We start from the raw sequence: 49,522 nt of genomic DNA, 5'->3' as shown, positions 1-49,522 counted from the left end.
GACGTGCACGCCCGCAACTGTCGTCGTCGCATCCGCCCCGGTGACGTCTACCTGGAAATCGTGATGTCGCCCGATCACAGCGGCCTCGGCTCCCCCTACTGGCGCCGGTTCCGCGAATGCGCCCCCTGCGCCGAGATCTACGGCCGCGGACACCTGCTCGCCAGCGGCCACAAGGAGACGTGATGACCAACACGATCTTCACCTCGGCGGAGGTCGAGTCGCTTCCCGTCGGTCAGTGGGTCATCGACGCGGACGGCACCCCGCTGTGCCTCGTGGACACCAACGTCGGTTGGCCTCAGCGCATGTGGATGCACCAGGGCGGGTGCACCTTCAGCGCGATCGACCGCACAGCCTATCCGCTGCGTCTTGCGGATGTGGAGCAGGAGTGCCCGCATTCGTGGGGCACCAACGAGTATGGGCACTGCCGCCGCTGCGGAGCTGTCGTCGCGGCCCCGGAGAACCTGACGTGGAACTTCGCGTTCGTCAGCACCGACAAAGGTGGTGAGCTGTGATGGTCGCCGGGCTTCCTCGCAGCCATACGCACATCCGGCACGGTTACACGCTCAACGACCTCTACGACATCGCCGTGCGGGCAGTCGGAAGCGCACACTGGATTCGAGGAAAGAACCTTGAGGAACGCGTGGAAACGGCATGGACCGAGGTCGCCATCGCGCTGTGTGAGGCGAAAGCTCCACCTACCCGTGGTGAACTGTTTCTCGTCGCGCTACGGGCAGCCGACCAGGACCACATCGACACCATGCGCCACCACGGTGTCGACAAGCGCGACGCTCACCAAGGACCCGGATCCGGTGAGCACTTTCAGCGCTACTGGCATCGTCTCGATGGCTCCCCGTTCGAGGACAAGGTCGTCGACACGGTGGCGCTCGGCCAGATCTGGCCCACTCTTTCCCGCAGGCAACGGGAGATGCTGCTCGCCTTGGCTACCTACGGTGGCTACAGGGAAGCATCCGCGGCGGTGGGGGTGAGCTACAAGCACTTCACGGACTGGGTATCCCTGGCACGGCGTTCCTTCCTGCAGCTGTGGCACGAGGGGGAGACCCCCACTCGCATGTGGGGCCGTGACATTCGTCGGGGCCGTGAGAACACCGGGCGTAATCCCACCCTGCTGGTGAGGGTTCGACGTCGCGCTCGTGCTGCACGTCGTGCCGCTGGGCGACAAGGCCAGACGCCGTGAGTCGCCACCCCCAGCCTTCATTACCCTCTGCCCTGGTTGCGGCCGCACAGAACGCGGTGACCGAGCTGGCCGAGGCGGTCCCCCACCAGACCGCGGTCACCTGGGTGCACGCCGGAGCGGTCGCCCAGCACGCCGTCCAAGTCGGGTTCGGCCCTGCCGGCGTCTCGATACGGTCCGTGTTGGACCGCGTCGCTGAGCTGCATCCGGGACTCGCCCCGTTCGGCGACTTGGCCGCCGAGCTGGACACCATCGCTGAGAAGACGATCGTGGAGGTGTGGCGGCAGCACCAGCTCATGCCCGACGACCACCAGATCCGCTGGTGGACCTACCCGCTCGGTGACCTCTACCAAACCCTGTCCTGCGAGGCACGCAAGAACCGCGCCCTCTGCCAAACCCCGTGGTGGATCAGTGAGCTACTACTGCATGTGAGCATGGACCGCGCCGCAGAGGTGTGGCAGCGGCCGCTGCTGATCGACCCCGCCTGCGGCACGGGCCATCTGCTGATCGAGTCGTTCCATCGGGTCTACCGCGGTAGCGGTCGCGGCATCACCGATGACGGCCGCGATGTCGCCGACGCTCTGGGCTGCGTCCACGGTGTCGACCTCGACCCCTACGCCGTCCTGGTCGCCCGGTACCGGCTCCTGACGATGGCATGGGCGGATCTGCAACACCGCACTGACCTGACAGCCCTCGCCGAGCTGCCGGTGCACGTCGCGGCGGCCAACTCCTTGCTCGCCGAGGATGAGCCGCTGCTGGAGCACGGCGGCTACCACGTCGTGGTGACCAACCCGCCCTACGTCACCCCGAAGGACGCCACGGTTCGCGAACGAATCCGGGGCCGCTACCCGGAGGTGTGTCATCAGAGGTATTGCCTGGCGTTGCCGTTCCACGCGCTCATGATGCGACTGCTCGTCGACGGGGGCTGGTGTGCCCAACTCACCGCCAACTCGTTCATGAAACGCGAGTTCGGCCGCAAGTACATCGAGCAGTGGCTACCGCAATACGATATGCAATGGGTGATCGACACCTCCGGTGTCTACATCCCCGGCCACGGCACTCCCACCGTGATCCTGGTGCACCGCAACCAGCCGCCCAGCAGCGACACCGTCCGCACCGTCGTCGGACACCGCGGCGAACCCCGCGTCCCCGACGACCCTGCCCAAGGGCTGGTGTGGCAGGCGATTCGGCAGGCCGTCTACAACCGTGAGTCCGCCGAACGGTTTGTTCGCGGCGCTGAAGCAGCCTGGCGCGCCGACCACCCCGGGACCGCGCCGGAACCCCCACAAGTACTGGCCCCGCGGGAAACGCCTCGACAGCTCAACCTCTTCGACCTGCTCGAGATCCCGGACACAGCAGCGTAAACACCACCAACCCTAAACCAGCACGAGGAGCAACGTGACCAGCACGCAGGCGAAGAACATCCTCACGGACGAGGACATGGAGGCCACCTACTACGGCGTCTCCGTGGCCGCTATCGGAGACGGCGGCGACCTCATCGCCCTCGACCACCCCGAGCCCCGCCGCGCAGTGGCCGCCCTCAACGCCTACTGCCGCAAGGACTGTGGAGCACCCCGCGGCCTGGACGCCCGCAGCTATCGCGAGGCAGTCCGCCTATTGGACCGCCGCTGGGCCGTACTTGCCGAGCGCAACACCGACGACTGCGCCTGGTGGATCACCTTGAAGGACGCAGAAACGCCGGGCACGTTCCCCGTCACGATCTGGTGGCGGTGAGCCGCCATGCACTCGCGCCCCCTCGCGCCTCGCCTTGAGGCCGCTGCCCCAGTGCTCGTCACTGGCTCTACCTGGGTCGAACTACTGCTCGCCACGCTCGGCCTGTACGCCATGGACGACAACCCGCTGCGGACCGCGTTCGCCTTCTACCTCACTCTGTGGCTCTACCTGCTGTGGGGCGTGACGTATGCCAGGTCCTGGGCGCCGCGTCCGCTGGTCTATGTCGCGGCTCGGATCCCGATTGTTCCCTTGGTCGCGCTCGGGTTGGCCTGGTTCATGCCCCTACCTGCAGCGGCCGTGGTCGAGGTCCTGCTCTGGACCGGTCCGTTGGGACTCGTTCTCGCCCTACTCGTCCGTCAGAGGCGAGTTGGTGCCGACCTCAAGGAGACGTGATGGAGCGCGGTGATGACGCGATGATCGACCCGAACGCTTGCCGCTGGTGCAACGTGCCCGAGCGGGAGCACTACCAGCGATGGAAGCCACCCGTGGGCTGGCACCGATTCCAACAACCCATCGACGCGCAGCGACTGATGCGGATGCGCGTACGACGAACGAAGAAGGAGGCCAAGCGTGCCCGAGCTTGCCGTGCAGCGGGCGACTGAACTTGGCCACAAGGTGGAGTGTGACCCGCCCGCCGCACTCGACTACCGGGCCAACGTCTACGGCCGCGCCATCTATGAGCGCTGCCCTTCCGGGGAGGACGACCGTGACCGACCTTGAGAACACCTACTTTTCGGCGTACCACTGCCTGTATTACTGCCTTGGGTGCCCCAACTGCCGCGACATGGGCGAGGACGAACTGTACGCGGAGCTCCTGCGCGCGGAGGGTACGGATGGCTGAATCCAACACCTACTACATCGCGATCAACCAGAAGGCCGTCACCGCCAACAACTTCCCGCGCTCTGCCAAGTGGTGGCGCCACTTCCTTCCTCGTTGGGCCACCCGCCCTCGCTGGTGGGACACCGCTCGAGAGGACGACAGTGTTTCCCGACTCCACGTCGATGAGACCACAGGCGTCCTCACGATCCGGGTGAATAGTCACCGGCAGGCCGACACGGTGCGGGGCTACCTGCTCAACTGCTCCGCCCTTCGACTACCCGAGTGGGCGATCCAAGGTAGGACAGGGGGCACTCCATGACTAACAGCTGGGATCAATGGCACCCCGACCGGACGATCTCCTGCCGCGGCCTGCCCCGCATCGGTGCCCTCGTCGGCCTCGACAACCGGGCATGGCGTGTCACCGCGGTCGAGCCCCTCCCCCGCGAGGACTGGACCGCCGAGCAGCAGGCACTCGTTGAGCACCACGGAATCACCGCCGTCCCGCGGGCCGTCCTGCTTCAGCCGATCCAGCCCGGCGGGCAGGAGGCTGGCCCGTGCGAGCGCTACATCGCCCACGAGGGCACACGCTGGGACGTCTACATCGACGAGCACATCCCCTACTGCGGACACTGCCTCGAACCAACCCCATGCCGGGAACGGTACGCGGCCGAGCTTGCTCGCCGAGCAATGTCGCGCCTCGAGCGGTACGAGACCCCCGGCGTGTGCCCGGCTTGTTGGGAACCCGTGACCCAACGGCAGAAGTGCATCACCTTCGACGAGAACATCGAGCTTTCGGGCGGACCACCCGTCACCTTCCACGCACGCGCCCGATGCCGCGGCGAAGCCATCGACTACGAACGCCGTTGGGTCTCCGCCGACCCCGAACACCGGCACCCACCCTCTACTGCGAGGGCTGGCTGGTGAACCACAACGACAACACCTACGAGTGCAGCGAACACAACCGCTGCCCCGGCCCCCACGCCCCACACCTCGGCGGCTACTCGGTGTGCGACTGCCCGAGCTGCCACGCCAAGGGCAGGTTCAACTGCACCCCGGCTCCGGGCGCGGTGCTTCGGGAGAACACCGACCCGGTGCCGAACCTGGCGCTCGGGCGGTTGCGGGGACTGCTCCAGCGGGCTGAGGACGACGGGGACGCAGCGTGAACCAACCCCGCATCCTGGTCACGGGCTCCCGGCACTGGACCGACCAAGACCACATCGCCGACGCGCTGACCTACTGGCGCCAGGAACGCAAGCACAGCGCACTGTCGGAACGGGAAGCCCGCGCCGCCGCCGAGAAGATCGTGAACCGTCGCTGGGGCCGGATCGTCAAGCTCGACCACAAGCTCATCCGCAATGGCTCTCTAGCAGGCCGCCACCTCACCTAACAAGCACGCGAAGGAGAGAACATGGAAGATGACACCACCAACGACCTGCTCTGTAAGACCTGTGGGTGGACCGTGAACATGGTCTGCCCCGAGTGCCCGAAGGGGTGTGGGTGCGAGACGCGCTGCACCGGGTGGCGCCACCACGAGTACGTCAACGAGGACGACCTTGTCGATGGGAACGTGTGCGACGAGTGCGGAGCCTCCGATGGATACGGCTGCAACTGCTGACCCCCTGACCGCGCTCGCTTGTGGCCTGGCGTTGTTCGACCTGCCGCCCAACAGCAAGCGGCCCACACCTGGTTGGCAGCAGCGCTGCACCACTGATCCCGAGCTGGTGTCACACTGGATACACACGAGTCGCAACCTGGGCGTCGGCTGCCGCGCCAGCGGCGTCGTCGGACTCGACTTGGACCGCCACGACGGCGACCCGGACGGCGTAGCCGCCTTCACGGCACTGTGTGACCGCCACGGCCAGCCCTGGCCGGGCACGCTGACCGTGCGTACTCCGCGGAATGGCCTGCACCTGTACTTCCGCGTCCCGACAGGCCGGATCATCGTCAGCACCAGCGGCGGCCGCTCTGCTCTCGGTCCCGGTATCGACATCCGCGGACCGGGACGCCGTAGCGGCGGCTATCTCGTTGGTCCCGGCTCACTCGTGGATGGCCAGCGCTACGTCATCGTCCACGACACCGCGATCCAGCACCTACCCGGCTGGCTCGCCGCCCTGCTCGACAACCCGCGCTGAGGAGTGGACATGGAACCCGAACCCGACCAGCACACTGTCGACTACCGGCCCAACCTGTGGGCCGCTGCCCGTGCACACCGCCGGCACCAAAACAGTTCAATAGGCAGCAACGTCTACCGAGCGGGGATTGTGTAGTGGCCGCCCCTGACTCGCACCCAATTGCCGTGAACCGCAAGGCGTACCGTCTCGACGACGCCCGACTGATCTACGAACGCATAGCGGTAGCTACCCGCCAGGCGAGCAGCTTGTCGGGACGCTGGCCGTGGCCGACGTGCTGGTGAAGTACGCCGCCAACGCACTTGGCGCACTCGCCCGCCGCGGCCAAGCCGAGTACCAGCCGGACACGTTGCGGGAGGTCGCCACCCAGGTTGAACGCATCATTTGGACGTTGCGATACATCCCCGCCGCAGTCGGCAAGAGGCTGGAGCAGCAGGCCCCGACGCCCGACCAGGCGATCTCGGCCCAAGAAGCCCTGAGAGCGCTTCACGGGCACCTCGATCGTGCCCCGCCCGCAGCCCGTGACGTTGTGAACGCCATCGCGAAGCTCAGTTCGGACGACGAGACGGCGCCACAGTGACGGCAGCGTCACGTGTTGCCTGAGAGTCAGGGACCAAGGCCCCGCCGCCAACCTGCTGCGGGGCCCTGGTTGCGTCCAAAGCCGTGGCGATGGGCTGGATCTTCGATCACGCGATCGAGCGAGCTTATCGAGCAGGAGCTAACACGGACACCGACCCCGTGGACTCACTCTGTGATCACGCAACGTCCACAGAGAGGAGTCCCGTGGCGGCACCCGGCGCTCCCCCGACAGAGACCCCCTCCACGAGCCGTTCCGGCCCGCCAGCGTGGGTCGCCGTACTCGTCCTGGGTGTCCTGCTCGCCAGTGTCATCCTGGCCTGGACGCTAGGCCCCACACCCCAGACTACTTCAGAGGGGGCCTCCGCCACGTCTACCGCCCCCACCACAACGGCGAGCCTCGCGTCACCGACCCGGATCTCCCCGTCCTACCTCCCACCCGAGCTGCACGAGGGCCACGGTGACGACGTCATCACCACGAGCTGGCCAGCCAAGCTCGGGATCGTCACCTTCGAATGCGCCGGCTGCACACGTAACACCGTCCTCAAAAGCGACGGTCGCGAGTCCCTGCTCGTCAACGAGATCGGCTCCTACCGCGGCACGCGGTGGATCAACGTGCGGGACGGCAGCTTCACCACCACATTCACGATCAAGGCCACCGGACCATGGAGGTTGTCCATCACCGACCTTGACCAGGTCAAGTGGTTCGGAAGCGGTGAGACGGTCAGTGGCGAAGGTGACGATGTGATTCTCCTAGCCGGTGGCTCAAGGAGGGCGACGATCACCAACCAGGGAGAGCACAACTTCGCCGTCCATGTGCTCTCCCCAGGTGCCGGCTTGGATCTCGCTGTCAACGAGATCGGCGGCTACAGAGGCACGGTCCCACTCCGGGAACCGGCTCTCGTCCAGATCACCTCCAGCGGTCACTGGACGATCGAGAGGCTCTGACCGCTGTCATCGCGAGTGGCCACCCCGTCACTATGGGCCCGTTCAGGTTCGCCGTCGCGCCTGCTGCCGGGCACGTTCGAGGTTGTCTTCATGGGCGACCTTGCGTGCCCACTCCTGCTGGCTGACCATCCCGTCCTCGGCGCGGGGTGCTGACCGCAGCGGATAGGTGTCGGTGAAGCAGCGCATCCGGAGTTGCTGGCCCAGCGTGCTGGAGCCGGCGATCACCAACTCGGGCATCATCGGCGCCGGCCAGGAGAGGATGAGATAGTCCTCGGTCGGTTCCTCGACCACCTGGTCGTAGTGGTCGTCGCGTCCCCGGGCGTGCACACGTAGCCGGTAGCAACCGGGTCCCATCGACGACACCAAAGGCAGATCCGGGGTCACGTCGTCGGCGTACAACGGCTGCACCCGCATCCGCCCCACCAGACTCACCACACTGATCTCGACGACGTCGTCCCACGGTCCTGGGTCAAGCTCGGCGGGCGGGTAATCGAGCGGCTGGACGGTGGCCCGGACCGGGCCACAGTTGATGCCGGCGTGAATCCACGCCCCACCAGCCAGCATCGGCTGGGCGAGACCGTTGACGTAGTCCCCCATACCACCCAGGGTGGGTGGACGATCCTCGACCCGAAACTGACCTTCGTCGACCCGCACCAGATCAGTGTGCTGACTGCTCATGCCGTGATCCTGCCCGCCGATCGGGGTGTCCCGACACCGACGACAGGGTGCCGGGACACCGCGCTGCGTGAACTAGCGGATCCAGATGAAGAACCGATCACCGTCCAACACGCGCCAGTGGGAGTAGTCGCGCTGGTGCCAGCGTCCCTGTTTGCTGTTGTCCTTCTCGTTGATCATGCAGACGCTGACTCCGGTGGGTCCCGTCTGGCGGGGGAGGCTGAACCCGCAGTTGTCGAAGGTGCGGCGCTCACCCCCGGCGGTCAATCCCTGGCGTGAGGAGGCCGGCGGATACTCGTCACAGCTCTTCCCGGGGATGCTCGGGGCGTCGCCGCAGGCCAGCGACCGGTTCCGGTCGATCGTGCCCTGGTCTCGGGTGCGGTTCAGCGCGTGTTGGGGAGACGCACCGGGCAACCCCGACTGCTGCGCCAGCTCGACGTGCGCGGCCAGTTCCGGGGCTTCAGCCCGGTTGTAGATCACCGGTGCGGCGGCCGCGGGGATCACGCAGCCCACGCCGGAGGAGCCACCGACGGCGTTGTCGCAGCGGACGTCGAGCATCCGGAACCGATGCGGCCCGGTGTCGGGATAGCCGGGGACGGAGAACGTCAACGCCCACGTACTGCGGCACGTTCCGACCTCGCCTGGCGCGGTGGCCAAGGTATCGAAATACGCCTCTCCTGCCGCGGTGACGTCAGGGTAGATCTTCTGGCGGGGGAACGAGGAGTTGAGCCATTCGCACTCCCCGCTGACGGTGGCCTGGCCGTGTGCTTCGGCCAGCCGGGCATCGCCCCACGCTTGGTAGGCCGAGACCTGGACCTGGTGAGCCCAGGTGGAGCCACTGGTGGAGGTGTAGGTGAAGGGCACCACGTTGACCTTCGCCTCACCGGTCACGACAACGGTGCCGTCGCTCTTCTCGATCCTCGTCACGACCGACCCACTCAGGACGCCGCAGACCGCGTCACGCACCAGGTAGTAGGTGTCGTAGGGCTTGGTGTAGCACCAGTCCGGCGGCGTCTCGATCCCTGGCCGGCGCGACACCGGTCTCGCCGTCTCGATGCTGTGTCCCTCCGCGCTGGGCATCAGCCGGAAACACAGTTGCCGCCCCTGGGCGGTGGGAACCGAGCATCGTTGACCACCGGACGGTGGCTGCACGACCGGTACAGACTCCACAGGCAGACCAGAACGGTCGGGCACGGACGCGGTGATACGCCCGGGCTGATCGTGCTGCTGCGGTTGCGCCACCGCCATCGCCCCCGATGGGAATAGCACCACAAGTGCTGCCCCGAATGTCAGAAATATCCCTCTCATGATCACGGAACGTAGACAGGGCGGCATGAAAGATTCGCCCGCCGAATGAGTGACGAGCCGCTATTTCGACAGCTGACAGGCGTTAGGAGTCTCTCGTGATCGTCCAATCGGTGTCATCAAATGCACTGACTGGCGAGAAAATTGTCATGATGGAAGTTCTATCGGTTCCCGAATTAAACATTGCCGCCACTGTTGATGTCGCGACCGGCCACACCCCCGGTACCAGCAACACACCGGCCACCACGAAAACAGGGAACAGCACCACCATCTCCATATCCCCGCCTGTACGGAAACGCCATGCGCGAGGGAGTCCCACCCGATACCACCGCGCTCCCCGGATGGGGGCCGGCCACAGCAGGGGACACCCCGACCTGGTGCAGGCGTCCCCCAGGGAGTGCACCGCGCAGCCCAGTCCCACCGCGAGTCCCGCCCACGCGGTGGTCCCCTCCAGTCCCTGCAGCAGGACTGTCCCCCAGTCCCCGTGCTGTCCCCACGCCGCCGTGGGGACTCCCAGCAGGAGTGTCCCCGCCAGTCCCCACCCCACCCAGTCCCCGAGGGAATCCACGGCGAGGAGAGTCCCCACGGCGAGGACCACGAGCAGTCCCCACGTCCCCGCCAACTGTGTCCCCACGGCAGTCCCGGTCCCCACGGTGCCCGCGAAGGCGAGGGTGTGGGACAGGTGTCGGTGTTCCCCGTCGGAGTCCCCGCTGTCCCCCGGTCCCCGGGTCCTGCGGTACACCGCAGCCGACAAGGCCCGCAGCCCGTTCGACAGCACTGCGGTCACCGACCCGAGCAGCCGGGAGGCCCGGGCGTGCGGGTGGTCGAGGTCGGGCAGCAGGGCGTAGCCGGCGGTGATCGCGGCAAACGGCACCGCCTCCACCAGGCCGTGCAGGCCGACCAGTGGAGCCACCGCCAGCCCGGCGCACCATCCGGTCAGCGCGTGCGTGCGACCCAGCATCGGAAGAACCTCCTCGAGGTGGCTGTGGAAGGGCTGGAGCAGCTGGACGGGGCCCGTCCACGACCCGTCCAGGCACGGGGGCGGGTGGACGGGCAGTGGACGGGTGCCGTCCAGTCCCGTGGACGGCAGGTGACCTGCGGAAACAACTCGAATGGACGGGAATGGACGGCCTGGACGGGCACCACCCGTCCCACCCGCCCGCTACCCTGTGACCTGCGGAAACGCTGCGACGAGGGGCGGGGCGGTCTGGACCGTCCGCCCCGTCCGGGCCGCCCACGGTTCGGCTACTCCTCGTCCGAGATAGCGGTCGGCGGCTCACCGCGGCGCCACGCCTCGGCCGCCGACCGCAGATCGGCCACCAGACGGCCACGTTCGCCGCCACGCTTCCGCGACGGCACCCCCAGCTCGGTCAGCTTCGCTCCGAGCGTGGTCGCGTCCATGTCGACGAGCCGGGCGAGTTCGGCGGTCGTGACGTGCTCGCGGGTGTCACCGGCCAGCCGCGCCACGATCGTGGCGAGCGGCTCGGGGACAGGGTGACGGGCAGGCTCGGGAACCTCGTCGAGTCCCCGGATCTGCTCCAGGAGCCTCCTGTCCCAGCCCCCTTCGGAGTCCCCGGCGCTGTCCCCGCGGTTGTCCCTTCCGTGGGGACTACGGGGAGTCCCCACGGTCGGGGACTGGGGGGACTGTTGGGAGAGGTCGGGGACAAAGATGTCCCCGTAGAACCATCCCCGCTTCCCGTCCCGTTCCCCGGGGACACCACCGTGGGGATTCCACACAGTCCCCGCTGGGGACACCGCGGCAGTCCCCACGGGGACAGTCCCCGTGTCCCCGTCCGGCAGGCACGGGAACTTCCCGAAGTAGTCCCGCCACACCTGGGTCCGCTTATGGGACCAGCGGCTGGCGTAGTCGTCCCCGACCCGCTCCCGCAGCTTCTGCTGCGCGTACGGCTCCAGGCAGGTCACCCAGGTCTGGTGTCGAATTGCCGCCTGGGGAATTCCGACTTCCTCGTCGATGTAGGCGGCCTTCGCGATCTCAGGCTTCGAGTCCTTGCCGATGGAAAGGTAGAAGCAGTGTTCGGGAAGCTTCGAGGTGTCGAGGTTCGCCCCGTCAGGCAGGGCCCACGTGCCTTCCGCCCTCGTCATTGTCGAAAATGCGGCGCGGCGCGTACAGGTGCCCTTGATCTCGGTTGCCAAGGCGCCCATTTTGTTGATCGTGACGCCCTGGTTGAGTAGCTCGACCTGGATGCCGTACTGGCGGCCCTTGGACGTGAGGTACATGATGATCTGCCCCGCAGTGAGTGGCGTCTCGCCGGGAACGGGGATAAGCGTGGGTGACTTCAGGACGGTGTCGGCCTCCTCGATCACGATGTGCACCAGGGGTTGGTCCCGGCCGGGCAGCAGCCGGTTGTTCTCCCGCTCGTAGAGTCGGCGCGGTGCGGTCTCGCGGATCTTGCACAGCACGTAGGCGACCCGCAACATCCGTGCCACCGACTCCCACGATTGCCCTTCGACGTAGTCGATGACGGGGCGGCTGGCGCGCCCGTCGGCGAGAGCGGTGAGCCAGGGCCCGGCCAACTCGAGAAGCTTGGCGGTGCCGCACATCCACGCCAGGGCATCCATGCACCGCGTCAACTGGTAGATAATCATGTTTTCGTAGGTGGACTTGCCCGAGCCGGTGGTGCCGACGGCGATCCCGTGCCGGTACCGGAGGTCCATCTCAAGCGAGGCGCCGGTCTCGTACAAGCCCAGCCACAGCGGCTCGTTGCAGGTGGTGATGCCCTCGTCGGGTGGAACCTCGACGACGCCAGCGAGCGGGTTCCGCAGCCGCACCATGAAGGTCACGGTGTCCGCCGAGCCGGCTTCCCTGACCTCGATCGCACCGTCAGTCACCTGGACGCCCCTGGTCTTCCAGCGACGCGTGACCAGCCCGGTGATCTCCCGTAGCTTCGACTTCACGGTGCCGGAGGTGTCGGCTCGGTCGGGGTCCAACTCGACCTCGATGCACGGGCCGACGTTCGTCTCCTTCCACTCGAGCACGCGGGTGTCGCCAAGTCCGACGTCGCGCAGGATGGCTACCCACTCTGCGGCATCGGCGGTGTGCTCGGGGGCAACGCCGCGAGGTTCAGCAGTCACTGGTGCCGTTGCGGTCGTGTCTGCCTCGCCGGACTCGACATCCGGTTCCTCCGTCGTGCTGCTCCTCTGTGCGGTTTCCTCGGCTTGCACTGTCGTGTCGGGCGTGGCGGGTCGCGGCAGGAGCAGATGCCGGATGTCCGCGTAGCCGAGCGCGTGCAGCAGCATCAGGAACGTCAGCGCACCGAAGGCTGGCCAGTCCGGGGGGCGCAGCACACCGAACGCTGCGGCGTAGGTGGTCCACCCGGTGACCACGAGCCAGTACCAGCCGGCCAACCGGCCCGCCGACCCTCGGGCACGGCGCTGCCGCGGGGTGCCCGGGGTGATGAGGGAGCGCGCAACAACCACCGCGGCGGGTACGGTCCCCACACCCACCAGCGGCACCCACCACCAGTCGTAGCCGAGCAGGTCGACCAGGCAGCCCGCGAACCCCGCCCACAGCAGTCCGAGGAGGGGGTGGAACCACAGTGGGTTCGGCCCGGGCTGGGAGGCGAGCCGACTCCACGTGCCGACCTCGTTTGTCGTCATTGCGCGCACCCTCCGATCACCCCGTTGGTCAGGAGCGCCACACCCAGGTGGCGCTGTCCTTCCACGTCTGCACCTGCTCCGCAGCCTGCGTTCCCACGCCCCCGATCGCGTCGGCGATGGAATGCAACGCCTGGATGCTGTCGGCATGCTGCGGCAGGTGCGCGGCGATGGACAACAGATCGGCGCGAACCTTCGCCGCCAGCGCCTCGATGGCCTGCGGGATCGCGTCGACGTACAGCTCAGCGTCCGGCCCCGAGCCGGGAACCATCCCGGGTGCGGCGGCGATCGACTGCATGATGTCGTGCAACGGAGTGGACATGGTGATCTCCCGTGGTGACAGTTCCGGTTGACGTGCCAGTGGAGCAGGAAGTTCGAGTGGTGCGGCAAGCGTGAGCAACGGGGCCCGCGCAGGCTCCCGAGTGGGTTGCTGGTGTTCCTCGTCGACGATCTCGGCGTCGACGATGTCCTCCGGTGACGGTGGCGCCGCGGGTGGATCCTCGATGATCGGCTCGACCACGGGTTCGGCCTGGAGCACACCTACTGCCTCGGCCGGGGTTTCGGCGTGGGCACGATTCTGCTGCCGCCGCTGCTCCCACCAGCGCCAGAATGGGGCGTGGGCGTAGGCCCAACCCGCGATGTACCGCGCCCCGTAGCGTCCCCGGATCCGCGCTTGCCGGAGGAAGATTCGCCCGCGGGTCGTGCGGGCAGCGCGCACCGCGCCGTAGGTGCCCAGGCCGACACCCGCCGTCATGAGGACCGGGCCGACGCCCGCTGCCGCAGTGCTCGCGGCACTGGCGACCGCGGGGGCCAGCCAGGTGGCGGCCAACCCGAGTTGTGCGGTGCCGGCCACGGCAAGAGCGATCTTGCGGCCCCGACTTCGGCCACAGTGATCGACGGACGAACGCTCGTGGCCAGCGGTGTGTCGGCGACCAGGCATGGCTCCGGATGACCGGTGAACCCCGCTGCCGAGGTGACTCGGTCGGCGTCGAGTTCCACCGAACCCGGTGGCGCGGTGTCGACCGGCACTTGCCGGGCCTGCAGGGTGCCCGCCCCATCCGCGCGATGACCCAGGGGTACGAGAGGGTCGGGCAGCGCGCCCCGTGCTGCCGGCGCGGCCGCCACCCCAGGATCGGCCGGCCCGCGAAGCACCGTGCCCGGTGCCTCCCCGCATCTGACCGGCACCGGTTGCCTTTCCGTGCCCCGCCTTGCTGGTTACGCCCGCATTCCTGCCGCGCCTCGACGCGGCCCCGAGAAAGTTGGCCTTGCCGGGCCCCCGCAACGCACCCCGGCCTCCCGGGATCTGCCCCATGCGCGAGGTCGTGCCCGTGGCGCCCTTCGCACCAGCGGCGTGGCTGCCCGCACCCTGTTTGCCCTTGCGCCCGAGCACAGTCTTCTTGCCGGTCCCGGTGCCGAACGACGCTGGCGAGGACCCGTTGGGCGTCCTGCCGCCGCTCCGGCGGGCGAAGCCACGACGACCCGTCGTCGAGCCGGCCAGGCCGGCGCCGACACCACCGCCGGAAGCTCCCGCGCCCCGGTTACGGAGACGACCCAACATTCCCCGACGACCACGCCCGCCGGTGGGGGCGCCCGAGGTTGAGGTCTCGCCGGTGCGACTCGTGGTCTGGCCGGCAACGCGACGGCTCACCCCCTCGACGGAGCCCTTCGCCTTACGCCCCTTGTCCTCTCCGTCGACCGCCGCGCGCCGACGGCGAGCAACGTAGGCGACACCAGCACCGACCACGCCCACACCGGCGGCAGCGAGCAACGGACCCGGGCCGTAGTTCGCGGCGGTCATCGTGGCCGCCACACCCGCGCCCGGCACGCCCACCGCGATCGCCCGGGCACGGGAAGCGCGGTGCACCTCGGCCTCCTGCGCGGCGAGTAGCGCCTTCTCTGCCCGCCCCTTCTCAGACTTTTCGTCCTTTGCCTTCTGCTGCTCCGAGTCCTTGCTCTCTGAGGGAGCAGCAGGCGGCTCGTGGTCGCGCGGAGCCTGCGGAGCGCTGGTGCTGGCCGTGTCCATCAGATCGCCTTCACCAAGCCGAGAACCGCATTCCAGAGGCCGTTCACCGCGGTAGTGACGCCGCGGAGCAGTGGCGGCCCGACCGTGGTAGCGCCCAGCGCGACGCCCGCGATCATCCATCCCGCCGCGCCACCCCAGTAAGACCTGCGGGACAGCCAGTAGGCCAGGGCGCACAACACAACGAACAGGACAAGTCCAGTGATGACCATGGTGTAGCTCCTCACTCGCCGACGACGTGCTCGGCCTGCCGGGCCGCGGAGCGCCAGTCGGCGATGAACTTCTTGCTGTAACCGCTCGCTCCGATGGCCCGGTCGACCTCGGCGGCGGAGATGTCCTCGGGGTCACGTCCCTCGGCGACCTGCTGCAGGAACCAGACGCGCCCCTGTTCCCGCTTGCCGCCACCGGCAGGCCGGCGCAGCGGGCGCACGTTGGTCGGGCGCTCCTCAGCCGGCTTCGACTGCTTCGGCTCGTCGGCCGGTTGCTGGGATTCCGCATCCTCTGGCCGGATCACCGACGGCGGCGTCGTCTTCCCCTGGGGAGGCGCGACCTCGGCCGCGACAAGGGCCTGCGGCACGGTCACCAGCGAGTCGGCCGGCCGGGCCGAAACGAGGTCACGGTTCGCTGCAGCGGCAGCCGTGACGACACGGGAGAAGCGCTCCAGTGCAGCGCGCAGCTCCGCAGCGTGGTCACGGGTCTCGGACTCGGCCAGCTCGGCCCGGGCCCACGCCAGTGCCACCCGCGGCTCGGCGATGCCATAGCGAACGGCCAACCGCTGCGCGAGCGCAACCTCGTCCCTGAAGTAGCGACGCTCGTCCCACCGGAACCGCGGCCTCGGAGTCAACTCACCCCGGGCATACCGAGCCTTCCGCCGCTGCCACCACTGGTGCAACTCCCACAGCGCCGGACCGAGGATGGAGAACGCACCCATGAGCGGGTTCACGTGCACGGCCAAGTTGTGCGCTGCCAGCCCGGTCACCGACCACATGACACCTCGCGCGATCCAAGCGGGGTCATGGAACTTCGCGGCCTCACGCACGATGCGTTGGGCCACCGTGAACGCGACCTCCAGCACGGTGGCGCCCATCGCGGCGACCACAAGCCACAGGTTGAGGCCGTCGTGCAGCCACCGGTACTGGCCAACCCACGCGACAGCGACAGAAAAGCCGACGAGCAGATGCGCCAAGTGGTTGTCGAGCAACGCATTCCAGGAATGGGCTGCCGCGTCGAACCAGCGTTGCGCCCGTTCACGGCGACCGCTGCGCTTCTTGCCCTTGCGTGCTTCGGTGCGCTGCTCTTCGGCCTCCTCGGCCTCTCGACGCAGGGGAACCAGCACCTCGAGCTCGAACCGCTCGCGTTCCTGCGCAGCACGCCTCGCGTCCTCGTCGACCTGTTGCTGGGCCTGCAGACGGACGGCCTCCGCCTGGATCGTTTCCGCCGCACGAAGGGCTTTCCCGCGGCGGCGACGCCGGGTAAACACAGGAACCTGTCCTCCTGTTGGGTTCGAGCTGGCTGGAGGGCATCGACGGGGTCCTCTGGCGGGAGGGCCCCGTCGCCTTGTTCGGCTACGCCACGCGAGCCACCCCCGAAGCGGTGGCTGTCGCCTGCGCCCACTGCTGGACTGTCGACTTCGGAACAGTGGTCGCCGCCTCGACCTGGCGGACACTCAATCCGCGTCGGCGCAACTCCACGACGATGAGGCGAAGGACCGTTCGGGCCAGGTCCGCGTCGGTCGCGCAGCGGCGCGCCGCCCGCATCAACGCATCCGTGTCAGAATTGAGTCCGGCCGCGGGAAGAAGACGCGTGATGCGCTTCGCCGAACGCTTCTTCACCTCACGTCGAGTCATGGATGCAGTAAAGCGCAGCGCGTCCAGAGTTGGACAGGAGCAAGCACGCTGCCAGCGCCTTTTCCAATTCTCCCACGTCTCTGACCTGCATCGATCCCCCACCAAGAAAGCCACAAAATCCCCCAGGTGGCGCAATGTTGAAGATCCCAAAACGCGCCCACTAGTCGACACACGGCACCTCTACCAACAAAACTGTAAGACTAAGAGAAAAACAGCGTCCGAACACGGATGCGCCACGCGAACAAAACCCGGGTCGACCGCCTATTGTTGCGTCCACAACCGCACCACGAGGACGACTCATACAGAGGCCGAACGGACGGTACACCCCCTGTGCCATCCCCATCCCCACCCGGCCAGCGAGACGCGAAGGTAGGGGCCGTCATCCGCCTCGTCTGCACCGACCGGGACGCCAGCTACACCTACGCCTGCGACCACTGCGTCAACGACACCCGCCACCGGCTCCGCGAACTCGAGCAGTACGTACTCGGTGCAGTAGAGCTGGAACTCCCCCGACACCGGAGCCACGACGCGTACTGCAGGGCTCCGTGACGCCCACACAGGCGCGTTCACCGGAATAGGCCCGACGTCGCAATACGCCAGCCCGAGTGACTGCCATCACCCCCCAACGGGCACAGGGCTGCCCCTCCGGGAAAGCTGCCCTTGCTACGGTGAGCTACCGGAACGCGTGACGAGGGGGGTCGACTCATGCCGTTCATGGCGGCCGGACCGGACGCAGCAGGAGCGTTACCGGACGGCGGTGGAGGCACAACCAAGCTGAAGGTGCAGCCGGACAAGGTCCTCCAACTCAAACGCGAGCTCGAAGACGTTCGCGACGAGGTCCAAACCTTCCTGCGCAATGAAGCAGAGGGACTCAAGGCCCGGCCGCAGGGAGCAGACCCGGTCAGCCAGGACGCCGCCAAGGCCATCTCGGAGAACGCCGACACCGCCATCGAGGTCGCCGACGCCTACGTACAGCGTTTGACCGCCGTGATTGATGCGTTGGATCAGGCAGCAAAGACCTACGGCTTGGTCGAGGACACGAACACGGTCGACTTCCGGCAGCGGAGCTGAACACCACCATGCGTCGAACCACCTGGCTCACGGCAAGCACCATCGCAATCGCCCTGCTCGCTGGATGCGGGAACTCATCCAACGGCACGGCCACGCCTCAAACCACCACGCCAACGGAACCCGCACCGCGAACCACCACGAGCACGCCGAAGACCACCCCAACGCGGCCCCGTGAGATCAAGCTCGACGGCAAGAACCCCTGCGAACTCATCACTCCCCAGCAACGAGCCCGGTTTGGCTTCGAGCGCGAGCCACACACTGGTACCAGTAAGACGTACAAGTCACCGGAGTGCACCTTCAACACTAACGCCGCCAGCTACACCATCACCACCGTGACGGCCGAGGGCGTGGAAGCGTGGCGTACGGGCGGCCGGAGCGCACAAGTCGACGAGCAGCAGCCCATTCAAGGCTTCCCGACTCTCGCCACTACCTTGCCAGACCATCCCGTCTACAAGGATTCCAACTGCGGCATTGTCGTGGACGTCGCCGACGGTCAGTACCTGCTCAGCACGATTCAGATCATCCGAAGCAAGGCGTCCGAGCTGCCGCCAAAGTGTGAGGCAGCCCGACAGTTCGCCGAGGCAGCCATGGCGACACTGACCACGACGGCGTGAGGCACGTCGCCCCTGCCGCTTGTTCGTCCCAGTCAACCGGCCTGACGGTTCGAACGGGTTTCATGTAGCCGTGGGTGAGGGTTACCGCGCGTCAGGGGGCGGCCGTGGCCAGCTTGGCGGCGGGTTCCTTCAGCTTCGCTGCGATCTGTTTCAAGGTGCTCGCCGTGATGTCCAGACCAAGGATCTCGTATGTCACCTTCTCCGCGGCCAGTTGGCCCTCAAGGGTCTTGATGGTCTTGGCCGAGAGGTCGCGGGGGACCACGCCGAAGAACTTCGTCTTCGTCGGCGAGAACCTCACCGGAATCTCCTGGCTGCCGACTCGGATCTTGGACGTGCCAGCGGTGGCTTCGGCAAGCCGCTCAATGTCGCGCCGGACCTGGCCGCCGCGCTCGCTCAGGGCGTACTCCTTCATCACGTCGTCCAGCTTCTTGGTGAAGGGCTTCCCGGCCGCCTTCGCCTCGTCGCGAAGGTCCCGCCAGACGTCCTTGGCGTTGGCCCGGAGCTCGGCGAGCTCGTCCTTGGTGAGCGAGGAGATCCCACCCTTGCTGTGGCTGAGTTCGCGGGCCGCCCGCTTGCCGGCCTTGGCCTCGAAGACAGCGGCGATCACCAGGTTGCCGCTGTCGCGGTACGCCAGAATGCCGTCGGTGAGCTGTCGACCGTTGACGTCGCGGATCAAGTGTCCCGGGATGAATTCCAACTTCTTCCCTGCCGGGATAGCAATCCCGAGCGCGAAACCGCCATGTCGGGTCGACAGCCAGGGCACCAGTCTGGACTCGACGAGTTCCTCCAGCAACTGGCCTTTCAGGTGGTCGACGTTCGGCCCCTTGGCCAGGATGCGTTCCAGGGCTGGCTCGTCGAGGGACCTGAGCACGGTGTGAGCCGAGCTCAGCTCGCGCCACAGATCGGCGGTTACCTGATCCACCGTGGTGGTCAGCTTCGGCGCGCCGCCCTTGGCGAGCTTGGGCACCGCGTCAGCCGACTCCTTCAACAGGGTTCCGGTGAGCGACGAACCGCCGCGAATGGTCTGCTCGGCCCGACCCACGACGCCGAGCGCATCGCGACGGGCCAAGCCGCGCCCGCTGGCCCCGGTGGCCCGGGCCCAGGCGGCCGCGTCCTTGCCGTACATGGAGACCAGCCGAGCCTCGGTGTAGAGCGCGCGACCGCCCTTGACCAGACGACCCGCGGTCGGCAGCAGGACCGAAGCGGCCAGGACACCGCGTTCGACATCGCTGAGCTTGTAGCCGAACAGGTCCTCACCGGCCCACGCCTCGTAGGCCGCGACCACGTTCCCGACCACCGGGATCAGGCCGACCGCGAGTTCGATCGCCTCGACGAAAGCCGGTCGGTCCACCGGGATCGAGCTGACCTCGACATCGAGCGGCAGGGTCTGGGCGATCCGGAGCAGCATGCTCAGGTCTGGCCGCTCGTGGAGCATCTTGGCCAAGCCGACCATAGGCGAGTCGGTGGCCAGGGTCCTGGTGTTCGGCTGTGCGCGGACCCAGACGTCAAGTTCGTCGGACAGGATCCGCATGATCTTGCCCACCAGTGGATCGGCACCGAGGATGAGGTACTGGATGCCACGCTGCTTATCCTTGATCACGCGCGGCTTGACCTGACCCCACTTCAACATCTCGAGCCGCAGGTCCCGATACTCATCCCACTTGCGGGCAAGCTGTTCCGGCGTCATGTAGTGCGGGCTGATCCGGTTGTGCGCCTTCTCCTGTGCGGAGAGCACCCAACGGGGCGGGCCGGTGACGCCGAACTTCGGGTCCGGCCCCATCGAGTCCCACACCAGTACTGATTTCGGGTGAGCTAGCTCGGAGCGCAGGATGTCGATGACCGTCCGCTGCAGGGCGAGGCCGAAGGCGCTCTCCTTGCCGCCGAGGAGGAGTTTGCGGAACTTTGCCTCCTGCTGGGCGAGTATGGCCTTGTACGGTGCGATGGTGCCCACGGCCTACTCCTCGTCAGTCTTCTTCGACCCACTCTCCATCGTCGTTTTGCTTCCAGCGCGGCAGCTTGTCGTCGGCCCGCAGCTTCACCAATGACGTCGGCACCCGAACCGGCCACGGATTCCCTTGCGGGACTTCGTCGCCGGGTCGGTCAAGTCGCTCAGCGAGCTCGTCGGCGATCGGCAGGTAGAGCGGGCTGGAGATCGGCGGCAGCGGGCCGCCGTTCCAGATCTCTCCGAAGGTGAGGAAATGGTCGATCGCGCCTTCGAAGCCTAGCCTCGCCGGCACGGTGACCCGGCAGTAGCCTGCCTTCAGGAACTCCTCGAACAGCGGATCGGGGTCGGCGTAGCCAATCGCCTCATCCCACTGCGACTTCTGCCCCCAGAAGTACGGATACGTCACCCAGGACATGTGCTCCCACTCGAAGGCCTGCTCGAAGAATCGGACGTACGACCCTTCAATCTCCGCCTCGGAGACGTCGATCTGCGGTAGCCCATTGGTCGGCGAGGTGTTGATCGCGTCGAACAGGTCGAAATGCTGGTCGGTGATGATGCTGATGCAGTTCTTCTTCAGCTCCGCCCTGATGAGCGCCTGATTCGCCGCCGGGTTCCGACCGCGGATCGCGACACCGGATTCCAGCTCCAGCTGCGCCAGCTTCTCCTCATAGTCGGCCACCTGACGTTGGTGTGCCTCGGTGAGTTTGGCGTGCGTGTCCAGCCGCCACTTGTCCATCGCCCGGCTGGTGCGTTGAGTCTTGACTTCGATCGCCACCGCGACCTGCGAGCAGTGGAACGTATCGAGGGCGTAGGGGATCGAGTCCCGTTCGTCGTCGAGCGTGGTGGTCCACCGCCAGTCGCCTTCCCTCATCCGGTGCGTCCGGCGGCCCAGCACCAGGTCGACCGTGGCGTCATCTTTCCAGATGTTCCGCAGGGCGCCGACGGAGCCGTACACCGCACGGTAGCCCTCGTCGATGGTGATCTGACCGGCGTGGTTGTAGTTCTGCTTTTCCTCGCCGCCGCCAGCCTTGAACTCTGCTGACTTGGTCCGGTACAGCTCGGGAGGCGGCTCGACCCCGGTCGCCTCCGTCACCTTCACCCAGTAGGCGTAGTTGCTCTCGTTGATCTGCGTCGGCGTGAGGGTGAACGCGGCGGGTTTGGTGAGTGTGGTCGCCTGTGTGTGCGCCTGCTGCATCGTCGCGATGAGGAATGCCGCGGGCTGGGGAACCATGAAGTCGAACATCGCCCGCACGCCGTAGTTGAACATCTGGGCCTGGTACACCTTGTTGACCCATTGATAAACCCCGGCGATGTGCTCATCGCCACCGACGTTGTTCAGCTCGTGCTTGTTGGTGTCGGTGGTTTCGGTGGTGGTTCGGGTCGTCACCCGGGTGAGGCGGCGCTCGGCAATCTTTCGGGCGGTCCGTTCGGTGATGTCCTGCGAGAAGGTGGTCGCGGATTTGGTGGCTTCCTCTTTGCTTCGAGAGTACGATCCTTCTGCCGAGGCAGAGAACTCCACCACCGGGCCGTACTTCCCCGACACCTGGAGTCCGGCCTTGAAGGCGATGTCCTCCTTGATGGTCTGGCTGCTCTCTCGGGTCATCTCGAACCGGTCGGCGGTCTCCAGCTCGTGTTCCTCTGACGTCGAAACCTCGGTCTCCTCGACGGTGACGACCTCGGTCTCCTCCCGGCGGACATGCTCGCGCAGTTTGCCCTCGCCCTTCAGGACGTTCTCGATGTGCGCTACATCGGCGCCTTCGTACCGGACAAGCTGTTGCTTCACCAGCAGGAGGTCGGCTACGCCGGCCGGCGCGACCGCGCCCTTGGTCCGCGGGATGCTTCCAGGCAGGACAAAATCAGGCAAGCCAACGAAGCCTCCAGTGCCCAGCTCGCCCCACCCTTTGGTGATGGGCGTTTTCGTGATGACCGTCGTGTCTCCGATGAATCGGATCGACCGCTTCTCCGGGTGACCGGCGATCCGCTCCAGCTCCTCGACCGTGGTGACCAGCTCGCGCTCTAGCTCACCAGTGATCCGGTCAAGCGGCATCTGGGTCGGTTCGAGGCGGCGCTCGGTGAGCAGTTGCTGGGTTTGCCTCGACAGCACCTGGGTCACGCCAGGATCCAACACGAACCCGACCTCGGTGATGTCCGGCACAGTGAATGCCGATCGGCCGCCGAGTACCGCGGGTCCGGTCTTCACCAGCGCCGTGGCCAGAGCTGTCACCCCGTCGGGTCCGGCTTCGCCGGTCGCGGGTTCGGAGGCGCCTTCGACTGCGCCCGACTCGGAGGCGCTCCGGTCCACGCCGTCCGTGGTCCCGCCGGTCGTCTGTTGTAGTTGCTTGATATTCAGCGCTCGCACAGTGTCGGCGTACCTGCCGAAATTACTGACCGCGTTGACCAATTCAAGCGATGCAGGTGGTGCGATCGCGCCGCTCGCCACTTGCGGGGAAACCCGAAAGTGCTTGGCCGGCAGAGTAGCGAGCTCGGCGATCGCGCTGCGAAGCTGTTCATGCCTGGTCAGCAGTTCCGCTATGCGGCGCTGCCGCTCCGCCAGGGCCTGCTCACGGAACCGGGCCTGTTCCGCCCTGGCCTCGCGAGTGGACAACCTCGACCGCAGGCCCAGGTCCATCGGAAGCTGCAACGACCGCTTCCATGCCCGGCGCAGATGCTCAGCATTGGCGGGGAACTCGGAATCCTCGGCAGCGCGTACGATGACTTCCATGGTGCGCAGCTGGCCGGCGAGTTGTTCGATCGGCCGCGAGTGCTCCCGCTGAAGCAGCTTGATGGCGACCACGCTGTCCCGCAGCCGGGTCCGTGCTTGCTTGAACTCCTCGCTGGCCACCACTTGCGACGGCGTGGCGTCGAAGGCTGCACGGACCGCATTCGTCACATGCTGCGGTCTGACATGTTGATCGGCGGCCAGCTGCCCGAGTCGGGCATCCAGGTCGGCCAGCTGGCGATGCAGCGGATGGGCTGCCGGGTCGCCGAGGAACTCCTCACCGACGACATAGGCAGTGCTGACCTCTTCCAGACCGTCACGCCCCCTGCCGTCGCGGATCGCGACGCGCAGCGCTTCTTGGTAGTCGGAATCTTGCTTGAGGACGATGCTCAGATTGCCTGGATCCTGAGCAACGGCGGGACGAACGAGAACAAGACGGAAGAGATCCTCCATGGACCCCCACCCCTCTCCACGTGAGTGAACCAGGCGACGTGAGTGAACCAGGCGACCCCTTGAGCACGCTTGCTGCTCGTCGGTGAACAGCCGCGTCGCCAACCAGCACCTCCTGCCTGGTGTCCACTTGGACGTTCACCGACCACAGGTTCAGTGCAGAGTTGCTGGGGACTTGCATCCCACCCCGGTGCCACTGACCCGGGTGCTGTTTCCGCCACCGTTCAACTCGACAGCAATGTCGGCGTTGAACCTGCATTCGAGATTGGCCTCTGCCGGCGGCGTGATCGGGTGCGGCGGCGCCCAGCAGCCCGCCGAGGAGGATGGCGGCGGCCGTGGACAGGAGGCGGGTCTTCGAATCGTCTCATGGCGGTGGCCCGTCCTTTCCAACGCTATCGGGGGTGACGACAGCCGCCGGGACGTGCTCTCCCACGGCGACCGTTCGCCAATTTGGACGAAGCAACGGCCCTCCCCGACGAGGGGGAGCCATCGCGGTGGCGTGCGCCGCCGGTATGGCGCGGGGCCTGTCCCGGCACCGGCCCCATTAGTCAGACGATCCGGGCACGGTGAACCCGCAGAACAACCTTGGGCGCCGTTGCCCAGGAGAACGTCGTGTCGCTGCGTGTCCCGCGTTCCACGATGGTATGGCCGGCGGGGGTGGTCTCACCAGTCCCCCGTTCCCCAGACACCACGCCGTCGGGCTGTGGTGAACACGCGGACGGCGTAGTTGTGGCCGTGCGGGTCCTGGGTTCCCGGCCGTCAAGGTCGGCAGTGTCGAGGAAAAGCCAGGAACCCACCGTGTGCCCCAAGCCCAGCCCCCGACCGGAACGCGAACTCGCCCGGGTCCGAGTACTCGCCGACGAACTCGCCGACCTGGAGGCCCGCGTCGCCGCGGTCCGCGCGCAACGCAACAAGGCCATGCTGGATGCCAGGCGCGCCGGCGCCACCGGTCAGCACCTCGCCGACGCCGCCGGCATCGACCGGCGCAACGTCACCGAAGTACTCAGGAGCGCCACCCCGGAATAGCCGCTGGCGCGTGCGACTCGGGGACAGACGCCGAGATGCCGCACCATCCGACACCCTCCACCCTTGGGCACGTGACGACCCGCTCCTGGCGCGACCGAGAGGACGCCCAACGCCTCCGCGACGCCGCCACACGACTTCGGGAGGCCACCGACCTCGCACGCTACCGCCAGCCCGACCATCCCCTCAGCGAGTACGTGGGCTACGCCGTCGCGGAGCTCCTGGACGCCGTCTCGCGCAGTCTCGACACGGTCGGCCACGATGTGCGTTTCGCCGCGAACGGGGTCGCCGACTACATCCTGGGCCGCACCCACGACACACCCTGAGCCCAACAAGAATCGCCGACGAGGGTGGATAGCCGAAGAATCGTCGACCACAGTGCATACTCGCCGCATGACCGCCGCCTGCGTCGTCCCCCACTGCGGGCGCCCCGCCCCCGGCGCTCACCTGTGTCCCGGGTGCCGAGACCGTCTCGTCGCCGACCTCCGCGACATCGCCAAACACCACCCCGACGGCCAGCCGTCACTCATCGCCGAGCTGGACACCACCCTGGCCCGCCTCGCGAAGACCACCGCCGGCCGCTCCGGGGTTCGCAGCCGTAACGCCGACACCCCGCTCCCCTACCACCCCGGTGCCGCCGAAGCCCGCTACGTCCTCACCAACACCATCACGACCTGGGCCCGCGACGTCGCCGAAACCAACCCCCACCTGACGTTCACCGCCGACAGCGTCGAGGCCGCCGCAGCGTGGCTCGCCCAGTTTCCCAACCTGCTCGCGATACACCCGGCCGCGGCCGAGTTGCACGATGAGATCACCTCAGCCGCGCACCTGGCGCGCCGGGTCATCGACCATGCCGTCGACACCCGGATCTACCTCGGCCGCTGCGGGGACATCGCCGGCCGCCACGGATGCCCCGGCGTCGTCTACGCCCGGCGCCGCGCCGACACCGGCACCTGCGACACTTGCGGCGACGAGCACGACGTCCACACCCGACGCGCCGCGATGCTCCGCGCTCTGGCCAACCGCACCATCACCGCAGCGGACATCTCCACCTCGCTCGCCCGACTCGGCATCGAGATCAGCGTCGACGACATCCAACGCCGCGCCAAAGCCGGCGTCCTCAAACCCGCCACCGTCGACGTCCATCGGCGCCGCTCCTACCGCGTCGGCGACGTCCTCCGGGTCTTCCTCGGGCCTGACGCACTCACCGCAGCATGATTGCGCAGAGCCCGGGTAGCGACGTACAGTCCACTTGAATCGCACACCTGTGCGAGTAGTCCGCAATCCCGTACCAAGTACGCAGGTCTGCTGATCCCACGGCAGCCGCGGGAAGCGTGCGAATAGGCGCAGCTGGTGCGGGATCAACCCGCACGCCCCCGGGACACCGGTATCTCAGCCCAGCAGCCGTGCCTTCGCCGCCGCGAAGTCCTCATCGCTCAGCACGCCCTGCTTGTGCTGTTCCGCCAGCTTTGCCAGCTCATCGGCTGTACTCACCGACCCGGCGGAAGCGGTCGGGGCGGGAGCCACCATCGCCGCCTCCACCGCATCCCGCAGCGCCTCGAACACCGGCAGCTGGCCCCTGGTGAACAGCACGGCGTTCTCGTTCTTGGCCGCGTCGATGGTGGCAGTACCGAACCCGGACTTTGTCTCCTCCGCGCCGGAGAACACGAACTCGATGTAGCCGTTCATCAACGGCCCCGCCGGCTTGAAGTGCACCGCCGTCAGCGACTTCACCGGGATACGCTTCGAGCCCTTCCCCGTAGAGATCCGGGCCAGGAAGCCCTTTCTCTCGATGCTCACGAACTGGCCGTCGAACACGACTGTGCCGTTGTGGCCTTTGACTTCCATCGGCTGAGCCGGCTGGGACACGGCAAACCTCCTCACATCCGAACAGCGACCGGACCTCCTCGCCGATCGCTGGAGCGCGCACTCTACCGAGATCATGTGCTCGCCGGTCGGGGTATCACCACGGAGCACAACCCGAGACCTACCGACCAGGCAGCGGCGTGTCCGCATACTCCTCGGCCAGACACGACAGCCGGAGACACACAGCCTCACGTTCACCGAGAGACACCTGATAGCGCAGATCCTCGAACAGATCCCCGAGCGTGAGTACCTCGTCGGGCTCCTCGATCACCGGGGCTGGTAGGACACGCAACCGCCTCGCCATAGCACGTGATCGTACGGTCACTCACCGTCGCCGTTCGACCGTCAAGCGCTAGGTCCTGTGAGCCGGCCGGCCACCGCCCGTACCCTGCCCGGGACGGTCGTAAGCGTCCCATCGAATGATGGTCGCCGGCCACCACCACGGACCACGCCCCCGACCGGTCCACCCGTCTGGCTCTGGCAAGTCGCCCGGCTTCGGGGTACCCGCCTCCCGATTGGCACGCGCCCGCCGTCGATAGGTCCGCACCGACTCCACCGCGACGTCGAGATACGCAGCGATCTCACCGAGACCCCAGGGTACGTCGAGGGGTGGCACGGTCGGGTTGACGGCGGCGCGCTCGACGTAGGCGGCACGCAGAGCAGCAGTCATCCTGGCTGCCACGACGCTCCTCCGGTATTGATGTCCTGCCAACGCGAACAAAGTTAGACCACTACACCTGCACGACCGAAGGGGCCGCGATTCCGTCGCGGCCCCTTGGGGTTGGCGTCCTTACAAGGCGTTCAGGAGCTCCTTGGCCGAAATGTCCTCCAGGAATTCGCGGTAGGTGCGCAGGAACTCGCGAGCCGCATCGGCCCGAGTCTGGGTGAGTGCCCGGTCATAGGCGCAGGTGTGCGCCAGGGTCTTGGCCATGAGGTTCAGGGCGTTCCTCGCCGCAGCCTCCGCACCTGCGGTGTCGATTTGCTTGAGCAGGGTCAGCATGGTCTCGGCGTGCACGACCTTGTGGCCGTACCACTCGATCGCCTCCTGCGGGGAGGTGGCCATCTTGTCCGCGAATGCGGTCTTGGCCGCGTCGTACTCCTTCTGGGCCGAGGTGATGATGAACCGGAGGTAGTCGGCCTGCGTGAGGGTGTCGGTCATCGGTACCACTCCGTTCGTTGTTCTCTTTCTTGGTACTAAGTATGGGGTCTGGTCGACCACCGATACAAGCCCTGACCAGGACATTCACCCAGAAGACGCCAACGCACCCGGGAGGAGGAACCGAAGACAGTGGACACCCTCCACACCAAACACCTCCCCCTCGCCGCCCTCGCCATCTACCACCGCAACCCACGACGCGGAAACGTCGCCGCCATCGCCGCGAGCCTCACCAAACTCGGTCAGTACCGGCCCATCGTCGTCAACAACGGCACTAAGACCGGTCGCCGCAACGAAATCCTGGCCGGCAACCACACCTACCTCGCGGCCCGACAACTCGAATGGGCCACAATCGCCGCCGTCGTGATCGACGTCGACGACGACACCGCAGCCAGGATCAACCTCGCCGACAACCGGACCGCTGACCTTGGTGGCTACGACGACCGAATCCTACTGGAGCTCCTCGCTGACCTGCCCGATCTCGACGGCACGGGATACGACCCAGGCGATCTCGACGCGCTCGAGAAGGCGCTAGCCGTTGAGGAATCGCCTGCCATGCTCACCGATCCCGACGACGTCCCCCAGCGTTGCCACGACACGGTGACCAAGCCCGGTGACCTGTGGCACCTGGGCCCGCACCGACTCGCTGTCGGTGACGCAACCGACCCCCTTGTCTGGGATCGCCTGCTCGGAAACGACAACGCAGACATGATGTGGACCGACCCGCCCTACGGCGTCTCCTACGTCGGCAAGACCAGCGACGCCCTACGGATCGAGAACGACGACCTTGAAGCGGAAGACCTCGAAGCTCTCCTTCGAGGTGTGCTCGGCATTGCGTTGACCAGCAGTCGAGAGGGCGCGGTCTGGTATGTAGCGGCCCCAGCGGGACCGCTGTCCATCCACTTCGCCACGGTTCTCGCCGAGCTGGGCGTGCTACGGCAGAACCTGATCTGGGTCAAAGACCACTTTGTTCTGGGGCGATCGGACTATCACTACAGACATGAACCCATCTACTACGGGTGGACGCCCGGCTCAGCTCACCATCGACTTCCAGACCGCAAGCAGGACACCGTGTTCGAAGTTGCTCGCCCGAAAGCATCGAAGGATCACCCGACGATGAAACCGGTCGAGCTGATCACCAAGCATATCCAGAACTCCAGCGAACCGGGTCAGCTCGTCATCGATCCCTTCGGCGGATCGGGGTCAACGTTGATCGCCTGTCACGCCACAGGTCGCCACGCTGCACTCATCGAGTTGGACTTGACCTACGCGGATGTCATCTGCCGGCGCTACCAGGAGCACACCGGTGTCGTACCCACCCGCGAAGGTGCACCGCACGACTTCACCACCACCGTTACCCGTTAGAATAGGGGGTGACGGACATTTCACCCCGAACAGGACGAGGCCGCGGGGAGAACACCGCTTCCCTACGCCGCATCAAGGCCGCCGAGAAGCGCCGCCAAGCCCTCGAACTGAGAAAGGCAGGCGCTACCTACGACCAGATCGCCGAGCGTCTTGGCTTTTCCAGCAAGAGCCGCGCCCGGGAGTCAGTCATAGCGGCCCTAGCCGAACTCACGCTGGAGCCGGCCCGCGAGGTCCTCACCCTCGAACTCGAACGCCTCGACGCCATGCTGCTCGGCCTGTGGCGACAGGCCCGCGCCGGTGATCTCGGCACCGTCGACCGCGTCCTGAAAATCATGGACCGGCGGGCGAAGTACCTCGGCTTGGACAAGGTCGCCGACAGCGGCACCGAGGAGGCCCGCAGCATGATCGGCGCACTCGCCGACGGCCTGCAGGCCGCCTACCACCAGCTCGAGGGCGGCGGTACCCATGACGACCGCACTCAGCCTTGACCGGATCACCAGAACCGTCAGCCCGAAACAGATCCGGTCCATCGTGGAGTCCCAGCACGCCAAACTCGCGCTCTGGTCCGGTGCGGTCTCCTCCGGCAAGACGATCGCCTCATTGATCGCGTTCCTCATCGCCTTGGCCGCCGCACCCCGTACCGGCCTGGTCGTCATCGTGGGCCGCACCTTGCAGACGATCGAGCGCAACATCCTCACGCCGCTGCAGACACCCGAACTGTTCGGTGCACTCGCCAAGCACGTCCACCACACCACCGGCGCGACCACCGCGACCATCCTCGGCCGCCAGGTACACCTCATCGGCGCCAGCGACGCCCGTGCCGAAGGCCGCATTCGGGGTGCCACCGTCGCCCTCGCCTACGTCGACGAGGTCACCCTGATCCCCTACTCATTCTGGATGATGTTGTTGTCGCGGTTGCGTGTCGACGGGGCGCGGCTGCTCGGCACCACCAACCCCGACGGCCCGGCACATTGGCTGCGCACAGAGTTCATCCTGCGGGCGGCCGAGGTCAACATGATCTGCTGGCACTTTACGCTGGCCGATAACCCGAGCCTGGCACCCGCCTATACCGCCGACCTGCACGCCCAGTACACCGGCTTGTGGGCCCGCCGGTACATCACCGGCGAGTGGTGCTTGGCCGAGGGCGCGGTCTTCGACATGTTCGACCCGGCCCGGCACGTTGTCGACCTGCTTCCGCCCATTCACCGGTGGATTGCGCTCGGCGTCGACTACGGCACGACCGCGCCCTTCGCCGCCGTGTTGCTCGGCCTCGGCCGTGATGCGAACAGGCACTCGCGGCTGTACCTGACGCACGAATGGCGGTGGGACTCCAAGCTCCAGCGCCGTTCCCTCACCGACACCGAATACTCCGAGCGGCTCCGCGGCTGGCTCGCCGGACTCGAACACCCCCACGTCCCCGGGGCACGGGGCATCCGACCGGAGTGGACCGTGGTCGACCCGAGCGCGGCGAGCTTCGTGCAGCAGCTCTACCGCGACGGACTCACACCGACGCCAGCCGACAACGCGGTGCTCGACGGCATCCGCACCGTGTCCTCCCTCCTGGCAACGCGCCGGCTACTGATCCACCGCCGCTGTACCGGGCTGCTCAACGAACTGCCCAGCTACTGCTGGGACCCGGACAAAGCCCAACGCGGCGAAGACACCCCGATCAAGGTCGAGGACCACAGCCTCGACGCCATGCGCTACGCAATCCACACCACCGAAGCCGTCTGGCGCCACCAACTCCAGGAGGCGGCGTGACCGAGAACAGCGCGGACCCGCGTCACTTCTACCTCCACCGGAACGTCGACGTGACCGGTACGTCTGGGATCGAGAGGGTTGCCGACAGCGTGCCCTAGCCGGACGGCACGCCACCATCCGATGGCGCGGCGACCGCCCATCCACCGTGAACTGGCCCAGCCTGGCCGACGCCGAGGCGGTCCACGGACACGGCTGCTCGACTCGCATCGTGAGGCTCGACCGCGAGTAGGGATGCCGTCAGGTTTCCGCAAGCTCCACACAACGCCGGCACGACCCCCCAATCCGCCCGGGATCGAAGGGCAGCTCAGGAACCCGAGTCACCGGCTCCCCGCAGAGTGCCTCCGCCCAGCCAGCCTCGCCTTCCTCGACCGCGTGATAGGGCCGTTCCGGCACGCGCTGCGAGTGCGCGACACGCCGACCAGGCCGAATGCCGCGACTCTCGATGTTCCTGAAGCTCGCTACGCCGGTCACATTCGTCATGCCGCGCACTATAGGGAGGAGTACCGACATGCCCCTCCCGGATGGCGACACGCCGTGGCCGCCCCCACAGCTTGCGCCCGTGTTCGACCGGTTGGCCGCTTGGTCGGCCTGGTATGGCGGGGACCCGGACGAACTCGAAACCCTCTACGGCGAGTCGTCCGGTCTGCGCTTCGATTCGACGTCGCGGGCCCGGCTGGTCAACCACCCCTCGCAGTATCGGGGCGGCGTGGTGGGCCGGTTGGCCCGCTGGTTCTGGGGCCAGCCCACCCCGCTCGGCGAGCGGCGCACGAAGTTGCACGTGCCGTTGGCTGGGGACATCGCGGCGAAGAGCGCGGACTTGCTGTTCTCCGAACCCCCGACGTTCACGGTGGACGATATGGCCACGCAGGACCGGCTGCTGGAGCACGTCGAGGAGGGCCTGCACGCCACGCTGCTCGAAGCCGCGGACGTCTGCGCCGGTCTCGGCGGCGTCTACCTGCGCGTCTGCTGGGATCGTGACCTCGCCGACCGGCCGTGGCTGTCCCCGGTGCACGCGGACGCCGCCGTACCGGAGTGGTCGTGGGCCGGTCGGCTCACAGCAGTGACGTTCTGGCGTGTGCTGGCCGACGACGGCGGCACCGAGGTGGTGCGGCATCTGGAGCGGCACGAGCGGGGCCGCATCCTGCACGGCGTCTACGTCGGCACCCGGGAACGGCTCGGCCGGCGGGTCCCGCTCACCGAGTACCCGGAGACCACAGGCCTCGCCGAGTCCCTCAGCGACGGGAACGTGATCGACACCGGTAATCCCGGGTTGACTGCGGTGTACGTACCGAACATGCGCCCCAACCGGACCTGGCGCACGATCCCGGCCGCCACCCGGCTCGGCCGCAGCGACTACGCCAGCCTCGAACCGTTTCTCGACGCCCTCGACGAGGTCTACTCGAGCTGGCTCCGCGATATCCGTTTGGCCAAGGGGCGCATCCTGCTGCCCTCCGTCTACCTCCAGTCCAACGGGCCCGGCCAACCGGCAACATGGGACGCCGACCGCGAGGTCTACGCCGCGCTCAACCAGTTGCCCAACGGCACCGGCCAGCAGATCACGCTGGCACAGTTCGCGATCCGTCATGAGGAGCACAGCAGAACCGCGATAGAGTTGATGTCCCGCATCGTCCAGTCCGCCGGCTACTCCGTCCAAAGCTTCGGGCTCAGCTCGGACGTGGCCGTCACCGCCACCGAGGTCACCGCCCGGGAACGCCAAAGCATGGTCACCCGAGCACGGAAGATCCTCTACTGGCGGGCCGCGCTCGCCGAGACGATCGACACCCTGCTCGCCGTTGACCGCGCCGTGTTCGGCGCGGAGGTCGAGCCGCAGCGGCCGAACATCGAGTTCGCCGACTCCGTTTCGCAGGACCCGGAGTCAATGGCGCGCACGCTCCAGCTCCTCACCGCAGCGGAGGCCGCCTCGCTTCAGACCCGGGTGGAAATGCTGCACCCGGACTGGGACGCCGACCAGGTGCGCGCGGAGGTCAAGCGCATCCGCGACGACACCGGCCGCGCCGTGGTTGAGCCCGATCTGTTCCGTGGCATCGCTGAGAAACCGGACGAGCCAGCAGGCGAGGGGCAGGGCGGGGACGACGAGCAGCCCGACGAGCACGTGGACGTGCCCAGCGACCGGGGGTAAGCCATGCCCGTCGACCGCAGCCTCGCCGAAGACCTCGCCACCCATCTCGTGCGCATCTACACCACCGCGCAAAGCATGCTCGCCCTCGAACTGGGGCGGCGGCTGGCCGACGGGCTCGACGCCCCGGATTGGGCCGGGCAGAAGCTCGCCCAGATCGGGCTGCTGCGCAGCTTCGCGGAACGGTTCGTGCAACTGCTCGACTCGGAAATGCGCGACGAGGTCGAGCAGGCCATCGCGTTGGCCTACCACCGGGGCGGGCAGGCCGCGCTCGACGAACTTGGCCGGCTCGCCGGCGGCACCGCCCGCGAACTCGGCGAGATTCGGGAGGCGCTCCCGGGTACGGAGGCGATCCAACGCCTGGCATGGTCTCTGTCGTCCACGCTGCAGGGCACCCACGTGCGCATCCTGCGCTGGCAGCTCGATGCCTACCGGCAGGTGATCGCCGAGACCGTCGCCACCGGCACCCTCATGGGCACCGAGTCTCGGCTGCGCACCGCACAACGTGCCTGGGACCGGCTGCTCTCCCGTGGTATCACGGGTTTCGTCGACCGCGCCGGCCGGCGCTGGGAACTGGCGTCCTATGTGGAGATGGCGACTCGTACCGCGACCGCGCAGGCCGCGGTGCAGGGACATCTGGATCGGCTCGGTGGGGCTGGGCTCGATCTCGTCATCGTGTCCAACGCGCCGCAAGAGTGCCGGCGCTGTCGCGACTGGGAAGGCAGGGTGTTGTCCCGCAACGGGCCGGACGGACGCCGCACGATCCAGGTTGAGCACACCACACAGGACCGCACAATTCGGGTCGAGGTTGCTGGCACCGTGGCCGAAGGCGTCCGGTCGGGGTTGCTGCACCCGAACTGCCGGCACTCGCTGTCCGCCTACCTGCCCGGGGTGACGAAGGCGCCGACACACACCGCCGACCCCGAGGGCGACAAGGCACGGCAGCGGCTCCGTGCGCTCGAGCGGAAGGTCCGGGAGGCCAAGCTGAAGGCGGCCGCCGCCCTCAACCCCACCGCGAAGCGGCGGCACGAGGCGCAAGTGCGCGCGCTGCAGACCCAGATTCGGGTGCACGTCGAGGCGACCGGCCTGCACCGGCAGCGGCACCGCGAACAGGTCGGTCTCGCCCGCTGACCCGTGGGCTACTGGGTGAGCTTGTCCAGTTCGGCCCGATACGGCTGCTGCTTGTCCGCCGAGGTCCGCTGCGCGCGGAACGACAGCACCACCCGGCCGCGCCGGTACGCGTCCTCGGCGCCGTAAGTCTCGGCGAGCTTCGCTGCCTTCGCCTCGTCGTCGAACACGAGCACGGTCACCTTCTCGGTGGTGATCTGCTCGCGGCATCCCAGCTTCTCGCAGTTGTGCGAGTTGTCGCGCACCTCCGGCATCGGCAGGCCCGCCGCCTGGAACGCGTTGATCACCTGCTGGGCCGACACCGGCGTCCCTGCGGCGCTGGTGAGTTCCGGTTCCGCTGTGCCGCTGCCGCAGCCCGTCACGAGGGCGAGCACACCCATGACCACCGCCACCCCATGTCGCGTCACGCCAGGTGCGTCGTCGCGCGGTGGCGGTCTGTTACCGCCGGCCTGTCAAGGGGCAGGCCGGTGTTCCCCGACGGCAGCTCCAAGGAGGGCTCCCGATGCGCACCACCACCGTTGATGTTCTGCCTGTCCACCCCACGCTGCGGGACCCGGTCACCGGGCAGCCGCTACGCGCGCTCGGCATCGGCCGGCGCGGCCCGATCTGGCCCGCCCTCGGCGGGTCCGACGACGACGGCGGCGGGGACAGCGGCGACAGCGGTTCCCCTGACGAGAATGCGGCCCCCGGACAGGAGCCAGGGCCCGACCCTGACCCGCCAACTGGCCAGAATTCGGAGGCGGGCCAGCCGGCCGGAAAGCCCCCGAAGATTGAGGGTGAGTTCGACCGGGAGCGTGCCGAACGGCTTGTCGAGAACCTCCGCGGCAGCGTCACCCGAGAAAAGCAGAAGCGTGCCGCAGCGGAGAAGGACAAGCAGGAAGCTGAGCAGCGCTTCCAAGCCGTGTTCGACACGATCGCCAAGGCCGCCGGCCTGAAGAAGGACGCAGACGAGCCCGCCGATCCCGAGGAACTGGTGCGGCAGCTCGCCTCCAAAGACGAGCAGGTCGCCGCGAAGGATGCCGAGGCTCGCCAGCTCCGGATCGAACTCGCCGTGCACGAGGTCGCCCCGGGTCTTCAGGCCGACACGAAGGCGCTCCTGGACTCTCGGACCTTCCTCGCCGCGGTGGCCGACCTGGACCCGGCGGATGGGGACTTCGCCGACCAGCTCGCCGACGCGATCAAGGCCGTGATCAAGGCGAACCCGTCCCTGAAGGCCGCGCCCGCCAAGCCCGAGCCCCCAGCCAAGTCGGGCACGGAGGTGCCCGCCGCTCCGGGTCGTGGTGAACGGAAGCGCCCCACCAGCTTGTTCGACGCCGTCACACGCGCCTACGGCACCTGACGGCACATCCCCTGTGAGGAGCCCTACCTATGCCTGTCACCCTTGCGCAGGCGCAGGTCAACACCCAGTCCGACGTGGACTATGCGGTGATCGACAACCTGCGTCGCTACAGCTGGTTGTTCGACCAGATCGTGTTCGACGACACCGTCACCCCAGGCACCAACGGCGCGTCCCTGGTGTACGGATACGTCCGGCTCACCGCGGCGCGATCCGCGCAGTTCCGGGCGTTCAACAGCGAGTACACGCCGCTGGAGGCGCAACGCCAGCAGTTCACGGTCGGCCTGCATCCGCTGGGTGGCGCGTTCAACGTCGACCGCACCCTGGCCAACCTGGGTCGGTCCTCAACCAACGAGACCTCCTTCCAGCTCCAGCAGTTGCTGATCAGCGTCAAGACCAAGTTCGCCCAAGAGCTGATCCTGGGCGACACCGCGGTGGATACCAACGGGTTCGACGGCCTGTCCAAAGCCTTGGCGGGCAGTGACACCGAGGTCTACCCCGGTACGGCGGGCGCCAACTTCGCCGACTGGTCCCCGGCTACCTTGTCGACGGTGGACAGGGCGAACGACGCGCTCGACCTGCTGGACGACTTCCTGTCGCGGATCGTGCCCAGCCAGACAGGCGGCGGCATGGGAAGCCCCGGGGATGTGCCGCCAGGGGTGAAGGCTCTTCTCGGCAACACCCGGTCGATCACCCGGGTGCGCAGCATCGCTCGTCGGGCCGGCACCTACACCAACACCAAGGACGACCTCGGCCGCGAGGTGCAACGCTACGGCGAGTGGGTCCTGATCGACATCGGTGACCGCATGGACGGGGCCAGCCCGATCATCCCCATCGAGGACAGGGACACCGACCTCGGCGCCGGCACGAACACCCAGACTAACCTCACCGACCTGTACGCAATCAGTTTCGGGCTGGACGCCTTCCACGCCGCCTCCGCCGCAGGCAAACCCCTGGTGCAATCCTGGCTGCCCGACTTCTCCACCGCCGGCGCGGTCAAGACCGGCGAGGTGGAGATGGGCCCCCTGGCAGGGGTGCTGAAGAACACCCGGGCGTGTGGGGTCCTTCGCAACATCAAGGTGGCCTGAACCATGCGATACCGAATCACCACACCCGTTGCCGGGTTCACCGGCGAGGTCGCCGGGGTGACCTTCGCCAGCGGAGTAGCGCATTGCGAGAACAGCGATGGACCGGCCCTGGCCTACTTCCGCTCCCAGGGCTACGGCATCACCCGCCTCGACGAGGCGAACGAGGCCGCTGACGCGACCGAGTCCGCAGGCGACGCGGCGCCCGTGCGGACGAAGCCCGCGCCGAAGCCACGGCGCTCCACCGCGACGGCCTCGGCGCCTGGCACGCGGCGCAGGGAAGGTGAGGACACGTGAGCCAGCTCGGACAGTACGTGGGCGTGCCGCGCGATGCGCTCGCCCACTTCAACACCCTCGGCCGGCCCAGCGAGGTCTTCCACCGGGCGAACCTGCCCCGCGCACCCCTGGACGACCTGGCCAACGCCCTCACCGACGCCGTCATGACCTCGGTACCGATCTACCTCCACGAGGGCGACACCGTCACCAACCTGACATTCATCTCCGGCGCGACCGCAGCGTCCGGGCCGACGAACTGGTGGTTCGCCCTCTACAGCAACGCGGCCACACCCGCGTTGCTGGCACAGACCGCCGACCAGACCACGGCAGCATGGGCGGCGGACACCGTGATGACCCTGCCCCTACAGACCCCACAGACGATCACGGTGTCCGGGATCTACTGGGCCGCGGTGATGTTCCACCACACCACCGGTGGCGTGCCATCGCTGATCGGTGCCCATGGCGCCAAGCCAGTCCTGGCCGGCGAACACAACCTCGCCCAAACCTCCGGCTCCGGCCTGACCGCCACCGCCCCGGCCACGATCGCCTCACCAACGGTCCAGCGGCCGGTGCCCCTCGTCCTCGCCACCTGACCCGGGTGGTGCCCGGCCATCTTCCCCTCGACCGGGCACCACCCCCACACCCGAGGAGGTCACCGTGCCCGCCTACGTGCACACCCGCAGCGGCGAACGCGTCCACACCGTCGACAACAGCCTGGAAGACACCCGGCTGGGGCTGGCTGCACTGGAGCCCACCAGCGGGTGGCGCCGCCTCGACGACACCCCCACACCATCGGCAGGCGTGCCGCCGCGTCGTCAGGAGGCCGACCATCCCGCAACGTCGGCATCCTCGCCCACCAAACCCCGCAAGACCAGGGAGTAGGCGATGCCGCGCACCGACCTCACCGTCAAGACTGTCTCGTCGTCGACACCAATCCCCGACATGCTCGGGTCGACGACAGCGGTCGATGCCGCCAACGGCATGCAATTCGTCTACACCGGCGGCAAACGCACGCTGGTCGTCAACAACGCCTCCGCCGGGTCCATCACTGTCACGATCCCCACCCCCTCCGGCGCCGGTTTGGACGGCCTGGACGTGCCCGACCGCATCGTCACCGTCGACGCCGGAAAGCTCGCCGTGATCCGCGAGTTCGCCACCGCACTCCAGTCCGACGGAAAGGTGTACGTGGACTTCTCGGCCAGCACGAGCGTGACGGCCGTGGTCGTCGAGGACACGTGATGCGATGGCCCGCGTCTACGCCACCCGCACCGACCTCGTCGACTACGCCCCGGCCACGGTGACCGTGCCGGAGGACCCGGAGGCCACACGGCTGCTGCGGCAGGCGTCCAAGGCCGTCGACGACGCGCTGCTCGGCACCGTCTACGCCATCGACACCGCGGGTATGCCCACCGACACCACGATCCGGGACGCGCTGCGGGACGCCACCTGCGCCCAGGCCGTCCACTGGCTCACCACCGGCAGCGAGGACACCACCCCGGGCCGCTACCAGTCGGTCACCGTCGGCCCGATCACCGTCACCGACGCCACCGCCGGAGCCGGACCGGACATCGCCCGGCCGGTGCTGTCGGAGACCGCGGCTCGGGAACTTCGGCTGGCCGGGCTGCTCCCCGGGGTCGTCGCCACGCATCGCTGACCTGGACGGAGGTGACCTGGTGTGACCGCTGGTATTCCCGCGTTTGTGCTAGCCCAAGCCGGGCAGAACGTCACGATTCGCCCCTACCAGGGCTCCGGGCCCTACGGGCCCGTCTACGGGGCGGCGGTCACGGTCCGGGCGATCGTGGTGTACGCCCGGCGCCTAGTCCGTGACGACCAAGCCGCCGAGGTGCTCTCCGAGTCCACCCTGTACTGCCAACCCGGCACCACCGCGCCACCGGAGTCCGAGGTCACGTTGCCGGACGGGCGGAAAACCGTGGTTCTGCAACGCAAGGAACACCACGGCGGCACCCTCGGCCCCTCATGCGTGGAGGCGGTGCTGGCATGACCAAGTCCGTGCGTATCCGCTGGAACGGCGCCGCGATCAAGGGCGCCGCGCACGCGGGTGCGGCGCGGGGGCTACGGACGGCCGCCGAGCACGTGCTCACCGAGTCCCGCCGAGTAGTACCGATCGAGGAAGGCACCCTCGAACGCTCCGGCGTCGCCTCCGTCGACGAGACGAACCTGCGGGCCGCCGTCACCTACGACACGCCGTATGCGGTCCGTCAACACGAGGACCTGACGCTACGCCACGACCCCGGCCGCAAAGCCAAGTACCTGGAAGACCCGCTGACCCGCGAAACCGGCACCGTCCATGAAATCGTGTCCGCAGAGATCCGCCGGAGCCTGCGGTGACCCTCTCGGAGGAGTTCGCGTATCTGCTCGCCCAGCTCGGGCTCGGCGAGTACCGGGTGGACGGCTCGGTGGGCGGGAACATCTACCTGGCCGCGCTGCCCCAGTCCCCGGATGTCGCGTTGGCGGTCGCACTGTACGGCGGCAGCGAGTCGGACTCGAAGCTGGGCTACGACGAACCACGGGTGCAGGTGCGGGTGCGGGGCACCACCGACCCCCGCATCGGGGAACAACGTGCCCAGGACGTCTATGACGCGCTGCACGGCCTGGCCGAGCGCTGGCTGGCTGGGGGAACCCTGCTGCTGTCGTGCATCGGGGTGCAGGCCGGGCCGATCCCGATGGGCCGGGATGGCAACGGTCGCTTCGAGTACTCCGTGAACTTCCGCGCCGAGCTGCGGCGCCCCACGATCAACCGCGTGTGAGGGAGCGAGACCATCATGGCGAAGATCGACGCCCGCGGCTGGATCTTCCAAGTTTCTGACGGCCAGCCCACCCCGACCTGGCTGGAGATCGCCAGTGTCAACAGTTTCGAGTACTCACGCTCGGAGAACGAGGAAACGGTGGACACCACGGTGTTCTCCTCGAATGGCCTGTATGAGGGGCAGGTCATGCAGCGCGGCGCCTCCCTGAACGTGGAAGGACTCCGCGACTCTACGGCCGGTGTTGTCGACCCTGGGCAGGCACGTGTGGATGCGCTTGCCACGTTCGTCGGCGACGCCAGCCTCGGGCAGATCCGGTTCCGGCACAACAGTGACAGCGAGTGGACGGTGTGGACCGCCTATGTCTCCCCCGGCTCCCTCGGCGGGGGCAACAACGACAAGACCTCCTGGTCGGCGACGTTCACCCGCTCCGGCGTGGCCTCGACGGCGGCGGTGGTCTGATGGCCACCGCACACGAGCCCGCGCACTGGGGCACCACCGAATCCGACACGGTCGAGCATGTGGACTACGACTTCGACGCCGCGTGGGCGGCACGGCGCCGCCGTCGGCCTCGGGTGCGCATCCTCGGTCGGATGTATGCGTTGCCGGCGAGCCCACCGGCCAAGTTGATCCTGTTTGCTGCCTCCGCCCAGCGACGCAACCCCGACCAGACTATCGATCCCGACACGGTGGTCGAACTCCTTGGCTCGGTGATCGGCAGCGAGAACGTCACCGCCCTGCTCAACGAGGGCCTGGACTTGGACCAGCTGGCCGACGTGTTGCGCTACTGCATGGACCGCATGAAGAACTGGGCGAACCAGGGGGAAGCCGCGGCCCCCAACGAGGGGGCGGCGACAGCGAACACACCCTCGGCCTGATCCTGGCCGGCTGGCGCTACCTGCGCGCGGACTGGCGACGCGAATACGGCGCCGACCTCATGACCGAGATCGACACCGGCCTGTCCTGGGACGACTTCACTGCCTACGTGTCCGGCCTGTCGGGGGATGCGGTGTGGCGACAGTGGGCGGATAAGCAACCGAGGGTCGTGAGCGACCCGCAGGAGATCACCGCGATCACCGCACAGTTGCGTACCTAACTCATCTCATGTGGAGGGGCCATTCCTGGCACGTTGGCGCTTGATGCCCTCGATGGTCTCCTCCAGAAGGAGGATCTTCTGTGCCGGGGGACTTCTCTTGATCAGCGCGCTGATCCGCTGGGCCTCGTCGATGGTGGGCAGGTATCCCACCAGAAGGACGGGCAACAGCAGGCGCCGCGCGAGGACCTCGTTTGCCGAGGTGACGTGAGGCCGGCGTACGACCGAGACGTTGACGCGGATGGCGTGTTCGTTGCCCGGCACAACGCCCGGCCGGTCGGTCTCGATCGCCGCATAGCGGAAGCCGTGGGCCAGGTCGCAGGCAGGGCAGCCGATTGGCCCGCGGCTGAGCCGGTCACCACATTCGGCGCAGGCCAACCTGTCGAGTGCGGCGTCCACCACCCGCCAGTCGTGGCGGTCGGGCTCGTCCACCACCATCTCGGCCAGTTCGGCCTCCTGGCCCTTACCGACGCTCCAGCGATGCAGAAAGGACCGCCACTCCTCCTCGACGATGCCGTCTACCAACTGGCGACAGGCCGCACACGCAAGCCCACCGCTGTACTCGTACCCGCCACATGCCGCGCAGCGGCGTAAGGCTTCCCCAACTGCAGGTCGTGCCATAGCCCCTTCTCCTGTCGGCGTCCCAGCAGCATGTGAGTGACCCGCCGGTCTCGTTGCCCCTCCGCCTGGCGAGCTTCTCGCACCACGGTTCCTTGGTGAAACGGTTTTGCGGTCGCGACGGAGCCACCTTGTGGCAGATAGGGGTGTGCAGGCGATGCGGCCACCACACACAGGAACGGGTGCGTGCCGCTCGTCCGACACCGGACGATTTCCCGCCGTCAGGTGCAGCGATCAAACCCTATGAGCTGTCTTCTCAACCATCGGTGAGGGGGTGCGATCGTGGCCCTCACCATCGGCGAGTTGGTCGGCTACCTCGACCTCGAATCGAAGGGGTTCGACACCGGGGTTGAGACCGCGAAAACGCGGTTCGCAGCGTTCGGGACCTGGCTCGGGCGCACCGCAGTCACGGTGGGTGCCGGCGCGGCGCTGGCGTTAGGCACGAGCCTGGCCGGAGCGGTCTCCGCCGAGGCCGCCCACGACAAGCTCGCCGCCCAACTCGGGCTCACCGAGGCCGAGTCGGCCCGGATCGGGGCCACCGCCGGGCAGCTGTACTCGCAGGCCTACGGCGAGTCGCTGGAACAGATCAACGACGCGATCCGGGGCGTGATCCACCACATCGACGGGATGCGGGCCGCATCCGAGGCCGATCTGCAGCGCATCACCGCCAAGGCCCTGGACCTGTCGACGGTCATGGCCGAGGACGTCGGCAAGGTCACGCGCGCGGTCGGCAAGCTGCTCAAGACCGGGCTGGTGGCCGACGCCGACGAGGCGTTCGACGTGATCATCCGCGGGTTCCAGACCGGGGCGGACGAGGCCCAGGACCTGCTGGACACTGTCTCCGAGTACTCCACCAAGTTCCGGGACCTCGGCCTGACCGGCCAGGAGGCCATGGGCCTGCTCTCCCAGGGGTTGCAGGCCGGTGCCCGGGATGCGGACACGGTGGCGGATGCGCTCAAGGAGTTCGCGATCCGCGCCATCGACGGCAGCAAGACCACGGTGGAGGGCTTCGACGCCATTGGCCTGTCTGCGGAGGAGATGGCGGCCACCTTCGCCCGGGGTGGGCCGCAGGCCGCCGCCGCGCTCGACGTGGTGCTGGACCGGTTGCGCGGGATGGAGGACCCGGTTGCGCGGGATGCCGCCGCGGTGGCGTTGTTCGGCACGAAGGCTGAGGACCTCGGTGACGCCCTGTTCGCCCTTGACCCCTCAGCGGCCGTGACCGCGCTGGGGGATGTGGCCGGCGCGGCCGACCGCATGGGCACCACCCTCAACGACAACGCCGCCACCCGGCTGGAGGCGTTCAAGCGGCAGGTCTCGGCGGCGTTCGTCGAGTTCCTGGGCGGTCAGGCGATCCCCGCGCTGGAGGCCGTCGTCGGGGTGCTGTCGCGCGCTTTCGGTCCTGCTCTTGCGGTGCTGGGTGAGGTGCTCAACGCCACGGTGATCCCCGCGCTGCAGGCGATGGCGCAGTGGCTCAGCGAGAACCAGGTTCCCGTCTCCATCCTCGCGGGACTGATCGCCACGGTGCTCGTCCCCCACCTCATCGTGTTAGGAGTTGCGGCGACCGTGAGCATGGCCCGCGTCGCCGCTGCGTGGCTGCTGGCCAGGGCGCAGGCCATTGCCGCGGCCGTGGTTCACTCCGTCCAGATCGCCCTCATGGTCGCCCAGTTTGCCTGGCTCGGTGTGCAGGCCCTGATCCACGCCGCAAGGGTCGCCGCGGCCTGGGTCATCGCCATGGGACCGGTCGGCTGGGTGATGGCCGCCGTGGTCGCCCTCGTTGCCCTGATCATCGCCAACTGGGACACCATCAAGGAGCAGACGGCCAAGATCTGGACGGCGGTCTGGGACAAGGTCTCCGCGGTCTGGACGGTGATCACGTCGTGGGTCTCGGCCAACGTGCGGCGGGTGCTGGATGCGATCGGCTGGCTGAGGAGCATCCCCGACCGGGTCCGTGCGTTCTTCGAGCGGGCCCGTGCTGCCGCGATCGGCAAGCTCGTGGAGCTGGTCTCGTGGGTCGCCGGCCTGCCCGGCCGCATCCTGCGTGCGCTGGGCAACCTGCGCTCCCTGCTCTACAACGCCGGCCGTGACCTGATCCAGGGCATGATCCGCGGCGTCTCCCACATGGTCGGGCGGTTGCTGGGCAAGGTTCGGCAGATGGCCCAGGACGCGGTCAACACCGTGAAGTCCTGGCTCGGCATCGGCTCACCGTCCCGCGTGTTCGCCCAACTCGGCGAGTTCACCGGTGAGGGCTTCGCGATCGGCCTGGAACGCATGGCGCCGATGGTGTCCCGCGCCGCCACCCTGCTCGCCAACCGGGCCTCGGCGGTGGACCTGGTGCTTCCCAGCCCCGCCTCGGCCGTCACCGGGGCGGCCGTGCACCCCGCGGTCGCCCCGCTGCTCCGGCCCGGCGCGCAGGCCGGCACCGAGAGGTCGGCGGTGCACATCGAGCACTTCCACGCCACCCCAGCCCAGTCTCCTCACGCGATCGCGTCCGAGTTGGACTGGCTGTCCCGAACCGGGGGGTGACGCGGGTGGCGGCCGGCGATCTCCTCACCGTGGACGGCCAGATCGAGTGGCGGGGTCTGCTGCTGGGCTCGGGCACCGTCTACGGCTGGCGCTTCCTGACGGGCTGGCTGGACCTGCCCGGGATGCGCGACGGAGACCAGGAACTGGTCGGGCGACACGGCGCCCAACCCGGCCAGATGCTGGCAGAGCCGCGAATCGTGGAGTTCGGGTTCCACATCCGCGGCCCGCACACGGAGTTCTCGGACGCAGTAGACCTGCTGCGAACCGCCACCGCCCCCACGGAGAACCCGGTCGAGGAGCCGCTGATCATCCAACTCCAAGGCCGCAAGCACCTGGTGATAGCGCGGTGCACGCACCGGAGCATCCCGACCGACAAGCACTTCGCGGTCGGCTACACGCAGGGTGCGCTGCGGTGGAAAGCCACCAACCCCAGGTTGCTGGAGTTGCCGCGGCAGACGCCCTCAACCCGGCTTCCGGCACCCACCGGGTCGGGTGTGTCGTTTCCCCTGGCATTCCCGCTCGACTTCGGACCCGGCCAGTCCGGCGGCGAGCTGGTCGTCACCAACCAGGGCACCGGACACGCCGAACCGGTGTGGGCCATCACCGGCCCCGTCACCGGGCCTCGGATTACCAACGCCGACACCGGTGCCCGACTGTGGTTCGAGGACGACTACACGTTGCCCGCCGGGCACACCCTGGAGCTGACGTACCACGACCGCACCGTTCTTCTCGGCTCCGGCGTCTCCCGCTCCAACCGGCTGCGGTTCCGGGAGTGGTTCACCCTGCCGCCCGGCACGACCCGGATCCGCTACACCGCCGCGGTCCACGACCCCGTCACCGAGCTGACCTGCCTCTACCACCACACCTCGATCTGAATGAGGGGGTCGGACTGTGGCTGTCCGCGACTCCTGGGCCGTCGGCTCGGATACCGAACGCCTCCTGGACGTCGAGGATGCCCGCCTGGCGATGGGGGCGGTGTGGGCACCCACCGGGGCAATCACCGCCCGCTCCGGATTCACCCCGACCGGGGGCAGTGATCCGGGTGCGGTCACCGCCAGCGCACCCACTCCGGACGGGTTTGTCCATACCTCCCCGTTTCAGTACGTGCGGCAGTCCAACCGCGGCGGCGGCACCTACACCTGGACCCTGGATGCCACGTGGGACACCGACGTGCTCGGCACCGCGCCCGCCGATCCGGCCAACCCCCGCCACGATTTGATCGTCGTCCAGCAGTCGGACGCCTACTTCGCCGACGCCGACTCCCAACTGCGGATCCGGCACGTCGTCGGCACACCGGCGGCCACCCCCACCGACCCTCCGGTGGACGGGTCATCGGACTACATCCGCTTGGCGCGGATCGTCGTCCCCGCCAACGCCGACCAGATCACCAGCAGCGACATCGTCGACCTGCGCGGGACCGACCGCTACACCACCACCCTCGGCGGCGTGCTACCGGTGCCGTCCCAGACCGCCCGGGACATCATCACCGACCCTTACGACGGGATGGCCGTCTACCGCACCGACCGGGACTGGCTCGAGGTGTTCGACGGGACGGCGTGGCGGAACCCGGCGATGGTCAGCACCACCGCACTGGCCGACATCAGCAACCCCTCCACCGGGCAGATCGCGTTTTCCCGGTCCACGAACCTGCCCTACCGCTACACCGGCAGCGCGTGGGTGCGGATGTTTCCCGAGGTGGCGCTCCAACGCACCACGGCACAGCCCATCCCCAGCGGGGCGGTGACCCCGATCAACTGGGACGCGCCCGATGAGGACGAGCTGGACATGTGGGACTCGGTAACCCCCTCCCGGGTCCAGATCCCCACCTCCGGCCGCTACCGGTGCACGTTCAACGGCGCGTTTGCGTTCACCAGCACCTCGACCCTGCGCGTAGGGCAACTGCGGGTCAACGGCTCCTCCAGCGACATCCTGGCCGACACTCGCTACAACGCCATCGCCAACAACCACGCCCCCCTGCACCTGGACGGCGAGGACACCTTCGTCACCGGTGACTACCTCGAGGTCGTGGTCTATCACGAGCACGGCTCCGACCTCGATGTGGCGTTGTCGGTACGACCGCGGCTGGTGGTACGACGGGTGAGCAACTGAGATGCCCGCCCCGATCTACACCTACCTGGTCGCCGACCTGCGCACCAACACGATCCTCGACGAGCTACCACTGACCGGCGTGAAATTCACCAAGCCGCTCAACGACTCCGGGCAGCTCAACGCCACCTGGAAGCTGGACACCAGCAACGCCACCACCCGCCGCAACCCCTACGACCTGACCATGCCCGCCCGACGCTGCCTCTATGCGCTCCGGGACGGGCACCCGATATGGGGCGGCATCATCTGGACCCGCCGCTACACCAGCACCGAGCAGACGGTAAGCATCGGCGCCGGAGAGTTCTGGTCCTACTTCGATCACCGCAAGGTGCTACCGGTACTGACGTCCACCGCGATCGATCACATCGCCTCCCGCACCGTCAGCTACACCAACACCGAACAGAACCAGATCGCCCGCAACCTCGTCGCACTCGCCCAGTCCCACACCGGCGGGGACATCCTGATCGAAACAGACAGCACCTCCACCGGGATCTTCCGCGACCGCACCTACCACGGTCACGAACTCCGCGAGGTCGGCGACACCCTCCGGCAACTGTGCAACGTCCTGTCCGGCCCCGACATGGCCTTCGACGTCGCCCCCGGCACCGGGATCGCCCCCCGCCGCGTCCTACGACTGGGCACTCCCCGCCTCGGGCAGCAGGGCAGCGCGCACGTGTGGGAGTCCGGCGGCAACGTCCTGGACTACGTGTGGCCCTCAGATGCGACCCGCATGACCACCCGCGCCTACGCCGCCGGGGAAGGCGTCGACCTCGGAATCCCGATCGCCTACCACGAAGACACCAGCCGCTACGACGCCGGATACCCACTCCTGGAATCCGAGCGCACCTACACCGGCGTCGTGGTCGAGCAGACACTCCGGGACCACGCCGAAGCCGACCAGACCGCGACCCGACTCCCGGTCGCGCTCCCGGTGCTCACCCTCCGCGGCGACACTCCCCCGACCGCGGCCGAGGTGACCCGCGGCGACGACGGCCGGGTCCTGCTGGGGCCGGACCTATTCTTCCCACACCGCATCGACACCACGATGCGCGTCATCGACATCACCATCGCCCCCGGCGACGACGCCGAACGGCTCGAGCTGACGATGGCACCCCTGCTCGACGACGTCGCCTAACATCCGCACCCGGAGCTGACATGGGGCAGGTCAACCAACCCACCAACACCCTCGACCGGATCAAACGCCTGGAACGCGAACTCAACGAAGTCCGCAAAGCCATCGGACTCAGCAGCGCCACGATCTCCCGGGGTGGACTCACCGTCCAGGACGGCGCGTTCTTCCAGGTACTGCACCCCACCGGGCACACCCTGCTGCTGGTCTCCCAGTCCCCCGGCGGCCAGTACTTCATCCAAACCCGACGGGACAACGGCACCGTCGCCCACGAGCTCGGCGAAGCCCAGGGCGGCCTCCAGTTCTGGTCCTACCGCGACAACAACGGGGCCATCATCGTCTCCGACGACGCCGAAACCGGATGGGGCCTGGCCACCCCCCACCTCACCGGAGCCCTGTACCCCAGCCGATTCAACTCCCTGGAAGCATTCACCAGCAGCAGCTTCGAGGAGATCTTCCGTGGGGTCATCCCCTGGTCGAACCCCTACCTGTGGGTTTCGTTCCTGGTGTACGCCCCCACCGGCGTCACCGTCGACGTCCAGCTCACCGAGGGATCGGGAGTCAACGAGGACGTGCTCTACACCGACAGCTACACCGACACCTTCCTCGCCACCTCCACCGGAAAACTGGACATCACCACCGGCCGCGTACCGAAACAGGCACTCGACCTGCGGATGTGGGCCCGTATCTCCGCCGGCTCCGGCGAGGGACGCCTCGGCATCATCGGCATCTTCGGCGAACAATCCTAACCAGCCAGAAAGGGGACCGGTGATGACCGAACAGCCCCCACCGGGATCGGTGGTCATCACACCCGATGAACTGTTCTCCCGCATTGACGTGGTACGCGACGAACTCCGCGAGATGCGCTCCGACGTCCGCGCGCTCTCCAGCGAAGTCCGACGCCTAGCCGACCTCGACAACCGAGTTCGCGCGCTGGAGCAGTTCCGGTGGCGCACCGTCGGTGCTGCCGCGGCGCTCGGCAGTATCGGCGGCGCCGGACTGATCTCACTCCTGCAAGCCGTGGTGAGGATCTAGCCATGGCACGCGGCATCGACGTCTCCTCCCACCAAGGACACCCGAACTGGGCCGCCGTCCGCGGCGCAGGCATCGAGTTCGCCTACATCAAGGCCACCGAAGGCGTGGGCTACCTCTCCCCCACACTCGACAGCCAGTACCACGGTGCCCGGGCTGCCGGACTGGTGGTCGGGCTATACCACTTCGCCCGCCCTGATACCGGAAACCCGCCGAGCGCAGAAGCAGACACGTTCGCCGATCAGGTCTTGCGTTTGGGCGCCCACGGCCCCGGCTACCTACCGCCCTGCCTGGACATCGAGCTCACCGGCGAAAACCTGCGCACCTGGTGCGGCGCCTTCGTCGCGCGGCTGCGACAACGGCTGGGCCGGCACCGGGTGATGGTCTACGCCTCCACCAACTTCCTGCTCGGCCACCTCGGTGAGCCGTGGGCCGACGCCAACGACATCTGGTGGTGGGTGGCGCACTACGGACGCCCAACCGGCCAACCCGGCCACGCGACCCCCCGGGTGGTGATGCACCAATACACCAGCACCGGGCAGGTGCCCGGCATCGCCGGCAACGTCGACATGAACGCCCTCACGCCCGACCAAACCCTGCTCTCCCTCACCCAAGACTTGGAGAACGACATGTTCACCGACGACGACCGCCGCCGATTGCAGGAGCTGTACGAGTGGTGGCAACACGGCATCGAGGGCATCCGCCACGCCGGCGACCACTACCTCCACCTGGTACGGAACTCAGAACGGACGGCCGCCCTCCAGGCCGCAGTCGCCGGCCTCACCCCGACCGACCCAGCCGCCGTGGCTCAGGCCCTCCGACCCGAACTCAGCGAGGTCATTCGCGACGTCCTCGGCGAAGACAACACCGCCCAAGCCGACACGATCGTCGACAAGCTGGCTGAGCGTCTCAGGCGCGTCGAGCGGAAGGGGTAGGCCGCCTGGTGCCCGGCCCTCCGTCACTCCGGCTCCGGCACGTTCTCCAGGGAAGCCTCGGACTCGTCTGGGGTGCGAACAAGACGGCCCCATATCCCTGACTGATCGTCAAGTCTGCCATCATCCAGACGACAGGGCTCTTCCACTGACCAGCCTTGAGGCCATGTCCGCTCGACCTCGTCAACGTCGAGACAAACCCTAGCGTCGTCCATTACCACACGTGTCCATACGCCGAAATAGACGCTCCGGCTGAACTGGGCACGAGCAAACCCGACGACCCCGATGAACGTGGTTTCCTCGAGCATGACGTCTCCACCGAAACGAACACGGTTAAACCAGACGTCTTTATCAAAATGGGCACAGTCGAACCTGGTGTTCCCACCAAAACGGGCAGCAGCGAACTGGGCCTCTCCACCGAACTGGACATCATAGAAGCTGGCTACCCTACCGAACTGGGCACCATTAAGAGCGTGTCTCACTTGGTGAGTCTCTTGTAGCAGGTGAGGGCGGCGGCCAAGGTCAGAAAGG

At 67.6% G+C, this 49,522-nt stretch carries 63 protein-coding genes; 47 read left to right on the top strand and 16 right to left on the bottom strand.

Annotated features, from left to right (window positions below):
- The 15 genes from IEY55_RS26745 to IEY55_RS26675 all read left to right on the top strand — a co-directional run.
- Positions 1-183: hypothetical protein (locus tag IEY55_RS26745; protein ID WP_229686782.1), on the top strand; the 183-nt coding region annotated here is incomplete at its 5' end.
- A complete protein-coding gene (locus tag IEY55_RS26740; protein ID WP_189061332.1) occupies positions 183-512 on the top strand; it encodes a hypothetical protein in 330 nt (109 codons plus the stop codon). The genes IEY55_RS26745 and IEY55_RS26740, both read left to right, overlap by 1 nt.
- Positions 509-1,195, top strand: a complete 687-nt coding sequence (locus tag IEY55_RS26735; protein WP_189061331.1) for a hypothetical protein — start codon at positions 509-511, stop codon at positions 1,193-1,195. The genes IEY55_RS26740 and IEY55_RS26735 overlap by 4 nt, the downstream gene beginning before the upstream one ends.
- Positions 1,192-2,556, top strand: a complete 1,365-nt coding sequence (locus IEY55_RS26730; RefSeq protein WP_189061330.1) for an Eco57I restriction-modification methylase domain-containing protein — start codon at positions 1,192-1,194, stop codon at positions 2,554-2,556. The genes IEY55_RS26735 and IEY55_RS26730 overlap by 4 nt, the downstream gene beginning before the upstream one ends.
- A 34-nt stretch (positions 2,557-2,590) precedes the next feature.
- The gene (locus IEY55_RS26725; RefSeq protein ID WP_189061329.1) at positions 2,591-2,926 is read left to right on the top strand and encodes a hypothetical protein; all 336 of its coding nucleotides are present in this window, start codon (positions 2,591-2,593) and stop codon (positions 2,924-2,926) included.
- 51 nt (positions 2,927-2,977) lie between these two features.
- Positions 2,978-3,319, top strand: coding sequence for a hypothetical protein (locus IEY55_RS26720; protein ID WP_189061328.1), 342 nt, complete (start codon positions 2,978-2,980; stop codon positions 3,317-3,319).
- A gap of 177 nt (positions 3,320-3,496) precedes the next feature.
- Positions 3,497-3,646, top strand: coding sequence for a hypothetical protein (locus tag IEY55_RS26715; protein ID WP_189061327.1), 150 nt, complete (start codon positions 3,497-3,499; stop codon positions 3,644-3,646).
- 113 nt (positions 3,647-3,759) lie between these two features.
- Positions 3,760-4,065, top strand: coding sequence for a hypothetical protein (locus tag IEY55_RS26710; RefSeq protein WP_189061326.1), 306 nt, complete (start codon positions 3,760-3,762; stop codon positions 4,063-4,065).
- Positions 4,062-4,670 (top strand): hypothetical protein, encoded by a 609-nt coding sequence (locus IEY55_RS26705; RefSeq protein WP_189061325.1) that lies wholly within the window; start codon positions 4,062-4,064, stop codon positions 4,668-4,670. Before IEY55_RS26710 ends, IEY55_RS26705 begins: the two co-directional genes overlap by 4 nt.
- Positions 4,667-4,909, top strand: a complete 243-nt coding sequence (locus IEY55_RS26700) for a hypothetical protein (protein ID WP_189061324.1) — start codon at positions 4,667-4,669, stop codon at positions 4,907-4,909. Before IEY55_RS26705 ends, IEY55_RS26700 begins: the two co-directional genes overlap by 4 nt.
- A complete protein-coding gene (locus IEY55_RS26695; RefSeq protein ID WP_189061323.1) occupies positions 4,906-5,133 on the top strand; it encodes a hypothetical protein in 228 nt (75 codons plus the stop codon). The genes IEY55_RS26700 and IEY55_RS26695 overlap by 4 nt, the downstream gene beginning before the upstream one ends.
- Positions 5,134-5,154: 21 nt before the next feature.
- Positions 5,155-5,361 carry a hypothetical protein gene (locus IEY55_RS26690; RefSeq protein ID WP_189061322.1) on the top strand — a complete coding sequence of 69 codons (207 nt, stop codon included), beginning with the start codon at positions 5,155-5,157 and terminating at the stop codon, positions 5,359-5,361.
- Complete coding sequence (locus tag IEY55_RS26685) at positions 5,339-5,878, top strand: bifunctional DNA primase/polymerase (RefSeq protein ID WP_189061321.1); 540 nt, start codon at positions 5,339-5,341, stop codon at positions 5,876-5,878. The genes IEY55_RS26690 and IEY55_RS26685 overlap by 23 nt, the downstream gene beginning before the upstream one ends.
- Before the next feature lie 262 nt (positions 5,879-6,140).
- Entirely contained in the window at positions 6,141-6,455 is a 315-nt protein-coding gene (locus IEY55_RS26680) for a hypothetical protein (RefSeq protein WP_189061320.1), read from the top strand.
- A 203-nt stretch (positions 6,456-6,658) separates the two neighbouring features.
- Positions 6,659-7,399 (top strand): hypothetical protein, encoded by a 741-nt coding sequence (locus IEY55_RS26675; RefSeq protein ID WP_189061319.1) that lies wholly within the window; start codon positions 6,659-6,661, stop codon positions 7,397-7,399.
- Between the two features lie 42 nt (positions 7,400-7,441).
- On the opposite strand, the gene IEY55_RS26670 is transcribed toward IEY55_RS26675, so the two are convergent.
- The 8 genes from IEY55_RS26670 to IEY55_RS26635 form a co-directional block, all read right to left on the bottom strand.
- The gene (locus IEY55_RS26670; RefSeq protein ID WP_189061318.1) at positions 7,442-8,077 is read right to left on the bottom strand and encodes a hypothetical protein; all 636 of its coding nucleotides are present in this window, start codon (positions 8,075-8,077) and stop codon (positions 7,442-7,444) included.
- 72 nt (positions 8,078-8,149) lie between these two features.
- Positions 8,150-9,154, bottom strand: a complete 1,005-nt coding sequence (locus tag IEY55_RS26665) for a hypothetical protein (protein WP_189061317.1) — start codon at positions 9,152-9,154, stop codon at positions 8,150-8,152.
- A gap of 310 nt (positions 9,155-9,464) precedes the next feature.
- A complete protein-coding gene (locus IEY55_RS26660; RefSeq protein WP_189061316.1) occupies positions 9,465-10,340 on the bottom strand; it encodes a metal-dependent hydrolase in 876 nt (291 codons plus the stop codon).
- Positions 10,341-10,624: 284 nt separating this feature from the next.
- Positions 10,625-12,997 (bottom strand): hypothetical protein, encoded by a 2,373-nt coding sequence (locus tag IEY55_RS26655; protein WP_189061315.1) that lies wholly within the window; start codon positions 12,995-12,997, stop codon positions 10,625-10,627.
- A 28-nt stretch (positions 12,998-13,025) separates the two neighbouring features.
- Positions 13,026-15,017 (bottom strand): hypothetical protein, encoded by a 1,992-nt coding sequence (locus IEY55_RS26650; protein ID WP_189061314.1) that lies wholly within the window; start codon positions 15,015-15,017, stop codon positions 13,026-13,028.
- Positions 15,017-15,226 (bottom strand): hypothetical protein, encoded by a 210-nt coding sequence (locus tag IEY55_RS26645; RefSeq protein WP_189061313.1) that lies wholly within the window; start codon positions 15,224-15,226, stop codon positions 15,017-15,019. The genes IEY55_RS26650 and IEY55_RS26645 overlap by 1 nt, the downstream gene beginning before the upstream one ends.
- Positions 15,227-15,237: 11 nt before the next feature.
- Positions 15,238-16,494, bottom strand: a complete 1,257-nt coding sequence (locus tag IEY55_RS26640; protein WP_189061312.1) for a hypothetical protein — start codon at positions 16,492-16,494, stop codon at positions 15,238-15,240.
- Between the two features lie 85 nt (positions 16,495-16,579).
- Positions 16,580-16,861 carry a hypothetical protein gene (locus tag IEY55_RS26635; RefSeq protein WP_189061311.1) on the bottom strand — a complete coding sequence of 94 codons (282 nt, stop codon included), beginning with the start codon at positions 16,859-16,861 and terminating at the stop codon, positions 16,580-16,582.
- 330 nt (positions 16,862-17,191) lie between these two features.
- Between IEY55_RS26635 and IEY55_RS26630 the strand changes: the two genes are divergently transcribed.
- The 3 genes from IEY55_RS26630 (at position 17,192) to IEY55_RS26620 (ending at position 18,546) form a co-directional block, all read left to right on the top strand.
- Positions 17,192-17,410 carry a hypothetical protein gene (locus tag IEY55_RS26630; RefSeq protein WP_189061310.1) on the top strand — a complete coding sequence of 73 codons (219 nt, stop codon included), beginning with the start codon at positions 17,192-17,194 and terminating at the stop codon, positions 17,408-17,410.
- A gap of 156 nt (positions 17,411-17,566) precedes the next feature.
- The gene (locus IEY55_RS26625) at positions 17,567-17,932 is read left to right on the top strand and encodes a PE domain-containing protein (protein WP_189061309.1); all 366 of its coding nucleotides are present in this window, start codon (positions 17,567-17,569) and stop codon (positions 17,930-17,932) included.
- Positions 17,933-17,940: 8 nt separating this feature from the next.
- Positions 17,941-18,546, top strand: a complete 606-nt coding sequence (locus IEY55_RS26620; RefSeq protein WP_189061308.1) for a DUF3558 domain-containing protein — start codon at positions 17,941-17,943, stop codon at positions 18,544-18,546.
- A 91-nt stretch (positions 18,547-18,637) separates the two neighbouring features.
- On the opposite strand, the gene IEY55_RS26615 is transcribed toward IEY55_RS26620, so the two are convergent.
- Both IEY55_RS26615 and IEY55_RS26610 read right to left on the bottom strand, forming a co-directional pair.
- Entirely contained in the window at positions 18,638-20,497 is a 1,860-nt protein-coding gene (locus tag IEY55_RS26615; RefSeq protein WP_189061307.1) for a pre-toxin TG domain-containing protein, read from the bottom strand.
- A 13-nt stretch (positions 20,498-20,510) separates the two neighbouring features.
- Positions 20,511-23,663, bottom strand: coding sequence for a hypothetical protein (locus tag IEY55_RS26610; protein WP_189061306.1), 3,153 nt, complete (start codon positions 23,661-23,663; stop codon positions 20,511-20,513).
- A gap of 768 nt (positions 23,664-24,431) precedes the next feature.
- Here IEY55_RS26610 and IEY55_RS26605 point away from each other — a divergent pair.
- The 3 genes from IEY55_RS26605 to IEY55_RS26595 all read left to right on the top strand — a co-directional run bounded on the left by IEY55_RS26605 (position 24,432) and on the right by IEY55_RS26595 (position 25,901).
- Positions 24,432-24,686 carry a hypothetical protein gene (locus tag IEY55_RS26605; RefSeq protein ID WP_189061305.1) on the top strand — a complete coding sequence of 85 codons (255 nt, stop codon included), beginning with the start codon at positions 24,432-24,434 and terminating at the stop codon, positions 24,684-24,686.
- 71 nt (positions 24,687-24,757) lie between these two features.
- Positions 24,758-25,009 carry a hypothetical protein gene (locus tag IEY55_RS26600; protein WP_189061304.1) on the top strand — a complete coding sequence of 84 codons (252 nt, stop codon included), beginning with the start codon at positions 24,758-24,760 and terminating at the stop codon, positions 25,007-25,009.
- Between the two features lie 67 nt (positions 25,010-25,076).
- Positions 25,077-25,901, top strand: coding sequence for a hypothetical protein (locus IEY55_RS26595; RefSeq protein WP_189061303.1), 825 nt, complete (start codon positions 25,077-25,079; stop codon positions 25,899-25,901).
- Positions 25,902-26,075: 174 nt separating this feature from the next.
- On the opposite strand, the gene IEY55_RS26590 is transcribed toward IEY55_RS26595, so the two are convergent.
- The 3 genes from IEY55_RS26590 to IEY55_RS26580 all read right to left on the bottom strand — a co-directional run bounded on the left by IEY55_RS26590 (position 26,076) and on the right by IEY55_RS26580 (position 27,708).
- Positions 26,076-26,660, bottom strand: coding sequence for a DUF4429 domain-containing protein (locus IEY55_RS26590; RefSeq protein WP_229686781.1), 585 nt, complete (start codon positions 26,658-26,660; stop codon positions 26,076-26,078).
- A gap of 10 nt (positions 26,661-26,670) precedes the next feature.
- Positions 26,671-26,853, bottom strand: coding sequence for a hypothetical protein (locus tag IEY55_RS26585; protein ID WP_189061302.1), 183 nt, complete (start codon positions 26,851-26,853; stop codon positions 26,671-26,673).
- A gap of 486 nt (positions 26,854-27,339) precedes the next feature.
- Positions 27,340-27,708: a hypothetical protein gene (locus IEY55_RS26580; protein ID WP_189061301.1), complete on the bottom strand. Its 369-nt coding sequence runs from the start codon at positions 27,706-27,708 to the stop codon at positions 27,340-27,342.
- 129 nt (positions 27,709-27,837) lie between these two features.
- On the opposite strand from IEY55_RS26580, the gene IEY55_RS26575 reads away from it, so the two are divergent.
- The 6 genes from IEY55_RS26575 (at position 27,838) to IEY55_RS26550 (ending at position 34,099) form a co-directional block, all read left to right on the top strand.
- Positions 27,838-29,070 carry a DNA modification methylase gene (locus IEY55_RS26575; RefSeq protein WP_189061300.1) on the top strand — a complete coding sequence of 411 codons (1,233 nt, stop codon included), beginning with the start codon at positions 27,838-27,840 and terminating at the stop codon, positions 29,068-29,070.
- Between the two features lie 8 nt (positions 29,071-29,078).
- Positions 29,079-29,558 (top strand): hypothetical protein, encoded by a 480-nt coding sequence (locus IEY55_RS26570; RefSeq protein WP_189061299.1) that lies wholly within the window; start codon positions 29,079-29,081, stop codon positions 29,556-29,558.
- Positions 29,536-30,831 (top strand): PBSX family phage terminase large subunit, encoded by a 1,296-nt coding sequence (locus tag IEY55_RS26565; RefSeq protein ID WP_189061298.1) that lies wholly within the window; start codon positions 29,536-29,538, stop codon positions 30,829-30,831. Before IEY55_RS26570 ends, IEY55_RS26565 begins: the two co-directional genes overlap by 23 nt.
- Positions 30,832-30,946: 115 nt before the next feature.
- A complete protein-coding gene (locus tag IEY55_RS33295) occupies positions 30,947-31,060 on the top strand; it encodes a hypothetical protein (protein ID WP_505735183.1) in 114 nt (37 codons plus the stop codon).
- A 279-nt stretch (positions 31,061-31,339) separates the two neighbouring features.
- A complete protein-coding gene (locus IEY55_RS26555; protein WP_189061297.1) occupies positions 31,340-32,971 on the top strand; it encodes a phage portal protein in 1,632 nt (543 codons plus the stop codon).
- Between the two features lie 3 nt (positions 32,972-32,974).
- Positions 32,975-34,099, top strand: coding sequence for a phage minor capsid protein (locus IEY55_RS26550; RefSeq protein ID WP_189061296.1), 1,125 nt, complete (start codon positions 32,975-32,977; stop codon positions 34,097-34,099).
- A gap of 8 nt (positions 34,100-34,107) precedes the next feature.
- Here IEY55_RS26550 and IEY55_RS26545 read toward each other — a convergent pair whose 3' ends face one another.
- On the bottom strand, positions 34,108-34,503 hold the full coding sequence (locus IEY55_RS26545) for a hypothetical protein (protein WP_189061295.1): 396 nt from the start codon (positions 34,501-34,503) through the stop codon (positions 34,108-34,110).
- A gap of 95 nt (positions 34,504-34,598) precedes the next feature.
- Between IEY55_RS26545 and IEY55_RS26540 the strand changes: the two genes are divergently transcribed.
- From IEY55_RS26540 to IEY55_RS26480, 13 genes are all read left to right on the top strand, one after another.
- Entirely contained in the window at positions 34,599-35,435 is an 837-nt protein-coding gene (locus tag IEY55_RS26540) for a hypothetical protein (protein WP_189061294.1), read from the top strand.
- 29 nt (positions 35,436-35,464) lie between these two features.
- Complete coding sequence (locus IEY55_RS26535) at positions 35,465-36,520, top strand: major capsid protein (RefSeq protein ID WP_189061293.1); 1,056 nt, start codon at positions 35,465-35,467, stop codon at positions 36,518-36,520.
- Positions 36,521-36,523: 3 nt separating this feature from the next.
- Entirely contained in the window at positions 36,524-36,814 is a 291-nt protein-coding gene (locus tag IEY55_RS26530) for a hypothetical protein (protein WP_189061292.1), read from the top strand.
- Positions 36,811-37,386 carry a hypothetical protein gene (locus tag IEY55_RS26525; RefSeq protein ID WP_189061291.1) on the top strand — a complete coding sequence of 192 codons (576 nt, stop codon included), beginning with the start codon at positions 36,811-36,813 and terminating at the stop codon, positions 37,384-37,386. Before IEY55_RS26530 ends, IEY55_RS26525 begins: the two co-directional genes overlap by 4 nt.
- Positions 37,387-37,450: 64 nt before the next feature.
- Positions 37,451-37,675, top strand: a complete 225-nt coding sequence (locus tag IEY55_RS26520; protein WP_189061290.1) for a hypothetical protein — start codon at positions 37,451-37,453, stop codon at positions 37,673-37,675.
- A gap of 3 nt (positions 37,676-37,678) precedes the next feature.
- Entirely contained in the window at positions 37,679-38,032 is a 354-nt protein-coding gene (locus tag IEY55_RS26515; RefSeq protein ID WP_189061289.1) for a hypothetical protein, read from the top strand.
- Between the two features lie 4 nt (positions 38,033-38,036).
- Positions 38,037-38,447, top strand: coding sequence for a head-tail connector protein (locus tag IEY55_RS26510; protein ID WP_189061288.1), 411 nt, complete (start codon positions 38,037-38,039; stop codon positions 38,445-38,447).
- 21 nt (positions 38,448-38,468) lie between these two features.
- The gene (locus IEY55_RS26505; protein ID WP_189061287.1) at positions 38,469-38,795 is read left to right on the top strand and encodes a hypothetical protein; all 327 of its coding nucleotides are present in this window, start codon (positions 38,469-38,471) and stop codon (positions 38,793-38,795) included.
- Entirely contained in the window at positions 38,792-39,142 is a 351-nt protein-coding gene (locus tag IEY55_RS26500; RefSeq protein ID WP_189061286.1) for a minor capsid protein, read from the top strand. Before IEY55_RS26505 ends, IEY55_RS26500 begins: the two co-directional genes overlap by 4 nt.
- On the top strand, positions 39,139-39,561 hold the full coding sequence (locus IEY55_RS26495; RefSeq protein WP_189061285.1) for a minor capsid protein: 423 nt from the start codon (positions 39,139-39,141) through the stop codon (positions 39,559-39,561). The genes IEY55_RS26500 and IEY55_RS26495 overlap by 4 nt, the downstream gene beginning before the upstream one ends.
- Positions 39,562-39,576: 15 nt before the next feature.
- Complete coding sequence (locus tag IEY55_RS26490) at positions 39,577-40,020, top strand: phage tail tube protein (protein WP_189061284.1); 444 nt, start codon at positions 39,577-39,579, stop codon at positions 40,018-40,020.
- Positions 40,020-40,436 carry a hypothetical protein gene (locus IEY55_RS26485; RefSeq protein ID WP_189061283.1) on the top strand — a complete coding sequence of 139 codons (417 nt, stop codon included), beginning with the start codon at positions 40,020-40,022 and terminating at the stop codon, positions 40,434-40,436. The genes IEY55_RS26490 and IEY55_RS26485 overlap by 1 nt, the downstream gene beginning before the upstream one ends.
- A 59-nt stretch (positions 40,437-40,495) precedes the next feature.
- The gene (locus IEY55_RS26480) at positions 40,496-40,654 is read left to right on the top strand and encodes a hypothetical protein (RefSeq protein WP_189061282.1); all 159 of its coding nucleotides are present in this window, start codon (positions 40,496-40,498) and stop codon (positions 40,652-40,654) included.
- Positions 40,655-40,660: 6 nt separating this feature from the next.
- Here IEY55_RS26480 and IEY55_RS26475 read toward each other — a convergent pair whose 3' ends face one another.
- On the bottom strand, positions 40,661-41,272 hold the full coding sequence (locus IEY55_RS26475; protein WP_229686779.1) for a hypothetical protein: 612 nt from the start codon (positions 41,270-41,272) through the stop codon (positions 40,661-40,663).
- A gap of 279 nt (positions 41,273-41,551) precedes the next feature.
- Here IEY55_RS26475 and IEY55_RS26470 point away from each other — a divergent pair, with 279 nt between their 5' ends.
- The 7 genes from IEY55_RS26470 to IEY55_RS26440 are packed head-to-tail and all read left to right on the top strand — an operon-like array spanning position 41,552 to position 48,994.
- Positions 41,552-43,792 carry a phage tail tape measure protein gene (locus IEY55_RS26470; RefSeq protein ID WP_189061281.1) on the top strand — a complete coding sequence of 747 codons (2,241 nt, stop codon included), beginning with the start codon at positions 41,552-41,554 and terminating at the stop codon, positions 43,790-43,792.
- Between the two features lie 5 nt (positions 43,793-43,797).
- Positions 43,798-44,667, top strand: a complete 870-nt coding sequence (locus IEY55_RS26465; RefSeq protein WP_189061280.1) for a phage distal tail protein — start codon at positions 43,798-43,800, stop codon at positions 44,665-44,667.
- Between the two features lie 16 nt (positions 44,668-44,683).
- On the top strand, positions 44,684-45,901 hold the full coding sequence (locus IEY55_RS26460) for a hypothetical protein (protein ID WP_189061279.1): 1,218 nt from the start codon (positions 44,684-44,686) through the stop codon (positions 45,899-45,901).
- 1 nt (position 45,902) lies between these two features.
- Complete coding sequence (locus IEY55_RS26455) at positions 45,903-47,033, top strand: hypothetical protein (RefSeq protein ID WP_189061278.1); 1,131 nt, start codon at positions 45,903-45,905, stop codon at positions 47,031-47,033.
- A gap of 20 nt (positions 47,034-47,053) precedes the next feature.
- Complete coding sequence (locus IEY55_RS26450; protein WP_189061277.1) at positions 47,054-47,776, top strand: hypothetical protein; 723 nt, start codon at positions 47,054-47,056, stop codon at positions 47,774-47,776.
- 22 nt (positions 47,777-47,798) lie between these two features.
- Positions 47,799-48,062: a hypothetical protein gene (locus IEY55_RS26445; RefSeq protein ID WP_189061276.1), complete on the top strand. Its 264-nt coding sequence runs from the start codon at positions 47,799-47,801 to the stop codon at positions 48,060-48,062.
- Positions 48,063-48,064: 2 nt separating this feature from the next.
- A complete protein-coding gene (locus IEY55_RS26440; RefSeq protein WP_189061275.1) occupies positions 48,065-48,994 on the top strand; it encodes a glycoside hydrolase family 25 protein in 930 nt (309 codons plus the stop codon).
- A 23-nt stretch (positions 48,995-49,017) separates the two neighbouring features.
- Here the strand turns inward: IEY55_RS26440 and IEY55_RS26435 are convergent.
- Positions 49,018-49,522, bottom strand: a 505-nt coding sequence (locus tag IEY55_RS26435) for a pentapeptide repeat-containing protein (RefSeq protein ID WP_229686778.1), incomplete at its 5' end; no start/stop codon positions are given.

Origin of the sequence: Longimycelium tulufanense (genome assembly GCF_014645795.1) — a bacterium.
Lineage (GTDB): Bacteria > Actinomycetota > Actinomycetes > Mycobacteriales > Pseudonocardiaceae > Longimycelium > Longimycelium tulufanense.
Note: the sequence above shows the minus strand (reverse complement) of the source record. Positions and strands in the feature narration are given on the sequence as shown.

What these genes read in the sequence shown, in the direction of transcription:
- IEY55_RS26645 (WP_189061313.1), bottom strand. Translation starts at nt 15,226, where the DNA reads ATGGTCATCACTGGACTTGTCCTGTTCGTTGTGTTGTGCGCCCTGGCC.
- IEY55_RS26625 (WP_189061309.1), top strand. Translation starts at nt 17,567, where the DNA reads ATGCCGTTCATGGCGGCCGGACCGGACGCAGCAGGAGCGTTACCGGAC.
- IEY55_RS26595 (WP_189061303.1), top strand. Translation starts at nt 25,077, where the DNA reads ATGACCGCCGCCTGCGTCGTCCCCCACTGCGGGCGCCCCGCCCCCGGC.
- IEY55_RS26440 (WP_189061275.1), top strand. Translation starts at nt 48,065, where the DNA reads ATGGCACGCGGCATCGACGTCTCCTCCCACCAAGGACACCCGAACTGG.
- IEY55_RS26705 (WP_189061325.1), top strand. Translation starts at nt 4,062, where the DNA reads ATGACTAACAGCTGGGATCAATGGCACCCCGACCGGACGATCTCCTGC.
- IEY55_RS26660 (WP_189061316.1), bottom strand. Translation starts at nt 10,340, where the DNA reads ATGCTGGGTCGCACGCACGCGCTGACCGGATGGTGCGCCGGGCTGGCG.
- IEY55_RS26580 (WP_189061301.1), bottom strand. Translation starts at nt 27,708, where the DNA reads ATGACCGACACCCTCACGCAGGCCGACTACCTCCGGTTCATCATCACC.
- IEY55_RS26585 (WP_189061302.1), bottom strand. Translation starts at nt 26,853, where the DNA reads ATGGCGAGGCGGTTGCGTGTCCTACCAGCCCCGGTGATCGAGGAGCCC.
- IEY55_RS26490 (WP_189061284.1), top strand. Translation starts at nt 39,577, where the DNA reads ATGGCGAAGATCGACGCCCGCGGCTGGATCTTCCAAGTTTCTGACGGC.
- IEY55_RS26635 (WP_189061311.1), bottom strand. Translation starts at nt 16,861, where the DNA reads ATGACTCGACGTGAGGTGAAGAAGCGTTCGGCGAAGCGCATCACGCGT.
- IEY55_RS26740 (WP_189061332.1), top strand. Translation starts at nt 183, where the DNA reads ATGACCAACACGATCTTCACCTCGGCGGAGGTCGAGTCGCTTCCCGTC.
- IEY55_RS26455 (WP_189061278.1), top strand. Translation starts at nt 45,903, where the DNA reads ATGCCCGCCCCGATCTACACCTACCTGGTCGCCGACCTGCGCACCAAC.
- IEY55_RS26450 (WP_189061277.1), top strand. Translation starts at nt 47,054, where the DNA reads ATGGGGCAGGTCAACCAACCCACCAACACCCTCGACCGGATCAAACGC.
- IEY55_RS26685 (WP_189061321.1), top strand. Translation starts at nt 5,339, where the DNA reads ATGGATACGGCTGCAACTGCTGACCCCCTGACCGCGCTCGCTTGTGGC.
- IEY55_RS26550 (WP_189061296.1), top strand. Translation starts at nt 32,975, where the DNA reads ATGCCCGTCGACCGCAGCCTCGCCGAAGACCTCGCCACCCATCTCGTG.
- IEY55_RS26515 (WP_189061289.1), top strand. Translation starts at nt 37,679, where the DNA reads ATGCCGCGCACCGACCTCACCGTCAAGACTGTCTCGTCGTCGACACCA.
- IEY55_RS26535 (WP_189061293.1), top strand. Translation starts at nt 35,465, where the DNA reads ATGCCTGTCACCCTTGCGCAGGCGCAGGTCAACACCCAGTCCGACGTG.
- IEY55_RS26650 (WP_189061314.1), bottom strand. Translation starts at nt 15,017, where the DNA reads ATGGACACGGCCAGCACCAGCGCTCCGCAGGCTCCGCGCGACCACGAG.
- IEY55_RS26665 (WP_189061317.1), bottom strand. Translation starts at nt 9,154, where the DNA reads ATGCCCAGCGCGGAGGGACACAGCATCGAGACGGCGAGACCGGTGTCG.
- IEY55_RS26555 (WP_189061297.1), top strand. Translation starts at nt 31,340, where the DNA reads ATGCCCCTCCCGGATGGCGACACGCCGTGGCCGCCCCCACAGCTTGCG.
- IEY55_RS26540 (WP_189061294.1), top strand. Translation starts at nt 34,599, where the DNA reads ATGCGCACCACCACCGTTGATGTTCTGCCTGTCCACCCCACGCTGCGG.
- IEY55_RS26500 (WP_189061286.1), top strand. Translation starts at nt 38,792, where the DNA reads ATGACCAAGTCCGTGCGTATCCGCTGGAACGGCGCCGCGATCAAGGGC.
- IEY55_RS26530 (WP_189061292.1), top strand. Translation starts at nt 36,524, where the DNA reads ATGCGATACCGAATCACCACACCCGTTGCCGGGTTCACCGGCGAGGTC.
- IEY55_RS26485 (WP_189061283.1), top strand. Translation starts at nt 40,020, where the DNA reads ATGGCCACCGCACACGAGCCCGCGCACTGGGGCACCACCGAATCCGAC.
- IEY55_RS26565 (WP_189061298.1), top strand. Translation starts at nt 29,536, where the DNA reads ATGACGACCGCACTCAGCCTTGACCGGATCACCAGAACCGTCAGCCCG.
- IEY55_RS26690 (WP_189061322.1), top strand. Translation starts at nt 5,155, where the DNA reads ATGGAAGATGACACCACCAACGACCTGCTCTGTAAGACCTGTGGGTGG.
- IEY55_RS26480 (WP_189061282.1), top strand. Translation starts at nt 40,496, where the DNA reads ATGACCGAGATCGACACCGGCCTGTCCTGGGACGACTTCACTGCCTAC.
- IEY55_RS26510 (WP_189061288.1), top strand. Translation starts at nt 38,037, where the DNA reads ATGGCCCGCGTCTACGCCACCCGCACCGACCTCGTCGACTACGCCCCG.
- IEY55_RS26475 (WP_229686779.1), bottom strand. Translation starts at nt 41,272, where the DNA reads ATGGCACGACCTGCAGTTGGGGAAGCCTTACGCCGCTGCGCGGCATGT.
- IEY55_RS26445 (WP_189061276.1), top strand. Translation starts at nt 47,799, where the DNA reads ATGACCGAACAGCCCCCACCGGGATCGGTGGTCATCACACCCGATGAA.
- IEY55_RS26670 (WP_189061318.1), bottom strand. Translation starts at nt 8,077, where the DNA reads ATGAGCAGTCAGCACACTGATCTGGTGCGGGTCGACGAAGGTCAGTTT.
- IEY55_RS26610 (WP_189061306.1), bottom strand. Translation starts at nt 23,663, where the DNA reads ATGGAGGATCTCTTCCGTCTTGTTCTCGTTCGTCCCGCCGTTGCTCAG.
- IEY55_RS26710 (WP_189061326.1), top strand. Translation starts at nt 3,760, where the DNA reads ATGGCTGAATCCAACACCTACTACATCGCGATCAACCAGAAGGCCGTC.
- IEY55_RS26620 (WP_189061308.1), top strand. Translation starts at nt 17,941, where the DNA reads ATGCGTCGAACCACCTGGCTCACGGCAAGCACCATCGCAATCGCCCTG.
- IEY55_RS26655 (WP_189061315.1), bottom strand. Translation starts at nt 12,997, where the DNA reads ATGACGACAAACGAGGTCGGCACGTGGAGTCGGCTCGCCTCCCAGCCC.